Below are 57324 nucleotides of genomic sequence, written 5' to 3'. Positions count from 1 at the left end.
GCCGGCCGTGCAGAAGGCATGGGTAGCCCTGAATAAGTGCGTTTCGCCCGAGGGCCGGGTGGGGTGGGTGCAGCCCATTGGGGCCGATCCCCGCCGCGACTTTTCGGCCGACAGCTGGGAAGTGTACAGCACCGGCGCCTTCCTGCTGGCCGGCTCAGAAGTGATTAAGCTTAAGTTTTAGTAGGAACCCATATCTGCTCCGCCTCTTATCTGACTGCATGAAACGACGTGCTTTTGTTGCTAGCACCCTCACGGGCCTCTCGGCCTATACGCTCCCGGCTTGGGCGAGCAACGGGCCCGCGCTGGGGGGGGCGCACTCCCCTCCGTCGCGAAAGCTACCGACCGGGAGTATTGGCTGGAAATGCTCCTGCGCCTAGCAGAGCCCGTGTTGGCAGCCGGAGCGCAAGGCCAGTTGAAGGCCCTCCTGCCGATCGAGGCCGCGCCCGGGCAGCAGGAAGAGCGGCGCAAGGTGTCTCACCTCGAAGCGCTGGGCCGGACGTTAGCGGGGCTCGCGCCCTGGCTGGAGCTGACGGAGGTGCCGCGGACGGAGCAGGCCCGCCAGCTGCGCTACGCTGGGTTAGCCCGCCAGGCCATCGGGCATGCCACCAACCCTCAGTCCAGGGATTTTTTGAATTTTACGCAGGGCGGGCAGCCGGTGGTCGACGCGGCCTTCCTGGCGCACAGCCTGTTGCGCGCCCCGACCCAGCTGTGGGAAAAATTGCCCCCCGCCACGCAGCAACAGGTAGTACAGGCCTTACAGAGCACGCGGGTGATCAAGCCCGGGTACAGCAACTGGCTGCTGTTCAGCGCCATTATCGAAGCCGCGTTGCTAAAATTTACGGGCAGTGGCGATTTGATGCGCATGGATTACGCCATCAAGGAGCATCAGACCTGGTACAAGGGCGATGGCACCTACGGCGACGGCCCGGACTTTCACTGGGACTATTACAACAGCTACGTCATTCAGCCCATGCTGCTTGACGTGGTGAGCACCCTCGTCGCGGCCGGCAAAGAAAACAAGGACCTGCTGGCGCAGCTGTGGGCCCGCGCCCAGCGCTACGCCACCGTGCAGGAGCGTCTGATTGGGCCCGAGGGCTCCTTTGCCGCCTTCGGCCGCTCATTGGCCTACCGCTGCGGCGCCTTCCAGCACCTGGCCCACGTAGCCCTCCACCAGCAGCTGCCACCGGATTTGCCCCCCGGACAGGTGCGCAGCGCCCTGACGGCCGTCATCCGGCGCACTTTGGAACCCAAAGGCACCTTTGATAGCATGGGCTGGCTGCAGATTGGCTTGTGCGGCCATCAGCCCAGCATTGGCGAACGCTACATTTCTACGGGTAGCCTCTACCTCTGCACCACCGCCTTTCTGCCCCTCGGGCTGCCCCCCACGGCGGCATTCTGGGCCCAGCCACCCCAAGACTGGACAGCCCGTCAAATATGGTCGGGCCAGGACGTAAAACCTGACCACGCCCTGTAGCTAAGCGTTCGATTCGCCACCTTTTGCTCAGGAAAGATCAACTCTGGGGCCCCACTATAGCCACGTCCGGTGCCTCAGCAAAAACTCTGTTAGCTACGCCACCCGGAGTAGCAGGGTTAACCCAGCCTTGTCCGCCGTCTTTTCCTTGCCCATGTACCAGCCTGTGCCGCGCTCCCTAGCCATCCGCTCCCTAGCCATCTTGCCCTTCACCGCCTTACTGCTGAGTGGTGCAGTCCAGCGCCCCTCCCCGGCCGTCGTAACCGTCACGGTGCGCAACCCCCTAAACTTGGTTCGGCGCGCCGAAACCATCAGCCTGCCTCTGGCGAAGCTGCCAGCCTCATTGCGCAAAATGAGCCCCGCAAAACTGCGCGTACAGGATGCCGCTACGTCCACCACTTTAGTTAGCCAAGTGCTGGACAGCGATGCCGATGGGCGGCCCGACGAGCTGCTCTTTCAAACAGATATGCCGGCTAGAGCCACCAAGAAGTTTAAACTGGTCGATGCCGCTAGTGGCGGCCCTCTGCCGGTTAGCCCGCACACCACGTTTGCGCGCTTTGTGCCGGAGCGCACGGACGACTTTGCCTGGGAAAACGAGCGGGTAGCCTTCCGCACCTACGGCCCCGTCGCGCAGCAGCTTTACGAAGCGAAAGACCCCAGTGGGACGCTCACCAGTGGTATGGATTGCTGGCTGAAGCGGGTGGACTACCCGATCATTGACAAGTGGTACGGGCGCCACGTGCACGAGAAACCATTTGCCTACCATACGGATACGGGCGAAGGCTACGACCCCTACCACGTGGGTGGCAGCCGGGGCACGGGCGGCACGGGCGTGCTGGATAACGGACAGCTCTACGTTTCCAAAAACTTCACGCACTATAAAATCTTGGCCACGGGGCCCATCCGCACGGTGTTTGAACTCGCGTATGCCCCCTGGCTGGCGAATGGCCGCACCGTACAGGAAACAAAGCGTATTTCCTTGGATCTAGGCAGTAACCTAACTCGCTACGAAGATCACCTGAGCGCTTCCCCGGCGCTACCGAACTTAACTATTGGCTTGACGCTGCACGAGCAACAAGGGCAGGTGCGCGCGGATCGCCAAGCGGGGTGGTTTCGTTACTGGGAGAAAATAGACGCCTCTTACCTGGGCACGGCGGTGGTCGTGGAGCCCCACTACCTCACAGACTATCAAGAGCATCGCTCTACCCAGAAAGATCAGAGCCAGCTTTACGTGGTGACCAAGCCCGCCCGGGGCGGCGTCGTTTTCTACGCGGGCTTTGGGTGGCAGAAGAGTGGGCAATTTCTCTCACCCGAGGACTGGGATAAGTATCTCAGTGAGTTTGCTCGTCGCCTGGCTTCGCCCCTTCAGGTAACGTGGAAGTAACGTCCCTATAATTCGGTCATCCTGTGCTTGCTGCTATGTCGTTCGCTGCGTCTCCTGCTGCCCCCTCTCAGCCCTCTTTAGCCTTGCTGGCAAACTTGCGGTAACAGCGGACTGCCACCGAGGTATTGGGCAGGCAATGGCCCTCTCTGTCTTCCCGGTCTGTCTACTTCCGCTCCGTGAGGGACCTGGACCTGGCAAGAAATAAGGGCCCATAACGCCGCTCTACTCGAATCCTAACCAAGCTTGTACATGTAGTAGCAGGTCGTTTCCAGTATGTAAAAGGGGGCTCCCTTAATTTAAATCACCGTTTTCCTGAACGCCAGTTCTGCTCGGCTGACCAACCCGGTGGACACGGCCACCCGCGCCCGGGTGCTGGCCTATTTTTCTTCCCTAACTTGGCCCGCCGGAAGGACTCCCCTTTCTGCTGTTGCTGCCCCGCCCTATGCCCCTGCTCCCGTTCTACGCCCATCTGTTGTTCCGGGCGGCCGCGCTGCTCACGGCGGGGCTCGCCCTGGCCTGCCTCGCGGGCATCGTGGCGCTGGGTGGGGCCCTGCCGGGCGTGGAACTGAACGAGCTGGTGGCCCGCGCGGCGACGGCGTTGCACCGCGACGCCTGTCGGCTGCTGGCTTCGGCCCGGGCCCGCCAAGCCCCGGAGCCCACCGGTTCCAGGTCCGGCGACGCCGGGTAAGCCCCGGGGATTGCCTCCCTCGACAAGCCGCTGCCCCTGCCGGGTCGTACGGCTTTTTGGTGGGTATTTATGTTCATACCCCCCAAATGAGACACTGGGGCCCGTTTATTGCCCGGAAAGAGCTGGTTAGCCTCCCCGTAGAGGCCAGCGCGAAGGGAGCATTCGCGCGACCCGTCGGCTGACCTATTCCTCCTTTCCGTGAACGCCTGACCCTACCATGGCACCCGGTGCCCGTGGGCCATGGTAGGGTCAGGGGAGTGTACAAAACCCGGCTACAATTCAACGTGTAGGAAACGGGCAGGAGGGATGCGTTTCGTACACGCCAAACGAGAGCCCTATAGCCTCGTGGAGTGTCTCCCTGGGTAGCCCGGCTTACGGCTGTGGCGGTTTGCGTCCGAAGAACGGGCGCGTGATGGACGTATCATCAACCGACAACGAATCCGTCGACTCAGGGCAACCCCAAAAAGCGCAACAGGGCCAAGGCCGCCGAGTGCAAGCACTGGCCTTTGGCCGAGCCGTGTAAGGCAGGCGCGGGAAAAGCGCCTGCCTTACACGGCTCGGCCAAAGCCCCCTACGAGCGCATGCTCACGCGCTTCGCCACGCATGTCGGCTAGCACAGGCGGCGACTGCGGGCTTCCACGGTCGAACCGGTGCTGGGTAGTTTCATCACATCCTATGGCTTCTGTGCTATCAGCAACAAGCAACTTTATCAATTATTCTATTTATACGTAAATAAAGTACAAATTATTAGGACTTTAATTCATTTCTTGGTAGCTAGTACTCGGATCATCCGCTTTTTCTACATAACTACATAAACATCCCAATGAAAAAGATCTATCTATCTGTACCCAGCTTACTGAAGCTCAAAGAGAGTACCCATTTTCGCCAGCTCTGCTCCTTATTGGTGGTAGCGCCTTCGCTTGCTTTACTCATGTCCTGCGAGAAAATGCCGGAAGACCAAGTTGCTCCTGCTACTGGTGCTTCGCCATCTGCCGATGCCACGGCCACCAAAATGATTGGCATTAATGTGGTCCTGAATACGAAAATAACCGACACCATTCTGAATGAGTTGAAAGCGTATGGTACAGTCGGGGAAGTCATGGTTAAGCTCGATGCGTTAACCATGAAAACCACGAGTGATAAATTAGCGAGCATTCAACAGCTTTCTTATGTAAGTCAGGCTAATCCAGATGCCAGTAGAAATGGGGCGCCCGTAGATGCGGTCGCCGTATCGGACTTTAGTGGGGGGGTAAATACCTGGAATCTGGATGCCGTTAATGTTACTGATTTAGGTGTTGGACGAACGATTGAGCAAGATGGAGAGGGTGTATACATCGGAGTTTTGGATACGGGTTTATCGGATTCTTGGCGCCAATATTTTCCGCAGGAAAGAATTGCTACCCAATACGCCAAGTCCTTTGGCGGCGGAGGGGGTGAAAGGGGCAATGTATCAGATCAGCCGAACAAGTGGGAACACGATCAGAACTCCCATGGAACCCATGTAACCAGTACTATTCTTGGGTTTAACCTGAATGGCACTTCTATTAATGGGGTAGCTCCTAAAGCTACGGTTATTCCGGTTAAAGTACTAAATCAGAATGGTTCGGGCTGGTCGTCCGTCGTCGCGCAGGGTATTGTGCACATAGCTGATTTAAAGGCTGGCCCGCTAAAGAATTCTCCGGTCGTGATAAACATGAGTTTAGGTGGTCCTGGGTTAGATGCTATCGAGAAGGCAGCGATTGATTATGCTATTGCACAAGGCGTCATTATTGTCGCTTCGGCCGGTAATAGTGGGCCTGCTGGTATGGGCTATCCGGGGGCTTATGCGCCTGTGATTAGTGTAGCTAGTGCGGGCTTAAAAGCACAGGGCTCTATTGCTACCTGGTGGTTGCGCTTGAATGTGCCTGATCCTACTAACCCAGCTGATTTTTTTATTTCTGGCTTTTCTAGCCGGCAAAAACCTGGTCAGGATTTAGATGTAACGGCCCCTGGTCATAATGTAGTAGGACCGTATCAGCTGAACAGCGGCCAGCTTTCTTATTATTTTCTTTCTGGTACTTCCATGGCTAGCCCGCACGTAGCGGGCATCGTAGCGCTAATGGCACAAAAGAATAAGACGATAACGGCCGCTCAGGCCGAAAGTACGTTAGAACGTGCTGCCCTGCCTATGGCTACCCCCGTGGAGGCAGGGGCAGGATTTATTACGGCGGATGCCGCGGTAAATGCTACTCTACAATAAATAGGTATGTACGGATTATAGTGTTCGTTGCTAGTTAACAGAAAGGCCTTTTCAAGTATGAAAAGGCTTTTTTACTTCTCCACGTGCCCCACCAAGAGCAACTTGACCAACACGACGGGATCGAGCGAGGGACGACCGCCAGGGTTATAGAAAGGGGGAAGCAGGGGCCGCACGAAGCAAAAATCGACGGTCGGCAGCCGTGGCTGGTAGTAATGGTGCGCGGGCACCGGTTTCAGCAGCGACGTCTGACGGGGGGGAAGGCGAGCCTACGCTACCCACCTCGCACACCTGCAGGAAGTTGACTTTTGCAACAGGGCCATTACGTTAACCAGTGGTGCTGTTGCAGAACACAGCTAAGGGCTTGGTTTGAGGCTACTAGCGGCCTAGTAGCCTCTGTAGGGACACCTACTCGTGCTTGCAACGCTACTCCATCTAATATACCCGTCCATAGAGTCAGCGCATCGGTTAGGAGCTCTTTACGCACTCTTTCGGGTGGTCTTGTCGTCCCCAGTAGCGCGGGGAAAGCGCTGCCTGTAGTTGGCCGCCTTAGGTGCGGGGCCCCAGGTAGGCAGCTAAGGCGGCCGTAGTCTGCTCGTCGAGCACGCGCAGGATGCGGTCCGCTTCTTCCTCAATCGACTGCTGGTAGCCCAGGGCCGCCGCCGTGTGGCTATTCTCTTCCCAACTGGCCAAGTCGCGCAAGGTCGTCAGTCGGTTGAGTGATTCCTCCATCTGCAGGTAGAGGCCCAACCACAGGGCATTAACCTGCTCGGATTGTTTCTGCATCCGTACCCGTAGGTCGAGCATCTTCATGACAATGGTCGCCAAGGCTTGCAAGCGCTTCAGCTCGGGCAGCGAGAGGGTGCTGGGCTGCCGGTCAATCACGCACAAGGTGCCAATCGCGTGCCCCTCGGCCGTTAGCAACGGGTGCCCGGCATAAAAGCGCAGGTGCAGGGTTTCGGCCACCTGAGGATCAGTGAGGTGGCAGGGCTGCTTTTGCAGATCCTCGTAGAGGGTGGTCTCCTCCTGCAGGATGGCCACCGAACACATACTCTCGTGGCGCGCTACCCGCTCCTGTCCGGTTAAGCCCTCGTTGACTTTAAACCAGACACTGTCTTTTTCCACCAAGGAGACCAGGGCGATGGGCACGGCAAATAACTTGGCCGTCAGCCGCCCCATTTCCGTGAAGACCGGGTCGGGCGCCGTGCCTAAGGTCAGATAGGGCGCCAAAGCTTGCAGGCGGGAAGCATCGTTGGCGGGCAGGAGCGAATCAGGCAGGGGCATACTTTTCCACGATACGGTCCGGATAGCCTGATGGTTAGCGAAAGTCAGGAGGGCGTGAGCTGTATGCAGCAACGTGGACTAAGAGAGGCAGCCGACACGCGGACGGGGAGGAGACCCTTGCCGGCTCGGTCCTGCCTTACTTGCTCCCCAGGTAAACCAGCAGCCTAGGGCCGCACCAGCTCCCGGCCGGGTACAGCCCCTGTAGTTCTACCTAGACGAGGGGCTGGCGGCGGTGCACCAGGCGCTGCTTAAGCCACAGAAAGGGAATACCCAAGGCCAGAATAAAGCCCCAGTCCGCCCCGAAGCGCTCCAGTCCCTCCAGGGCCAGATCCAAGCGTCCCACGGCCAGCCCGGCCCCGATGAGCGCCGCGGCCGGAATAAAGGCCATGGCAATCAGCGGGCCGGCCTGAAAGCTGCGTCGGTAGGCGGCCAAAATCACCACGCCCGCCAGCGCCCCGGCCCCGGCCAGCAACAACTCCAGCAGCTTGGGGTGGGCCAGGTGCTGCACCTCCGGGTTCGTGGCCAGCTGCTCGCCCGAGGCCTCGCCCGCGGCCACCAACGCGAGCATGGTCAGGGCCGCGGCCACCACCAGCACGGCGTAGCCGGCCAGCGCGGAGCGGACTCCGCGCTGGACCAGGGACCAGTGCCGGAGCACCAGGCCCAGGGGCACTTTAGTCATTGGGTCAAAGCCCGGGGCGATAATGGCCGACGCCACGAAGGCCACGGCCTGGGGCACCGGCTCGGACACGAGGCCAATGGCGGCCACGATGCCGCCCAGGCCCATCAAGAGCAGGTAGTTGGTGGTGATGCGGCCCTGGTGGCGCAACCCGCTTTCCATCTCCTCCCAGATGGCCTCGTCCCGGTCATCATCGACGGCCTGGTGCTGGGCGGGGGCAATGAAGCTGGTGACTTCGGTGGTCACGATACTGAGGGCCGCCGGGTTGGAGACGGCGGCGCGGGCGCGACGCAGCACCTCATCGGCCCCGCGGTTGAGCACCTGCACGGTCACCACGTCGCCCACGGGCTTGCGGGCGGCTCCGCGCTGCACGCTCAGGCCAATCACCTCGTCTAGGGGTTCTAACTCGCGCAGAAGGGCATCAGTAGCGTCAGGGGGGAGCGTCAGGGCGAGGGTGCGGTGCATGGTCAGGGGATAGGAACTCAACGCGGAGGTTGCGTTCGGGGAAGCCTTCCTGTACGTACACCCGGGGTTTGCGTTGGGTCCGGTTCGGGCAGAGAGCCCATTCAAAACAACGCACGCGGCCGCACGTGCCCTTACCAGCAGGTCACTCCCCCCCGGCCCCTTGGAACCTGGCCACTAACGGGCTACGCTACCTGCCGACCTCGGGGCGGAAGGCCGCCTCCACGAGTTGGCGCACGGCCCGGCGCGTGTCGCGGGGCCGCTCCACAAACCCGAGGTGGCCCACGCCCGCCAGCCAGACCACCGTGCAGTAGTCGGGCAGCAAGCTTTCCGCGTGGGTTTTCTCCGGCGGGACGGCCCGGTCGTCCTTGCCGGCAATAAACAAGACCGGGTAGGTGGCCTTTTCCAGCACGGCGCGCCGATCCGGGCGCTGCCCTATCGCGTCCAAGCTGCCCAGCGCCACGGCTAAGGGCACGGCCGCGGCGATTGCTTGCAACTGCTGCACCTCGTGGGTTAAGGATTCACGGTGGGTGGGCGAGAGCTGCGGCTGGAGAAACTCGTCCGCGTAGGCGGCCACGCCGTGCTCCTGCAGAAAGGTGCGGTTGCGGGTCCGCCGCTCAAGGTCCTCTTCGTTGTCGGGCAGGGCCGAAGAGTGAAACAAGCCTAACCCGGCGACCAGGCCAGGGTACTGCTCGGCAAAGGCTAGGGCCACGTAGCCGCCCATGCTGTGGCCCACCAGTACGGCCCGGCTCACGCCCGCCGCGGCTAACGTGGCTCGTAGCGCCTCGGCCGCCGCTTCCAGGCTGTAGTCGGTGGCCGCATGCGTGGGGTCGTAGCCGGGCAGAGCCGGCGTGAGCACCTGGTAGTCGGCAAAATGGTCGCCAATAAAGGCCGACCAGATGGCGGGGCTTTCCAGGTAACCGTGTAGGAAGATAACGGCGGACAAGGGGGTGGTAGCCATAGACCCGGCAGTACGCCGAAAGACTGCCCCCCGTTGAAGCAGCGGTAGGAAAGCTGGCTTGTATTGCCCGGGAACGGCCGCGCGTACCAACGACCTGTTTTCTGCTTCCTGGGCACACCGCCAGGCCAGACATACGAAGCCGTAGCCTCTGCCGGCGCTGGGGTGGGGTGGCGTGCCAGGCAGCACATGGACTGCTCCTCCCCCGAACGTAAGCCTGTTATACCCGGCCTCGTAGGCCACCACTGGGCTTGCGCCCCTGGCTCGAGCTGGCTGGTTTGCGGAAAAATCCCTTGCTTTGCTTCCCGCTGCCTGTTGCCCGTCTCGCGGGCTGTTGCTTCTGTCCTGGGTCTGCTCCCGCCCCTTCCACCCGCCCTTCATTGCCTTTCGGATGATTCCACTCGCTACACCGAAACTGTATTTTGAAAACCCCGTGGGCCGTGTGCTCGAACACCCCGACGGCTACGTGATTTTCCAGTACCAGCCGGGCAAGCGCAAACTCGCCGAGCTGCAGGCCCTGCTCACCCACACCCGCAACCTGCTTGTGCGCAACCGGTGGCACCGCCTGCTCGGCGACCAGCGCCTGATGGCCCCCTTCACCGAGGAAGAGAGTGCCTGGATCGTGGACTACTGGCTCGACCATTCCCGGCAAGGACCGCAAGGGCTCTACGGGGCCGTCCTGTTGGCCAACGATGTGTTCGCCCGCCTCTCCAACGATCAGGTCATGCACGAAGCGAAAACGGCAGCCCTGACCTACCGCGTCTTCGACCGCGAAGAAACGGCCGTGGCCTGGCTGCGGCAGCTGGCCTAGCGGCCGCGTTATCCGTTAGCGCAGCCGCGTGCTCAGCCAGTGCATGGCCTGCCCCTCGTCGTCAAACAAGCGAATGTCGTAGGGCCGCGCGGGGTCCGTGCTGTAGGCCACGTGTTTCTGGTGCTCCGGGTCAGTGCGGTATAGCTCCGTCAAGGACGGCGAGCTAAGCACCGCCATCCGCAGCCGGTGGGGGCTCAACCGCGCCACCGCCCCGGGTAAAATACGTGACTCACCCAGGCACTCAGCGCGGCCGGGGCTGCCTCCCGGCGGCGTACGTCTAGCAGCCAGTCGGTGCAACGGCTCGCCTCGGCCGCGTCCAGCATCTGAGCGTAGTCCGCTTGCACCACCTCCACCGCCGCATGGGTGTGCCACCGCACGACCAGCACGTTCAGGTCCGGACGAAAGGTAATCGTGCGCGTAGGCAGGCTGAGGGGAGAGTACATAGCAGTAAAAGTACGCGGGCCGGGAATTGAAGGCCAACCTTTTTCAGCGTCTCCGCGGGGACGTCTACCGACCTAGCAGTCGCCTTGGTCGATTTATGCGCCCCTTTTCCATTAGCGCGCCGGTACCAGCCCCAGGGGCGGCGGTGACCTTGTATGGGGCGTTCGCGTACACAGGCTCCACCCCCGCCCACCCCCATGTTGCCGTCCTCAGAGTCGGCGCTGCTCGAGCGCCTCTACGCCCGCGATCCCTCCGCCATGGTCGACTTCTACGACCGCTATGGCGCGGCGATGTACGGCCTGCTGCGGCGCCTGCTGCGCGACGATGCTCTAGCCGAAGACCTACTGCAGGAAGCGTTGGTCAAGATCTGGCAGCAGTTCCCGACTTACCAGGCGGCCAAAGGTAGCCTATTCACCTGGGCCCTGACGCTATGCCGCAACCTGGCCCTGGATCAGCTGCGCAGCCGCCGCGCCCACCAGGCCCGCCAGACCCAGTCCCTGGAGGGCAGCCCCGCCCTGGCCCACGCCAGCGCCGGTTTTCAACCCGAGCATGTCGGGGTGCGAGAACTGGTCGCCCAACTGCCGCCGGCCCAGCGCCAGTTGCTCGAGCTGCTCTACGTCGAGGGTTACACCGTGCGCGAGGCGGCGCAGGAACTGGAACTACCTTTGGGCACGGTCCGGACTCGCACCCGCGCGGCCCTGCGCAGCTTGCGCCACGCGGCTGGCCAAGGGGGCTAACGGGTATGCCGTGGTCGGCAGCATCACCAGCCGTAAGTGGAAGATAGGCAGCCGGATGGGTAAGCGCGTGGGTCCGTTGAAAGGGGTGGACCTGAGTTCTAGGAGGAGCTGCTGGAGCGACGGACCCAGCGCATCTGCTGGCGGCAAACCCAACAGGCGGTCATAGCTCCTATCTTGCCGTCCCTAGTGCCGGCGTTTGAGCGCCCGTACACCAGTCTTTATTCTCCCCACCTTCCGCTCTTCTTATGCCCTCTCCTTCTTTCTACCCCGCCACCCTGCTGCTGCACGGCGGCTCGGGCCGGCTGCATCCCCCCGGCACGCCCTTTCCCCAGCAGGCCGCCTACACCCGCACCCTAAGCGAGGCCGCCCACGCGGGGTATGCCGTACTTACTAGTGGCGGCACGAGCCTGGACGCGGTCGAAACCAGCCTGCAGCTGCTCGAGGACTCGCCCTTGTTTAACGCGGGCCGGGGCTCAGTGTTCTCCCGGGCCGGGGTGAACGAGATGGACGCGGCCCTGATGGACGGCGCGACGCTGCGGGCCGGGGCCGTGGCAGGGGTGCGCACGGTGAAAAACCCCATCACGGCCGCCCGCGCCGTGCTCGAGCGCTCGCCCTACGTGCTACTCACGGGGGCCGGGGCCGACGAGTTCGCCGCCCATATGGGGCTGGAAACGGCCCCTGCGGCTTGGTTTCGCACCGAGGAGCGCTGGCAGCAGTGGCAGGCGCTGCAAGGGGGCGCTGCTCCCGGTTCGACGCGCTGGGACGTTGACCTCCCCGCCACGAAGTATGGGACCGTAGGGGCCGTCGCCCTCGACCAGGCCGGCCACCTGGCGGCCGGCACCTCCACCGGGGGCATGCTCAATAAGGCCTACGGTCGGGTTGGGGATTCTCCCCTGATTGGGGCGGGCACCTATGCCAACCACGGCTGCGCCGTGTCCGGCACGGGCCACGGGGAGTACTTCATCCGCCACGCGGTCGCCCACGATATTGCCGCCATAGTGGAGTATACAGGCTTAGGCGTGCAGGAAGCGGCGCAGCAAGTCATCGACAAAGTAGCCCGGGCGGGGGGCGAGGGGGCGTTATTGCCCTCGACTGGCAGGGGCACGCAGCGATGCCCCACAGCACGGAGGGGCTGTTTTGGGCCTTGGTCAGCGCCGATGGCCGGGCCGAAACCAACGTCTGCCATATGATCATTGAATAACGGGGTCGGCTGGGCCCACGAAGCTTTCCGGTGGTCAAGCCTGACTGCAAAGTGGGTAAAACCAGGCCGTTACTTGCGCCAGCCAAGGATAACACACAGTGCGGGCAAGCACGCCGGTAGCTACGGCCCGGCCTCCGGCGCCACCTTATCCAAGGCGGGGGTGAGTTGCTCGGCTTTGATAAGCCCGGGCCAGCGCCCGCGCACCTGTAAGTGCTCATCCAGGAGCACGAGGGTGGGATAGGCTATCTGTCCGCGCTCGTCGCGGGCCAGGGCCAGGGCCAGCGCATGCACCCCGCGGCCGGGACCCGTGGGCTGAAACGTGAACGTGTGCCCCAGCAACCGGACCGGCTCGGGGCTTTCCGCGTTCAGGGCCACGGCGTAAAAACGGGCATTCAAGCGGTCGGCTACGCGTTGATCCTGGAAGGTCGTCAGCTCCTGCAACTTGCAGTAGCGGCATGAGGGCGTGTAGATGTTTACGAGCACGGGCCGGGGCCGTACCCGCAGGCTATCGGCCAGGTCTTGGGGCGCGAGCCAGCGGATAACCCCAGGCTTTGGCGGGTGGCTGCTGCCTAACGTTAGCAGCAGCGACAATAGAAGGAAAGCCCGGAAGGGAAGCAACATAACCCGAGGTTCTGTCCGTCAACACACGGGGGAGCGGTAGCCGGCGATAGCTTCCTTACCGCTTAGAGGTAAATAAGTTTAGATTAGCCTAAATATTATTTACAAATAGCCTAAACCTCTTTCATTATGCTTTTCACCCGGTGGTAGTAATTATCTTCGAATGACTACCTGGTCAAAGGCTATGCGGGTTCCAGTCTTCACTCCGGGCACCCTAGCTGCCGCGTCCCCCAGCCATTTCCAGCCTAGGGCTGGAGGCCAGCTTACCGGTTCATCTGCTTGATACCCCGTCCTTCGGACCCTGCTTCGCGTACTAGTTGGAGCCGTACCGGGGTGACCGTTTGCCTGGTATAACAACCGTTATAACAAAAAGCATAGCATATGACACAGGTAACCAGTGTAGAGCGCGCGGCCGCGCCGTGGGAGCGGGTGAGCGACGGGGTGGACAAGCAGGTCTTACGGGCCGAGGGGGCGACTCGCGGGTACTCTTGCGCCTCGCCGCCGGGCAGGGCTACCCCGTGCATGCGCATGCCGTGCCCGATGAAGTGTTCGTGGTAGAGGGCACGTACGTGGACCCAGGAGTAGCGTAGGAACGCGTGTTTGGGCCAGGCTCCTATCTGTATTATCCGGCCGGCACCGAGCATCAAGCCACCAGCCCCACGGGCTGCACGATTCTGGTCTGGAGCACCAAGCCCCTGGTACCCGAGGCGGGCTAGCCGGTTAGGCCGCCAACGGAAGCGAGGAAGAAGCGTAGGGTAAACAGGCTCCGTTCTTTATGCAGGAGTTATTTACTAAGAGCTCCCCGCTTACTCCTCTTTTCCCTGCTTTCCCGCCATGATGCCCAAACTGCTGTTTTTCCTCGCTCTAACCTTGCTCCCGGCTGCTCCGGCCCCACCCCTGACGGGTCCTCAACTGGTGCAGCAGTCCATTGCCTACCACGACCCGCAAGGAAAATGGCCTACGTTGCGCACGCGGCTGTTTTTCCAGTCGACTTCGGCCGCGGGCCAAGCCAGCACCTTTGAAGTGGAGCTGGACAATGCCACCGGCTATTTCTGCCACATCAGCCACCCCGGGGGGCGCGAAGTCGTCAAGGGCGTGGTCAACGGGCAAGAGGTCCTACTGCTCGATGGCCAACCCCACTTCACCGCGGCCGAGCAAAAACAGTATCGGCTGGTGGCCGGGGCGGTGCAGGCTGCGCGCAACTTCTACACCTATCTCTACGGCCTGCCCATGAAGCTGCGTGACGCCGGCACGCGGGTGGCCGCCGAAGCCCCCAGCAATCGCTACGCGGCAAGACCTACCCCACCGTACAGGTCAGCTACGACCCGGCCGTGGGCCAGGACACCTGGTCCTTCTACCTGGACCCGCGCACCTCTGCGCTGCGGGCCTACCGCTTTTCCCACAATAAAGAGCCCAACGACGGCGAATACGTGCTGCTCGACCAAGAGCTGACCGTGAAGGGGGTCAAGCTACCGAAAACGCGCAAGTGGTACCTGAATAAGGACGACTCCTTCTTGGCCACGGACTTGCTGCTCAAAGCCGAGCCCTTGACCAGCCGCCGACTACCGACGCCCGGGCCGGTTGGGGCAACCAAAAACTAGGAGACCGCCAGAGGCCCGCTCACGTGGTGGCCCTGCGTCAACGCCCACACCGCCAGCGCTCCCGGTAGGCGCATTCGCCGGGAGCGCCGCTCTTGTTCGGACGTAGCTACGGCCTAACCGGTGGTTAGTTGCCGCAGCACTTGCGCGGCCGCATAGCGTCCCGATTCCACCGCCCCGTCGAGTCGTCCCCACTCGCTGACGGACGTTTCGGCTCCGGCCCAGTGCAGCCGGCCCGCCCAGGCCGGCTGCCGCAGCAGCGCGGGGCCCTGCAGGGGCACCGACCGGGGGGCTGCTCGTCGCCCGGCCCGCTGGTAAGCGGATCCCGGGCCCAGTCCCACTCGTGGTAAGCCAGCGGGGCGGCGGCCGGGGCCCCGAAGAGGAGCTCGAGTTGGGCGAGCACCGCTGCGCGCCGCGCCGCGAGGGGGCAGCGCGCAGCGGATGGGGCGCGGCAAAGAAGCCGAACAGCGCGCCGGGAGCCCCACCTGCAGGCGAGGCATCGTGCACTTCCGTCAGCGGGCCGGTCTGGCTGACGGCAAACCCCGACCAGCCCTGCGCCCGCCAGAAGGGCTGCTCGTACACCACCACGCTTTTCATGGCGTGGCTCATCCAGGTCGGCACTTCCCGCAACGTCTGCTGCAGGGCCGCGGGCAGGGAGGGCGTAAAGGAAATGCACTGCGCCACCAGCCGCGGAGGCAGCGCCAGGACCACGGCCGCGGCGGGGTATGTGTGCGTGGCCACGCCCTGCTCCACCTGAACGGCTACTCCTTGGCCGGGAACCAGCAGCCGAAGCTGCGTAACGCGGGTGTTCAGTTGCAAACATTCCGCCGGCAGCCGCCCCGCCAGGGTGCGGCAGAGCACCGCTGCCCCGCCCGCGAAGCGCCGATAGCCCGCCGAGCCGGCCGGCTGAGCCAGCCGGTGCACGCCCTGCCGGGTCTGGTAGGCCGTGGCCCCGGCACTGGGCTGCCTAAACGAGGGGATACCCAGCTCGCCCAGCAGCTGTAGCAGGTACGGATGGTGGGCCCAGCCCCAGGTGGCGCCTAGGTCGAGTAGGTCATTCTCTCCCTTCGCCGGCAAGGCTGGAACAGCCCAGGTCCGTCCGCCAACCCGGTCCCGGGCCTCTAGGATCCGAACCGGCATGCCGGCGGCCAGCAGAACATGGGCCGCGGTCAGGCCAGCGAGCCCGGCCCCCACGATGAGCACGGGCTGGGGGGCGGCAGCGGGAAACGGAAGAGTAGAGGTCATACGCAGCAAAAAGCCGGGTCGAAGGTACGGCTTCCCGGTGGACCCGCCCACGTCGCGCCGCGCAGGGCCTGGCCTCCTGGCAAGGGGAGTCTAAGGACCCGACAGGAGAGGGTCAGGTCCTGAAAAGTTGGTTAGCATAAGGGCCGTGGCTGTTGCAAAACGCCCAACGGTGCAGGTCTTACGTCGCCTCAGCGACGAGAAGAGGTTAGCAAGCCCCAAGGGAGGTCCCTGGTTGACAGCGGATGAAGCCTGAATAGCCGGTTGGCAGCCTACAGCCAGACTTTTGCAACAGCCACGGCCCTTCTTGGACAGCAATAAGTCTGCAAGGAGCACCTTATCCACACCAGTCAGTAGCTGTCAACCCTAGCTTGCCGCCACTCCCCTCTTTTATACAAGCCAAAGGTTAAGCGCTACTAGCTCGCGCCGCCGCGCCGTGAAGCAAGGGATGAAACCCAGACTAGGCAAAGTCATACTTAATATTATTAAATCATTTCTTTATATTGTTCTAGTATTACATCTTTTGTTTCGGTTCCTTCCCAGCCTATCGGTTGGCTGGGCTAACGTCCTGGCTCGTGATGAACCCCCCTGCTCTTCTGCACGCTTCCGCGCTTCGACGGAAGCATTTGCTCGGTTGGACTGGGCTGCTGCTCCTGCTGCTGCTGGCCGCTTCCCCAGTCCGGGCGCAAGCGCCGCCGTGGGCCACGGCGGTGGCCCTCAGCCTAGCCCCCACCCCGAACGGCTTCTCCCAGGTCCAGGCCCTAGCGCTCGACGAAAGTGGGAACGTGTATTTGGCCGGCTCGTTCGCGGGCACGATTATGGTGGGAGCGACGACGTTGACCAGTGCGGGCGAGGAGGATGTGTTGGTGGCGAAGTGGAACAGCGCGACGAGTAGCTTTAGCTGGGTCCAGCGCGCGGGGGGGAGTACGGGGACAGGGCGATGGCCCTGGCCGTGCGGGGGGCGGAGGTGTATGTCACCGGCTACTTTGGCTTTTTGGACTTTCCGGTCGGGACGTCGACTGCCCGCTTTGGTCCTGTTGCGCTGACGAGCGCCGGCGGCGGGGACATTTTTGTGGCCAAACTCACGGAGGCGGGCAACAGCAGTAGCTTTACCTGGGCCGAGCAAGCGGGCGGGCCGACCGATGATTGGGCGCTGGCGCTGGCCCTGGGCGAGTCCGCGGTGTATGTCACTGGCAGCTTCGAGGGGTCGACCGCCCGCTTTGGGAGTAGCAGCCTGAGTAGTGCCGGCGCCTCCGATGTGTTCGTCACTAAGCTAACGGATAGTGGGCCCAGTGGCCGCGTTGCCTGGGTGCAGCAAGTCGGCGGGCCGGGAAGCGATATTGCGCAGGCGCTGGCTGTCCGCGGATCCACCGTGTATATCGGGGGTGGGTTTACGAGCACGCCGGCCCGCTTTGGTACTAGCAGTCTGAGCAGTGCCGGCTTCTCCGACGTATTCGTCACTAAGCTCACGGATGAGGGACCTAGTGGCCGCTTTATGTGGGTGCAGCAAGCCGGGGGGGAGTCGTTTGATGCAAGCACCGCTTTGGCCGTGCAGGGGGCACGGTGTATGTGGCGGGCGTGATCGGTGGCCCGGCCGATTTTGGTCCCATCCCCCTGCTTAGCCCGCCGAATACGGGCACCGGCTTCCTGGCCACGCTCCCCGATGGCCTTCCGCTGGCTACGGCCGACGCCGACCCAGGGGCCGAGGCCCTGAGCCTGTACCCCAATCCGGCCCAGGGAAGTACGACCGTGCGGTTGCCCCCGAGCCGAAGCCCCACCACGCTCACCCTGCTGGATGCGCGGGGCCGGGTCGTGTGGACCCGTACGGTGGCCCCCTCCGCGAAAGCCCACGCCACTGGGCTAGACCTGCATAGCCTCGCGCCCGGCATCTACGCCGTGCAGATTCAGACAACGGGCATCCGCGCCGTGCGCCGCCTAGCCCGGCACTAAGCCCGGGTTGTCGGTCGCCCGGGCCTCCTCACGCAAGCCCCCGGCACGCCTCCGACAGAAACAGCCCAGCACCTGCCCGGGTCCGTTTTTACGGGCGCCTTATTGCTGGCAGTTCCTCTTTCAACCGAACCGCACAAACCCTAGGAAGCTCCACAGCTTAGCTACACCTTGCTCCCTGGCCTGTCCGGATACTTCTTCCGGCAGCATCTTCTGACTGCCTACTTTCCATTCACTTACCCCCACGTTAACCCATTCCTACGATGAAACGCTTAGTACACGCTCTGTTCTTCTTGGCCAGCAGTCTGCTGCTTCCTTCCTGTGACCTTTTGGAAGACTACGGGCTCCAGCCCAAGCCGCGGCTCACCGTGTACCGGGGCCCCTCGGTGAAGGTCGGCAACGGACAAGCCACGGCCTGGATCTCCGTCAACGCCCGGCAGGAACCAATTGAACTAGGGTTAGAACTCACCAATGAGGCCCTATACAACTTGCCCCCGACCAACTTTGGCGTGGATGAAATACCCCTGCCGGAGCAGGCCAAAGCGCTTACCCCCTTCGACCATATTCAGCTGGGGTGGTCGGCCCAAGGCCATCCGGTGCAGGGTCCGAATGGTCCGATTCCATTTGGTCCGCACTATGATACGCGCTTTTACATGACCTCGCGGGCCGAACGGCAGGCCATCCCAGCCGGCGCGGATCCCACTGCCCGGTTTAACGTGCTGCCCCCCGCCGGCTATCTGCCCGCCCCGTATCGCGCTGTCTTAGGGGACCTACCGGGGTTAGGCCGGCACTGGGGCGATGCACAGGCGTTCGCGGGCATGACTCATACCATGGTGTTAGGGACGTATAACGGCCAGTATACGTTTATGGTCCCCAACGTGCTCCTCGAGGAGCTGCGCAGCGGCAACCGCACCTCTACCCCGTTTGCGCAGCCTCTCTACTTTCAGGAGACCAACACGTATTATCCCACCACGTATAATATCTATGCCACGGGGACAGCGCCCCAAACCCACCATATCACGTTGAGCGGGTTTGTCCGCCGCTGACCGCGGGGTTCTTCTGGCCGGAATTATCCGAAGGAAGGGAGCAGTTCCCTCTCTGTTAATGCTCCTTCCCCTTCCGCCAGTAACGGTAACGCACACGCTTCCGCTTCTTCCGCAGCGGCTGGGCCGGTAGGCTGGTTGCGCGCGCCGGAAAGGGCACTAGCGCTGGCGTAGCGAGCCGAAAGGTAGCCCCCAGAAAAGGAGGCCCAGTACAACTGAACCTCCTTGCTATCCCAGGCTGCTGATTAGGGCAACCGGTAGTAACGTGGTATCACCACACGCGCAGTCGTTACTGTGCCCGCCGCCAGCCGACGACAGAAGAACTCGCCCTTAGGCAGGTCCGCGCGCGACAGCTCTACCTCTTTCTCTTGCTCGGCGTCCGTCGCTTAGTCGAAGCGGGGCGTGACCAGGCGGCCGGCATAGGTATAGCGGTGCAGGTGGGTACGCCCCGCCGACAAGGAGGCCTTTCCTCAACACCGAGCTAGGCGATGTTGTAGGCACGGCTAAACAGGATTTTAGGGGCAGTAGGGAAGCTCCAAACGCTCCACCTTCGTCTTGTTTTCGTCGCTAAACATAAGAGTAGTGGCTGTTGCAAAAGTCTGGCAGTAGCTGCAAACAGATCAGTGAGTCCCCTCGGCAGCCAACAAGGAACGCTCCTTCAGTCTTTTTTGCCGCTAGTTGTCGCCAAAGCAACCTCATGGATTCCCTGTTGGGTGTTTTGCAACAGTCACAGTAGTTATACCCGCCGTCTGGGAAAAGTGGTAGATTTAGATCGCCCAATGGGAGTATTAGAAAATATGGTTTATTACCCATGCAGCCTGTAGTTCCCCTCGCTCAACGCTTGTGGAGTCCGTGGAGTTTGCTGCTGCTTGTGAGTGCGTTTATGGCCGTGATGATGAGTTTGGTCCAACACAATAGTTATCACGCACGACAAGTAGCGCAGGCAGGTCAGACCGTATCCGTTGACGTGGTAAGTAGAAATATGGGGTATAGCAATAAGAGCAAACGCTATTATATCCACTTTTGCTACCATGGCCAAGCGCACTCTATTCTCGTTACTCGGTCCTACTGGCAGCAAGTGAGCGGGCGCCGTGCTATCCCGCTGTTTCACTCTGCCGCTTATCCTGACCTCTTCGTCGCGCCCGGATCCTTTGATCTGCAGTCAGGAGAGTGGACGTCAGGGTTTCTCCTTATCGGCTTATTCCTCTCTGCGGGTGCCTATAGTGGGTGGAAGCTGGTCAACAATGAGTTGTAAACCGCTTTACTCCTCACCATAAGGACCGATAAGCCCTTCTTATCAGTCCTTATCGCGGGTAGTTGATCAGGGCTTACGCATCAAACCTAGCGAAGTGCCTTTGCGGCGCTAGTGCCGTTTTACCATCAGCTATAGCATTCAGGTTTTCGAACTCAGTATGCTCTCACAAGCTAGAAAAGAAGTCTAGAATTTTTGATGCGTACGCCCTGGTCCATACACGGGGATAAGCCAGTATTGGTGCAGCAGGTGATACCCTACGCTGCACCGGTTGGGATCAACAATTGGATTGGCCAGCAGGTGGTCGAAGTCTATCAGGATCCCTGCCAGCAGCAACCAGGTGGCTCGCTTGAATATTGACTGATAGAACAACCACGCAATAGCCAATGGAACAACCACAGGCAGCACCATATGTAACAGGAAAGCGCCGCTCATGCCAGTACTTTTGCCTATCTAGGAAATGAACTCTAACTGTTTGCCCTTGCCACCATACTTATTAGAAGTTCGTGCTTACTGGCAAGGAAACTTGGACTTTCTCCCAAGAAATGGTGATTGCTCCTTCTTCGGTAGTAGTAGCATGTATCTCGTACTTAAGTCTTTCCTGGTGTTGATCAAGCGTTTTCGGCTTTACCTTTACCCGCAGAACGTCTTTTTTCTGATCATAGTCATCTGCCAGGTGTTGCTCATAATCTTTGTTCAGGATGATGGTCCACTCTTCTCTCCCCGGTATAGTGAATAAGGCATAAGTACCTGCTGCCACTTCCTTTCCGTCAATTTTTACTGCCTTATCAAACTTGACAGCAGTTGCTTTGTGTGCCCCGGTCACCCATACTTGGTCAAATGCTACTAGTCCGCCCCAGATTGTCCGATCTTTCACACCCGGTGAGTGATAGTTAATTTGCACGTTGGCCTTGCCTATCTTTCCGGTGGTTTCTGACGGAATACTTTTCTTGATGGTATCTGGCTGAGATTCCGTAGAGGCAGAGATTTGTTCCTTATCATCTGATTTTGTAGTCAGCTTGGCCTGGGTTTCATCTCTGTGTTGGCTGGGATTGTTACAGCTTACAGCTGCTACAACGGCCAAAGCACCTGCCAATAGGGTTAAATATGTTGTCTTCATTATTTGTTGATGGTTACCAAAATATTCTCCAGGTGAATGTCTGAAAGTTTTTTAAGGCTCTCGGTTAGAAAAGCTTTGTCCAAGTGTTCCAGCGAAGCGGTGTCAGACAGGGGTTCAAAATTTATATAATCCTGAAACACCACGCCGTTGATTTCCCTGTCGTTAAAAGCTTCCCTGAACCGCAGCCCTCCTCCATTGACTTTATAGCTATAGGCCAGATAGTGTACTTTATATGTTTGGGGGTGTATCCAATACACAAACTCATCATCAAAATCAATTCCTCCCCCTTCCGGGTTGAACGTTACCTTAATTTTATGGAAAGGAATATTTTTCAGCATAAACTGCCCCAGGTACTGTTTGTGGACAGAGGCATCGTTCAGACCATAAGGCAATAAGGCAAAATAGATAACAGAGTTTACAGAGTTTGAGTAGGCCAGTTTTTTATCTTCTGACAGGTCAATCCTTTTGCCATTGACTTCACGGTAAAAGCCGTTGTTCTGCAGCACGTCCTTCACATGGCCAGAAGAATCTCTAAAAGCTCTTGTATATGTAAAAAAGCCATCATTTCTAAAAGCTGTATACTGCCTTTCTCGGAAGGTGAAGCTAACCAAGATTTTATCAAACAATTTGCCGCCGTGAGCTTTTATAGATAAGTCTACCACCTCCTGGGCTTTGCTTTTAGCCTTTATTGAAACGGGTATTTTATCGACTCCCTTCTGGCACGAAAGAACCGCGACGGCGTGTATTACAGCCAAAAAAATTTTACAACCTTGAAACCAATTATTTCTCATAAAACCAGCTAATCATTTTTTTATTTTTCTAAATTCCCTTTCCTGTTGCAAGGAGAAGGCACTGAAACATCGAAAATGTGACCCCTAGAAAACCATATTCATCCTTGACACCGAAAAAGCTTTTAAAGCAAGTTTCCCAAGTTGCCTCGCCTTTCTAATCCAAAATGTGCAGCATCCACAGGAAAGCATACAATCGCTATTGGTTGAGCCGAATGGCCATCCCATTCAAACTTCATTCGGTTTGAAAAATCTATACTACAATTCGTTGGGTCAAGACAGGTATCGAGACTGCTGGGGACAAGATGGTCCAAATCGTGTTTACGCGAGCAGCTATACCAAGAAATACCTATACCCAGTAGGCAGGTAAGAACGAGTTTCCTACTACCAACCTTTCGGACTGCTATTCCACCTTTGCTCATCTCTTGTAGCCTTGTCATCACCTGCCTGTTGTTCCAGTAACACTAGGGTGTCCCCTCGAGCTGCCGCTGCCTTTCCTGCCCCACGCTCCACAACTCGGCAATAGGAACCACGCCCCGCTTCGTTTTGCCCACGTTCTTCCCCTCCTTGGTGAAGAGAAACGGGTAACAGGCGATCTCTTGGCCCCCCGTCACTTTATTGATTTCTTGCTGCCAGCCTTTCCAGCGCAGACGGCGATAGTACCCCTGCAGGTCTCCCGAGAAGCAAAAGCGTAAAAACTCCGAGTAGGTCTTCTCCGTGGGTTCCCAACGGAAGGCATCGGGGGCGAAATAGAAGACTTTACCCAGCGATTCGGCGCCGAAGGCCCCGCCATTGAGGGCATAAAAGCCCCCGAGCACATCGTCGGCAATCAGCAGCATGCCCGCTGGCTTGCCTTGGTTCCACCCCATCAGGGTCCTATTCAGGGCCGGACGGCCCGAGCCCAGGATCCGGAGCCACCCGCCATCCACCAGCAGCCCCCGGTTTCATAGATGATAGCACCCAGGGGCGAGCGCGTGGTGACTTGCGCCGCTAGCAAGGTGCTATCGGCCCGCGCCGGGGTTTTGGGCAACACCTGCACCGGGTTTTTAGCTTCGCGCAGCCACTGCGCAACGAGCGCCCACCCAGGCTCTTGCTGATTGAGTAGCTCCGCTAAGGGACGCGGGGCCGGGGTTTGAGCAGTGAGGCAAGCGCCAGTAGAGAGCAGCAGAACCAGACTAAGCCAGAAGCGAGAACTAGAGGGAGAAATACGGGCCACAAACTAAAAAGAAGGAAACGACCACCCAGCCAGCATCGGTCGTCTGCTAGGGATACGATATCGATAAGAGGGGATGGCCCGCCCGAGCGAAAAGCAAGGTAGGCGATACGTGTTCTCCTCTTCTCGCTTAGGCCGATCTAAAACTAGTGCTTCAAACTGGAAATGTGCTAATCTTGAGTGCCCAGAATGGTGCTAGGAGCTAATAATTATTCCAAGTCCACTCTTATAACTAACATTACGTCAAGAAATTATTCCGCGAAAATACTCGAGCACTGTCGCTGCTTTTAGTCTTCAAAAAATCAATTTACTTATCAGCTCGAGTTAAGTAGAATATCGTATCGGTGGGGTTCACCAATTGTAGCGTCTTGTATCCCTTTTTAGAGAATCGCACCAGAATATCAGGGCACTCAGGCACACAGCCACCAAATTCCCCTGTTACATCAAAGGCACCATGAGGATCCGAGTATTGTGGGTCATTTGAATCGAATGATCCCAACGCCATAATATGTGGATTGAAGGTTTCACAGCGGACTGAGTCGAGTGGAACCTTCGTCTGTTGATCGAGCACAACTCCACGAACATGCCGATATCCTTCACAACCAACTAAGCAAAGGGTAGCACAACAAGTCAAAAAGAAAAGAGTGCGGTGCTTCAGAAAGTAGAGCATAGCGTCGCGGCAGTATGATTTTTTAACTGGATCTAATGACACAAAAGGGTGTTTTGGCTGTCCTAAGGCCATGTTAATGGTCGTATAAGGTAAATTATGTAAATGACCATTTCTGAGACTGCACCATGCCTCCCAAGTGACGATGGTTCCTCCTTTTGTCTAGTTTACGGTTGCTAACCAGTAGCTGCCTCAGGACTCATACAGGCGGAAGCAGAGACTCGCGAGTACGATACTGCAAGCATAGACGGCGCTGAGTAGCATCGCCATCGAGCCCCTAAGCAGTAGAAAGTTGAGGAGCACGCCGCCGATTGCTATTGCGTTTAACAAGAGCTTAATGGCAAAGGCCGAGCGTAAGGTGTTCAGCAACCAGGCATGAGCCCACCAGCACGCCCCCAAGACCGGCAAGGAGAAGACCAAGCCAAACAGCAGGAATACGGGCCACGTTTCCCAGCCTCGGAGGCCTTCGCCTTGCACCACTCCCAGCAAGACCAGCAGGGTCGGGCCGAGCACGATGCTGGCGGCCCACCACTGGAGGGGATAGCTCGTATTAGGAGCTCTCCGTTTGGGAGGAGTACCAGCGGAGGCCGGCAAAGAGGGGGTTAGCATGGTAGCAACCAATAGATAGACCGACGAGGATAATAGTTTACTAAGCAAGAACCTCTGTTTTCTGGGGCTAGTCCTGTACTCGGCGGTAGAGATGCGCGCCTTCCTCGCCGGATAGGATCAGCACGTCCTTGTCCTTCAGGGCAAACGCAAACCGTCCCGCATAGTCTTCCTCGTACTGGATGCGGATACTGTCGCCTTGCAGCGTATAAGCATAGGATTGGAACTGGTCCGGATAATAAACCGAGTCCTGATTGATTTGAAAGGTGACATTTTCCTCGCCTTGAGCAACCCACATGCCCAACAACGGATTTGCCAACCTCGTCGCTGATGGCCGTCCGGTGGCTTCCTCGCTTGGCCTACTAAGGCCTTCTGGTCGGCCCACCTCTGATGGCTCGCGTGACTGGTCAGGCTGCTGCTCGGTATTCGACGTACAAGCGGCCAGTATTATAGCGAGTAGCGCCACAAGAACTGTTTTCATGAGGACGTGAATATATTCGTTACTAAAGAGGATACTCCGGCCCCGTCGTATGATGGCCATTATGGTAAGCGACAAAAACGAGATCTGGGAGAGCCTCGATAGAAGTGTCATGTAGAGAGAAAGTCCTGTTGCAACGTTCACGAAGAAGAGCCTGGACGCTGCTTTTTCAATCGATTGGCCCGGAATCGAGCGAGCTGCTTCGCCGTTGGCAGTTTCCAATACGCGACGTCAGCCAGCACCTTTTCTACTTCATCCTGATCTTCCCCCTCCTGCAGTTCTTGGCTGTACTTACTGCAAAGCATTTGACGCACTTGCGCCGCTTCTTTAAATACGTTGGGCTCAAAAGAATACAGGAGTGCCCACGCTAAGTCTTCGTCCTTATCTGCATACCGACTTCCCAAGCGGTCTAAACCCACGACGAGCTTGGTCAGGAAGGCGAGCGCCTGCAATGCTTCTTCTTCGGTGAATTCTTTCATAAAGGGGGGAAGTGGGTTTTCCCTTCAAGTAAGCAATAGATAAGGTAGCTTCAACCCTTCCCGTGTCCTAGAAAGGCCGTGGCTGTTGCAAAAGTCTAGCCCTCGCTGAAAACAGGGTGTTTGAACCACGAATCCCTTCCCACAAGCGGCGCTTACTTACGCCTTTTAGCCGCGAGGAGTCGCCCGGGCGACCCAGTAGATTTTCTCTGCAGGGTTTTACAACAGCCACGGCCCTCACGTTCACCAGCGAATCTCAGAAAGGAGTGCAGTAGCAGTCGAAGCCACAACGGCCGCTTCTCCACGGTAGAAATGGCTACCAGCCTTCTTCCTCAACTCCGCTGGCACCGCCCCGGCAGGCATGGCGTTAGCGCACCAAGCTCAGCTTGAGGCCAAATTCGGGCATGAAGTGAAGGGGGAAGCGATAAAACGTCACCTGGCCCGTGGTGGGCTCATAGCGCCCGCGCCGCTGATTGGCCACTCCGCCGCCCACGTAGGCATCCACCAAGCCGTGCCCGCCCAGGCGCCGCTGCAGGCCCCAGACGGCCGTTAGGGTCGAGTAGTCATAGCCCACCTGCCCGCCCCCCGGGCGGGAGCGGAAATAGTACCAGTGGCTGGTGGATTGCAGCCCCAAGTAGTTGCCGGTAAAGGGCCCATGGGCCCGCCCCTTGAGCCGGCGCTTCTCCTGGTTATAATAGCGCCGCAGGCCGAGCTCGCCGCCCAGCTCGTGCAAGCGCACCGCCGGCCCGTCGTAGAAGCGACCACCCCCGACGATGAAGCCGCTGAACCCATTCACGTACAGATTCCACCCAGGCCGCAGCACCCCTTCCGCCCCCAAGACCACCGGCACGGTCCAGCCCCCATAGCCGACCCAAGTGAAGCCGCGCGTCAGGCCCGTGCCCAGCTTGAGCAGCAGGGGCCGGGTAGCGGCCGCTGAGGGAGCGGTCCTCGCCGAATCGGGGGGAGCAACTTGGGCGGCGGCCGGAGCGGCCAGGGCGAGCAAGACGACCAGTCGGCCCAAGAAGATAGCTTGTGTCATAGAACAGGATACTTATATAGAAGTAGAGCTATAACTATGCCGTTGATTAAATATTGCTCGACGTGCGGGACCAGGGGGGGCGCCGCTTCCCTTCGCCTAGGGTTGGAGCCAGTACCTGCTGAAAGGCCTTTTGGTTAGCATAATGGCCATTATTGGACTTCACCCGATGCATTCAGCGTTTCCCTAGTAACAAAATGAACTGGATAAAAATAGGGTTTGGTATTGCTTCGCTGGCCGTAGGAACGAAGTGGTTCATCCATTTACTGACACCCGCTCAGCGAGCTCGACTGCGGGCAGATTGGTTCTTACCCAAGGATAATTATGTCAAAGAGATGTCTAACGCCACCGGCCTCATTATTTTAGGCATTGGCCTGATTATACTCGGTTTAACTGATTCAGAGTAGATAACTGGGTTGAGTCGTGTTAAAGAATACTGATTTGCACATACTTAAATCAGTATTCTTTAACATAAACGACCTTATACGACCTTATTAGCTGTTACTTAATGCGAGACCACCGTCTATAACCCAGGCGGCCAGCGGTGATGAGACCAATTACAAGCGGTGGGAGTACACTCAAGGTCAATAAAACAGGCCACCAAATGACCGCTACCCAAGCATAATAGAAGCCGAATCGCCCTAGTGTATACACCAAGTTTGTCGTGTAGTCCTCATTAGCTATCATATCCCCTACGGCACCAAGAGCACCTACTGTCAGCCAGAGAGCAAGGCCGATTAGAAACGAGTTACGTAGGGTTTTTACGGTCTGACGCATAGGCAGGCTTTAAAGTAGCACTGTGACGGGTAGAACGTCCTGCTCAAGCTACATTCTATTTCTAAACTCTGTCCCTTAACATAAAGTAAGTTATACCCGACACCTCGGAAAAGTAGTAGTTTGATTCCAGCGTAATGTGCGTTCTTGTTCTAGCACTTTAGCTGCCCAACTCTACGATGACCAAGACACCTGCCTGCCCATTAGTCGTTTACGGTGAAACCACCGGTGGACCCGTTTGTATATCCTCTCTGGAGGCCGCCAACCAGTGGGCAGGAAGTGACCATGAAGGGAGTTTATATGGGGCGGTGATAGAGAGCATAGGCACTGCGGCCTTCTTCCGCTTCAGCCAAGACTACGCTTTCTTCAACTCGGAGACGGGCAATTTTGCCCTTTTCAAATCTGATGAGGCCTTAGTGTTAGTCGAGATTGTTTCGCTCGAAGAAGACGCCGTTCTCCCCTGGAGGGGGATTGAGTTCAACATTCTACCCCAGACGCATGCTCCGGTGCAACTGCAGGGTCTTACCTGCTTCTTTGACTCCAGTCAGTCAATTCAAGCCCGTATTCTCCCTCAAGAATCAATCTATGCCATAGGGCATAGCAACGTCTGGAATACAGTGGTGCTGGAGTGCGACTACCAAGCCGTTTGTGAAGTCGTGTTTGAATCGGATACTATGCACTTAGCAGGCATTTGCTTTCTGAAGAAGGAAGCATAAGGATAGATTTTGGACGCACAGAATACAAGTTCTGGTAGATCTGATGGAAAATAAGGACTGATAAGCAGGGTCTTATCGATCTCTATACGGGAGGGTGTACAGTGGTTGAACGCTCCTTGAATATCTGTACAGCGTCAAAAGTCCGTACTGATAAGGCCAGGGTATCGGTACTTGTTGATTAATTGGCATTTTACAAAGGGACATTTTTTAAATGTCTAATATAGTTGGCCTCTAACTATGGCCTTTCTCACTCTGTTTCAGTGTCGATAAGCTTAGGGCTAGATCCCCTAAGACAGCGGGTTTACTTCATGTTTATACCCCTGTTTTTCATGCCCTTGCTTCCATTTAGTAGCAGCTAATGCCTTTTCTTGCCTGCAGTGATTGCCTCTGATAAGTACCTATTCTCATGGGTCACCCATGCATATCAAATTATTAGAATATAAAATAGCTAAGGCGTGAGTTGGTTTAGTAGCTTTACGAGTTGAGTTGAACTATGTCGTGCTACTATGCTGCCTTATTACCCTTTGTTACGATCCCTTTTTCCTAGTACACGACCTTTATCTCTCTTCTTATTGCCTCATCTATTTACGCCTTATCTGCGCCTACTCTTGCTGCTGGTCCTGCTGCATGTGGCAGGGACCACGCAGGCGCAACTACCTGCCGCGCCCCAGGTGGTAAGCGTCACCCCCACCCGCAATGCGACGTCGGTCGCGGTGAGCACTGATCTAACGATCACTTTTTCCCGGCCGATGCAGGCAACGACGGCCTCCGCGGCCGGATTGCGGGTGTATAGCGCCCAGCGCGGAGGCCTGCTCGAAGGCACGTACAGTGGTGGGGGCACGAGCGTTGTGGGGTTCACCCCCGCCCGCGCGCTGCGGGCCGGGGAAACACTCCAGGTAGCGATACCCAAAGCCGCCCAGGATGCTGGCGGCACCGCGTTGAGTCAAGCGTATAGCTACCAGTTTACCACCCGCACGGCACCTTCCGCGGGCACGTTTGCCTCCCCTGGCGTCCTGCCCCCTTCGGCCCCTTCTACCTATGGTATCACCTCGGCCGACTACAATGGCGATGGCTTCCTGGATCTGGCTAGTTGCAGCCAGGGCAGCACGAGCAAACTCCAGGTACGCTTCGGACAGGGCGACGGTACGTTTGGCAGCGCCGTTGACTACGCGATGGGCGCGTCCTATTATCTGACGTCGGCCGACCTGGACAACGACGGCGACCTGGATTTGGTAGTGGGCAACTATGGGCAGTTGGTAGTCATGCAAAACAATGGGAGCGGCGTATTCACAACGCTCCGCGGGTTTCCGACGGCCAGCGATGTGCGCACTATGGCGACGGCTGACTTTAATGGTGACGGTAACCTGGATATAGTAGTAGCCTGCGCCGCATCGGGCCTCGTATGGGTGCATTTCGGGCAGGGCGACGCTACCTTCACCATCACGGGGAGCACCTATTTCACCGTGAGCGCCCCGGTAGGGGTAGCGGTGGGGGACGTAGACGGTGATGGCGACTTGGATTACGTGACCGCCACTGCCCAGAGCAATCGGGCGTTTGTGCGCCTCAACGATGGCACGGGCACCTTTACGGCCGGGGCTACGCTGACCGTTGGATTCCAGCCTAACAGCATTGCCCTGGGCGACCTGAACGGCGACGGAGCGCTGGACGTGGTGACGGCCAATCAGAACAGCAGCACCGTATCCGTGCTGCTGAACACGAACGCCGGCACCGGCGCTTTCCAGGCGGCTACGACGCTGAACACGGGCAGCACACCCACTGACGTGAAGCTGGGCGACGTGGATGGGGACGGCGACCTCGACCTAGTGGTGAGTGGCAATACCCGCGACGTGCGGCTCAACAACGGCAGTGGGCTATTCAGCGCCGGCCCGATTATTTCATCTGGAGCGTACTACGCAGCGCTGGCCGACGTGAATAACGACGGGACGCTGGACTTGCTGGGCGGCTCCAGCTCATCGCCTACCGGCGGCACCAGCAGCATCGGTGTGTACCTGAATGCAGCCACGCCAACGCTGGCCAGCTTCAGCCCAGCGAGCGGCCCCATCGGCAGCACCGTCACGCTAACGGGTACCAACCTGGCGGGCACCACGCAGGTAACCTTCAATGGCCGGCCGGCGGCCAGCTTCACCGTCAACTCGTCCACGTCCGTAACGGCCGTAGTGCCGGCGGGCGCAACCAGCGGGCGTATCGGTGTCACGACGCTGCCGGGAATGAGCGCTACCAGCGTTACCAACTTCACGGTTGCTGCCCCCGTCGTGATCAGTCTTAGCCCGACGCAGGGGCCGGCCGGCACCGTTGTCACGGTGACGGGTACGGGTTTTTTGGAAGCTACGCAGGTAACGTTTGCGGGCACGGCCGCTGCTGGGTTTGTGGTGAATGCGGCCGGTACGCAATTGACGGTTGCGGCTCCGGTTGGCGTGCGCACCGGCCCGGTGGTGGTAACAACCCCCAATGGGACCAGCAATGGGGTGCCGTTTACGGGCGCGCCAATGCTAAGCAGCATTTCGCCGGCCTTTGGACCAGCTGGCACGGTGGTGACGCTGACGGGAGCCGGGCTTCTTAACGCCAACGCCGTTACGTTTGGCGGGGTGGCGGCGTCGGGCTTCACGGTAAATGCGGCCGGCACGAGCCTGAGTGTGAGCGCCCCCGAGGGTGTGCTCTCCGGGCCCGTCTACGTGACTACCCCTACGGCGTGAGCAACAGCGTAACCTTCACGGGAGCCCCGGTCATTACGTCGTTTTCGCCAGCCTCGGGGCCGGCGGGCACCCGGGTGACGGTGCAGGGTCTCAATTTGGCGGGTACCAATCAGGTGACGTTTGGCACGGCCACGACTACGGCATTTGCCGTCAGCTCGGCCACCCAGCTCTCGGTGACGGTGCCCAGTGGGGCCAGCAGCGGGCCCATCCAGGTGCGTACGCCGGCCGGCACGGCCGTAAGTACCACGGCCTACACTATCCCGGCCCCGGTGCTCACGGCCCTGTCCCCGGCCAGCGGCCCGGCTAACATCGAGGTAATTATCACCGGCACTGACCTGAGCGACGTGACGGGCGTCACATTCAACGGCGTAGCCGCCAGCTTTTTTTTCGCTAACTCAGCTACTTCCGTTTCCGTTTACGCGCCGAACGGAGTGACGACGGGACCGGTGGTGGTGACCACGCCGGGCGGGCCGAGCAACGGACTGCTATTTACGGCGGCCCCGGTGCTGAGTAGCTTTAGTCCCACCGGCGGCAGCCCCGGTACCGTCGTCACCCTGACGGGTCAGAACTTGACCGACGCCACCCAGGTGAGCTTCAACGGCGTGGCGGCCGCCAGCTTCACTGTTGTGTCGGCCACGCAGCTTACCGCCACCGTGCCCGCCAGCGCCAGCAGCGGCCCCATCCGGGTGACCACGCCGGGGGCACGGGCGCCAGCCGCAATTCGTTCTTCGTCACCGCGCCGGTGCTGACGGCCATCGCGCCCCCCGCCGGTCCGGCCGGTACGGTCGTGACGTTGACCGGCAGCGACCTGCTGCAGCTGACGGGCGTGACGTTCAACGGGGTGGCCGCCCCGGGCGCCACCGTCGATGCCACCGGCACGCAGGTGACGGTGACGGCCCCCGCTGGCGTCTCGACCGGACCGGTCGTGGCAACGACGAGCGCGGGCCGGAGCAACGGGCTGCTATTTAGCAGCGCCCCAACCCTGACGGCGCTCAGCCCGGCCTTTGGGCCGGCCGGCACGCCGGTCACCCTCACGGGCACGGGCCTGGCGGGCACCACGCAGGTGACGTTCAATGGCACGGAAGCCCCGGGCTTTGTGGTGAATGCGGCCGGCACCAGCCTGACGGTGACGGCCCCGGCGGGCCTGACCACTGGCCCCGTAGTAGCGGCCAACGTCTACGGCCCCGGCAACGGCCTGGTGTTTACGCTGCCTCCTACTATTAGCACCCTGAGCCCGGCCAGCAGCCCCGTCGGCAACAGCGTGGTCGTGACCGGCACCGACCTGCTGGGCGCTACCCGGGTAAGGGTGAACGCCACGACCGCGGCCAGCTTCACGGTCAACTCCGCCACGCAGCTCACCTTCGTGGTGCCGGCTGGTGCTATCAGTGGCCGTGTGCAAGTAACCACCCCCGCCGGCACGGCCATCAGCCCCACCAACCTAGTAGTGCCGGCCCCGGTGATCACTACGCTCTCGCCCAGCGCCGGCCCGTTAGGTAGCTCGGTGAGTATTGCGGGCAGCAGCCTGCGCGATGCCCGCCAGGTAACGTTTAATGGTACTCCTGCTGCCGGGTTCGTGGTAAATACGGACGGCACGCTGCTGACGGTAACGGTGCCCGCCGGGGCTACGACTGGCCCGGTAGTCGTAACCGCCCCCAACGGCGTGAGCAACGGGCTCACGTTTACGGTTGGCCCCACGATCACTAGCCTGTCCCCGGCGTTTGGGGGCCAGGCACTCAAGTTACGGTGGCAGGCAGCAACTTGGCGGGCACCACCCAGGTGACGTTCAACGGCACGGTGGCTCCCGACTTTATGGTGAATGCGGCGGGTACCAGCCTGACGGTGGCGGCGCCAGCCGGCGTCACGACCGGACCGGTCGTGGTAACGGCTGCGGGCACGGCCAGCAACGGCGTCCTCTACACGGCGGCCCCGGTTATTACTGCTTTCACCCCCGCCAGCGGGCTGATTGGTACCCGCGTCACCATTGCGGGCACCGATCTGAATCTACCTACCCGGGTACTTTTCAATGGCGTGTCCGCCACGTTCACAGCGGGCTCGGCCACCCAGTTGACGGCCACCGTGCCCGTGGGCGCTAGCACGGGCCCCGTGCAAATAGTGACTGCGCACGGCAGCGGCATTAGTGCTGCCAACTTTACGGTACAAGCCCGATGCTTACAGCGGCAACTCCCGCGGCCGCGCCCGTGGGCGGCACGGTTACGCTGACGGGCACTAACCTGCAAGGCACCACCGGGCTCACCTTCGGGGGCGTGGCGGCTCCCGGCTACACCTTGAATGCCGCCGGCACCAGCCTGACGGTAGCCGTGCCGGCTGGGGCTACCAGCGGACCACTGGTGCTCACGGCCCCGCACGGCAGCAGCAACGGCCTCGACTTCGCAGTGCTGCCAGCCATCACGGGGGTAACCCCCGCCCCGGCCGGGGCGGGCGCCCCGGTGACCATCACGGGGACGACGTTTGGTGGCACTACCCAAGTGAGCTTTAACGGCGTGCCGGCCACGTTCACCTTGGTATCGGCCACCCAACTGACGGCGGTGGTGCCGGCCGGGGCCACTAGTGGCCCGCTGCTTGTAACCACGGCGGCCGGCCCCAGCGCCGCGTTTGCCTTCGCGGTGCCGCCCGCCGTCGTGCGGCTTACGCCAGCCGGCAACAGCCTGAACGTGCTGCCCGGCACCGGCGTCACGGCCAGCTTCTCGCGGGCCGTGAATGCGGCGACGGCCGGACCGGCGGGGCTCCGCCTGTTCGGCAGCCAGTCGCTGGGGTTGCTGCCGGGCACTTACGCGGGCGGCGGCACCAGCATGGTTTCCTTCACCCCCAGCCAGGCGTTGCGGGCTGGCGAAGCCATCCAGGCCACGGTGCTAGCCGGCGCGGCCGCCGCCGATGGCACGCCGGTGACCCGGCCCTACGTCGCCCAGTTCACCCTGGCTACTGGCCCGGCACCGGGCACCTTTGCGGCCGGCAGCCAGTACCTGGCTACCACCGGTAGCACACAGGGCGTGGCGGTGGGCGACTTTGACCGCGACGGTTACCCCGATGTGGCCGCCTCTAGCGGGCGCACCAGCCCCACGGCCTTCCTCACCATCTACTACGGCGACGCCACTGGCACTTTCGCCCGCAGTTACAGTGGCATGCTGGGGGCGGCCACGTACCTGACCAGCGTCGACGTCGACAACGATGGCGACCTGGATTTGCTGGCCACGATGCCGGCGGGCGGCGCCGAGGTGTGGCGCAACGACGGCCTCGCGGGCTTCCGCTTTCAGACTACCGTGCCGACCCCTAATTCGCGCATGACTGCGGCCGCCGACCTGAACGGCGACGGCAACCAGGACCTAATCATTAGCTGTAATCTCGGGGGCGCCTACAGCTGCCTGGGGCGAGGCAACGGCACCTTCGGGCCAATCACATCCTTAATCACCGCCCGGGTACTGGGGCTGGCGGTGGGCGACGTGGACGGCGACGGCGACTTGGACTTGGCGATAGCCAGTGCCAATAACAATTACGTAGCCGTGCGCCTCAACGACGGTACCGGCAGCTTCGCAGCCCCCGTGCTGGTGCCGGTGGCCAACACCCCCAGCGCCGTGGCCCTGGGCGACGTGACGGGCGACGGGGCCCCCGACCTGCTGGTGGCCCAGTACGACTACGGGGTTACGGCGGGGCAAAGCTCAATGGTGCTGCTGACCAACAACGGCACCGGCACCTTCACGGCGGGCGCGCCGGTGAGCATCGGCGGCCACCCCCGCGACCTTAAGCTGGGCGACGTGGACGGCGACGGCGACCTGGACGCGGTGACAGTGAACGAAGCCTCCGCCAGCGCCTCGGTGTGCCTCAACCAGGGGCAGGGCTCGTTTGTACTCACGACCACAGTGCCAGTCGGCAGCGGCCCGACTAGCCTGGTGCTGGCCGATCTAGACGGCAACCACACCCTGGACTTGGTGGCGGCCAACTCGACCAGCACCGCCGCCCAGGGTGCTCTGCTCGTGTTCAACAAGCCAGCCCTGTTCATGTGGACCGGGGCCGTCAGCGCTGACTGGAATACGGCCGGTAACTGGCAGGGCAATGCCGTCCCTACTCGTTCCGACGACGCCTCGATTCCTGCTGGTCTGACGACCTATCCCGTCGTGGACCAGGGCCGCATTGCCGTCCACAGCCTCACCATTGCGGCAGCGGCTCAGTTTACCGTGAATACCGAAGCCACCGTGGAGGTGTTGGGGAACTGGCAGAACCACGGTACCACCACCTTGCCCGGCGCCGTGGTATTCCGCGGGGAGGGAGTCCAAACGGTCGGCGGCACCGCGTTGACTCGTTTCGGCACGCTGGAAGTAAATAAACCCACCGGGGCGCTGACCTTGGAGCAGGCTGCGGTGGTGACGACGGAGTTAATCATGCGCACCGGGGCGTTAGTGACCAATACGCACGAGTTGACCACGACCGGCGCGACGCTACGGGAAAGTCCGGAGAGCTACGTGCTGGGCACTACGCTTAGCACGGCCCAGCTAACGACGGCCGGCATGAGCTACGACTTCGGGGATCTGGGCCTGGTGCTCACCCCCCGCGGGGCCATTTTGCCGGGGGCAACGACGGTGCGCCGCCTGACGGGCACGAGCCTATCCGGGCAGGGTTCCGGGAGCACCGTGCTGCGCTCCTACGACATTGAGGCCGCCACCAATAGCGGCTTAGATGTCGTGCTGCAGTTTGGCTATTTTGATTCGGAGCTCAACGGCCTGGCGGAAGAAGGCCTCACCCTGCTGCGCTCCGCCACGGGCCCAGCCGGGCCCTGGGAGGCCGTTGCGTCGCTGAGCCAGAATACCACGGCCAATACGGTTACGGCCAGCGGGGTGGAGCATTTTTCCATTTGGACCCTGAGTCAGCGTACGAATCCGTTGCCCGTGGAGCTGGTGCGCTTTACGGCCGAGGCCAAGGGGAACGATGCGCTGCTGCGCTGGACAACGGCGCAGGAAAAAGACAACGCGGCCTTTGTGATTGAAAGTAGCGTCGATGGGCGTCGCTTTCGCGCAATCGGCCGGCAAACCGGGCAGGGGACGCGTACCCAAGCCACAGCCTATCAGTTTTTGGATCGGGATCTACTACGCTATGACGCCCCGGTGATTTACTACCGCCTGCGGCAGGTAGATACGGATGGCCGGGAAACGGTGCTGCCGGTTCGCGCCGTACGCGTCGTGCAGGCTGCCCCAGAATTCCGCGTGTACCCCACCGTCGTGGCGGATGGCCATTTGCGTTACCACTATGATGGTACGTTCTCCGCAGATGCAACCCTGACGGTATATAATACAACCGGCCAACTCCTGCTGCGCCAGCAAGGCCCCACGCTGGGGACGGGCGACGTCGCCTTGCCCGTCTTGCCAACGGGCTGGTACCTAGTACATTTAACTACTCAGGGAAAGCACTACACCGAGCGCTTTTATCGACCGTAAAGCCACCGTAGGTAGTAGCCCAGAGCCCGTCACCTTCCTCTACCTTACCAGTGACCGGTAGGACTAGCGACTCTAGCCTACCTACCTACGCCTGAAAAAAGGAAGCGACAGCAGGGGCCCTGCTGTCGCTTCCTTTTTTCAGGCGTAGGTAGGTAGGCGAAGTGCGGGGAGAGGCGTCGAAGTAGGCTAGTTGTTCCAGGTATAGTTTCAGCCAGTGTCTATTATAAGGATCCTTTTCCGGGTAGCGTCTCGCTGGCGCCGCGCTCGGCTGTCACGGTTATTTTTTTGGGGCCGGTACGGCGCAAAAATGGGTATCCACGCGATCCAGCCCTAAAATGCCCCCTATTATCGCTCCCCCACGCCTGTTTTTAACCCCTTCGGAGGCCTAGGTAGGGGTTTCAGACAGGTTTCAGACACCTTTCAGGCAGGTTAGGGCAGAAGGAGCTACCCGCCAGTGCGCCTTTTGCGGACAAGAAGGGGGTGACGGTTCCCCGTTCTTCGTTTCCCCAACCCACCCGCTCGGGGGACAGCATTTCCGCTTCGCGCTTCGTTTCTTTATTAGGCCGGTGCGAGCGCAAAAACCGGTTTCCAAGCTGTCCATCCCTAAAATACCGTGAATTACCGCCCAAATACCGCCGATAAGGCACCCTTTTCAGGTGGTTGAACAGGTTATCTGCTTGTTTTAAACCGGTTTAAAACAGGTTTAAAACCTAGGGCGGCGGAAGGAGTCACCCGCCTTTTTGTTTCCTCTGTGCTCTCCGCTGTGCAGAAGGCCGCCCATCCCGCGCCTGTCCACATATGGGTCATCCTAAAAAAGGAGGGTTTTCGTAGACGCAACGGCCTCGGCGTAACGGCTCGTTACATAGGCTCAGTTATCAGTTGGCAAGTCTCATTGTGTCGTCTCGCAAATCAATGTCCTACGGTAATCGAATCCGTTGACTTAGTGGGACATGATGATTGGAGCTTGACGAACTACCTCTTTTTATCCTGCCGAACGCCAGAGCAGCCGCAACACACGATTGCCCTCGCTACCCCCAGAGAAAGGATTATATTTCATACTATTTATCTATTCAGAAAAGGGCATGCAAAGGCCCCGCAAACTGCGGTTTGCGAGGCCTTTGCGGGCGGCAAAAGTATGCAAGAAAGGGTCGTTTTTTGGAGGATTTACGGCGGCGTGCCGGGCCTTCGAGCGGCAGCCCCCTGCCGGGCCTGCAAAGAGAGCTACGATGACCAGCAGATGATACTGTGGGACCCCGGGAAGAGGCGCCTGGGGTAAAACGCCGAGGCAGCGTGGCACGTTATACCCCGACACGCCCGTCTAACTCCTTCCCATGCCTGCCCTCCTTGGCACCCTGCGCACTGGCACCAGCGGCATCGTCGTGCCCGGCCCGAAGGCCACCTTTCCCCAGGCCTACCAGGCGACGAGCCGCCTCACCTACTATGCCACCCTGTTTAACTCGGTGGAGATGAACAGCACCTTCTACCGCATCCCCCAGCCCAAAACGTTTGCGGCCTGGGCCGCGGAAACCGGCCCTGCGTTTGACTTTACCCTCAAGCTGTGGCGCGATATCACGCATACCAAGGCGCTGGCCGAGGACCTCTCCGGCCTTGTCCGCTTTCTCGAGGCCGCACGGGAGTTGGGCCCCAAAAAGGGATGCCTGCTCCTTCAGTTCCCGCCCAGCAACACCATTCGCCAGCTCAACGCGGTCAGTGCCCTCTTGCAGGCGCTGGCCGCGGCAGACCCCGCCCACGAGTGGCGCAAAGCGGTGGAGTTTCGCCACCCCAGCTGGTATGCCGAGGATACGTTTGAGATGCTGGACCACCACGGCGCCAGCCTCGTGCTGCACGACAAAGGGCCCGCCCGAAACGCCCGGCTCAACGAGGGGGCAGACGTTGTCTATCTGCGCTTCCACGGCCCCCAGGGCAACTACCGAGCGTCCTACGAGCGCGACTTTCTGCACGACCAGGCCGAGCAGATACACGATTACCTCCAAGAGGGGAAAGACGTGTATGCCTACTTCAACAATACCATGGGCGCCGCGTTTGACAATGCCCAAGACCTGCAGCGGCTGGTAGCGGAGCGGGCGTGAGCCGTACGACGCGCGTCCGGGGGCAGGGGGCGCTGGTTTTTAGGGCCAGGCCGTGGTAAACCACGGCGCGGGCCTGTCTGGGTAAACTCTCCTTTCCGTGAACCCCTAGCATCTGGCCAGCACCAGGTGCCAACTGGCCATTGCAGGGCTGGAGGAGTGTACGAAACTCGTCTACGATTCAAAGTTTACGAAACTCGAAACTAGGTGCTTTCCCGGGCTCGGGCAAACAGGATTTTGGCAGCAGCAGTACCGCAAGGGCCGCAACACCTCCTGCCGGGGCAACCCAACCGAGCGGTACACCCGCCTGCTGGCACTCGCCAAACGAGGGGCCGCCGTTGCGCCTGGATGGCGGCAGAGGCTACCTGGTTGTTGACTTAGCTTCTCCTTGGGAGTTGGAATCCTGGCTACGGATTAGGGAACCCCATACTGCGAGCAATCCCTATGGCTATGCCTATCAAATGTGGAGTTAGGTAGACTATGAGACGTCCCATATTCTTAGCTGCTGAATTTAGTTAGAAACAGTCAAGCGCAATAGTAACGGATTGCTAGCAAATAGCGAGGGCCCTCTAATGGGACAAGAAAAGGAAAACGGCCTGCTGCGGGCTGGCTTCCTGCGCGGAAATTCCACTTAACATACCATACGTGGCTGTTGCAAAACGCCCAACGGTGCAGGTCTTAAGTCGCCTCAGCGACGAGAAGAGGTTAGCAAACCCCAAGGGAGGTCCCTGGTTGACAGCGGATAAAGCCTGAATAGCCGGTTGGCAGCCTACAGCCAGACTTTTGCAACAGCCACGGCCATTATACGACGGCTTGACAACCGAAAAGGAAGACGCAATGTCCGGCTTCTTTTCTTCGTGGCTTATCCTTAGAGACACGAATCCTGCGCTGTTCAATGCCTAGCTGACCCGCCTACTGTCGCCCGCCTGGAGCTGAAATTGGGTCCCGCCGCGGGGAGCGAAGTGTCTGGCCCGCCTAGGGTCATCATTCAGTGCGCAAGAGTTCCACCGAATGAGTACTCCTTTTGCGTATAGCCCTTACCCGCCCCCAGCGGGCCATCGGCGTGACTAGTCTATCTTGCCGTTCGTATCCTTTGTCTATCCCTACCAGATGGAACTACTCCTGATCCTGCTGCTGATCCTGCTTAACGGCGTCTTCTCCATGGCGGAGATCGCCCTGATCTCCTCCCGCAAGTCCAAGCTCGAGGCCCAGGCCAAGCAGGGCAGCAGTACGGCCCAGGCCGCGCTGGCCCTGGCCCAGGAGCCTACGCGGTTTCTCTCCACCGTGCAGATCGGCATCACCCTGATCAGCATCCTGACCGGCGTCTTCAGCGGGGCCGCCCTGACCACCCAGCTCGCCGGCCTCCTGGCCCGGCTGCCGGTACTGGCGCCCTTTGCCGATAACCTGGCCGTAGGGCTAATGGTCCTCTTCATCACCTACCTGTCCGTCGTGCTGGGCGAGCTGCTGCCCAAGCGCATTGGCCTCACGAACCCCGAGGGCATCATCAAGACCATGGCCGCGCCCATGGCCCTGCTCTCGCGCCTGACCTCGCCCTTCATCTGGCTGCTGACCGTCTCGAGTGACCTGCTGATCAAGCTGCTGGGCATTAAGACCCAACCCAGCCCCGTGTCGGAGGAGGAAATCAAGGCCCTGATCAAGGAGGGAGCCACGGAAGGCACCATCCAGGAAATCGAGCACGACATCGTCAAAAACGTGTTCAGCCTGGGTGACCGGCGGGTGGGCTCCCTGATGACCAGCCGCCAGGACATCGTCTGGCTCAACCTGCACGAGGACGTGGCCACCAACAAGCAGACGGTGCTCACCCGCAAGCAGTCGGCCTACCCCCTGGGCCAAGGGAGCCTAGATGAGGTGCGCGGCATGGTTTACCTGAAGGATCTGGTGGATGACCACCTGGACGCGCAACTGGGGCGCCTGGCCGAGCTGCAGCACGAGCCCCTGTTTCTGCCCGCCTCGAGCAAGGCCTACCACGCTTTGGAGTTGTTCCGGCAGCGGCGCGTGCACCAGGGCATCGTCGTGGACGAGTACGGCGGGGTGGTGGGCCTGGTCACGCTGGACGATTTGCTCGACGCGCTGGTGGGCGACATTTCCCCCGACTCCGCCGAAAACCCCGCTATTGTGGCCCGCGAGGACGGCTCGTTTTTGCTGGACGCGCACTTGCCCTTTGCCGAATTTGCCGAGCGCTTCCATATTCCGGCCGCCCAGCGGCGGGGGCTGGGCAGCTTCCACAGTGTGGGAGGCCTGGCGCTGCATGTGCTGAATACCTTGCCCCGGGCCGGGGAGCATTTTCTCTGGGAAGGCCACTACTTCGAGATTGTGGATGTGGACCGCAGCCACATCGACAAGATCCTGTTTCGGCCCAAGGACACGTAAGGCGAGGTGCGCCAGGCATCCGGTTCGCCCCGTTGACGGGTACTTGATAAAGCTCATCCCCTGGGATGAGCTTTGGCATGTGTAGGGGTGGGCGGGATTGGTACCTTTGAGTGGCAGCTGCGGGCACAGCGATCGGCTCTATGACGAAGGCCTTAAATAATGCTCTGAAAATCAATTGTTTAACCAAACAAAAATTACGTGTTGGCCGTCTTTAATGGGGTTGCTGTCCCTGCGGAAGCAACCTGACTTTCGGGGCTTTCGAGCCCTTTCCTGCCGGGCTAACATAGAAGCCTTTACCACCCACCCTTTCTTACTTTCTAGCTATGAAAACGATTCTTCCAATGAAAAAGATTCTTCCAATGAGAACGCTCCTACTCTCCCTGGCCCTGCTGACTGGCGCTACCGCCGCCCAGGCCCAATCCGCCGCCGGAGGCGGCTCCCGCTTCGGCTTTAAAGTGGGCGTGGTGGCCGCCACGCTGGCCGGCGACGACAAAGACTTCCAGGGCGACGTGCAAAACCGCTTTGGGTTTCTGGCCGGCCTGACGACCACCAAGGCCTTGGGCGTGGGCAGTCTGTTCGAGCTGCACCCCGAGCTGCTGTATTCCCAGCGCGGCTACCAGATCGACGACGTCTCCAAAACCACGTTCCACAATATCGATCTGCCGCTGCTGGCCCGCGTCAACGCCGAGGGCCTGGTGTTTGAGGCCGGGCCGCAAGTGGGCTACCTATTCGCCCGCAAGACCAAGTTCGAGGATGCGGCCACGCCCGACATCACCGCCCGGGGGAGCTCAACAAGCTGCTGTTCGGCTACATCTTCGGCGTGGGCTACCAGTTGGCCAGCGGCCCCAATGTCGGCATCCGCTACAACGGCGGCATCACCCGCCTCTATGACGGCGATGCCGCGCTCGCCGGGGGCAATAAGATTCGCAACTCGGTGTTTCAATTCCACCTGGGCTTCGACTTCCCCGGGGGCAACTAAGCCGCAGCCCTGCCCGTAAAAAAGCCCGATTTCCGCCCTGGAGATCGGGCTTTTTTTTTACTTTCTCCGTAGGGACTTTTGTGCCTCTTGCCCTCCCGAGCGCCGCCCTTTCACCCCCCACTAGCTTCTCTTAGTTGCCTTGGCACTGCCGGTTACCCGATCTTGCCTCCTGGAAGTAGCTACCCAGGGTTACGCAGGGTAACTCCTTCTCTTCCCAAGACGCTGGCAGCCCGGCTGCCCGGCACCTGCCGGGTGGCGGAGGCGCGGCTCGCCGGCAGATGCTTACCTTACGGGCTTTCCACGGCTCTGCTCCCCCACCTATGACGTCACTGGCCGCCTGCTTGCGCTACCTGCTCGCCGGGGTGGGGACCCTCGCGCTGCTGCTCACGCTGCTCTCCCTGGGGCCCGCCCCCGTCTGGTGGCTGGAAGTGCTTAAGTTTCCGCGCCTGCAGCTGCTGCTCACCCACGCGCTCGTGCTCAGCGGGCTGCTATTGCTGGGCCTGCCGCCCCCGCGCCGGGCCGGGCTGCTCTTGCTGCTGGGTACTGGCGTCGGGTTCGCCCTGCAGGCGTCCTTTCTGCTGCCCTACACGGCGCTCGGCCCAAAGACAGTACCCGACGCCCGCCCGGCCGCGGCGGCGAGCCCGGCGAACCGCGTGCGGTTACTTATTGTCAATGTGCTCATGGACAACCGCCACGCCGCGCCGCTGCGGCACCTGGTGCACCAGCTGCAGCCCGACGTGCTGCTCGCCCTGGAAACCGACGCGTGGTGGGTGCAGGCGCTGCGGCCCCTGCACGGGCAGTACCCGTACCGCGTCGAGCTGCCGCGCGCCAATACCTACGGCCTGGTCCTGTACTCGCGTCTGCCCCTGCAGCACACCCGCGTGGCGTACCTGGAGCACCCCGCCGTACCCTCGCTGCACACGCGCCTGCGCCTGCCCGATGGCCGCTGGATCAACTTCCACGGCGTGCATCCCCCGCCCCCGGTGCCGCTCGAGCACCTGGCGACCCGCGACGACTACCAGGATGCGACCCTGCTGCAGGTCGGCCAGCTGGTGCAGCAGCGGCCGGGCCCCGCCATTGTGGCGGGCGACTTCAACGATGTTTCCTGGTCGCATACCACTCGCCTGTTCGAGGCTGATGGCCGGCTGCGCAACGTACGCCTGGGGCGCGGCCTGTACAGCTCGTTTCGGGCGACTTCCTGGATTCTGCGCTGGCCCCTGGATCACATCTTTGTGACCCAGCAGTTCCGCTTAGTGACGCTGAGGCGGCTAAGAGACATTCACTCCGACCACTTTCCCATCTACGCCGAGCTCCTTCTGCCGGCCGCGGACGCTCCCTGAGCCCCGCAGCCCGTAGGCACCAGCTGGCAGGGGCGTTTTTTCCGTCACCGCGTAGGGCATGTACTAAAGGGAGTCGATCTCCCCACCGAGCGGCATCCACCGCGACAGTGGATGGGTCGTACCCCTTGACTCAGTCTCCTTCTCCCGGTGCAGGATTGCCCACCAGGAGGCGCTAGCTCGCTAGGGCAACCCGGGGCAGTAGCAACTTTATGGCTGGGCCCCTTGTACCGCAGCGACTTATTGGTGATAACAGACTTGCTTGCTTACCATAATGGCCATTATTGGAATTTGTAGAACGGCAGCGCCTCTTCGCTAGTGGGTAACCGAGCATCATTTCCCTGTTCGACGTGGCTGATGCAGGCTCTTTATCGCGGGGGGTGAGGCGGTGTTTTCTCCCCCTTTTGTGTCATAGCGCCGGGTGGGGAAGGGGCTTATCTTTGGCGCATGCAAACTCGCCTGCCCTTAGCCATCATCGAAGACCAGACGCCCATTCGCGACATGCTGCACCACTACCTGGGCGCGCAGCCCGAGTTTGAGTGCGTGCTGACGGCGGCGTCGATGGAAGATTTCTTTCGGCAGCTGCCCGCGCTCGGCACCCCCCGGCGCTGGTGCTCTCCGACATTGGCCTGCCGGGCCGCTCGGGCATCGAGGGCTTGCCTCTCATTCTGGCCCGGCTGCCGGGGCGCAGGTGCTCATGCTGAGCGTGTACACCGATGCGGCCCGCGTGTTCGAGGCCATTTGCGCGGGGGCGGTGGGCTACTTAGTGAAAAACACCCCGCTGCCCGTCATCAAAGCCAACTTGCTGGAGGTAGCCGCCGGCGGCTCGCCCATGTCGCCGGCCGTGGCGCGGCACGTGCTGCAAGCGTTTCGGCGGCAGCCGCCGGTGGCCGTGGCGGCCACCGCCGCGGCCCGCCTGACGCTCCGCGAGCAGGAAATTGTGACAGCCGTGGAAGAAGGCCTCAGCTACAAGCTCATTGCCGACGCCTTTGGCATCAGCCTCGATACGGTGAAGAACCACCTGCGGGCCGTATACCGCAAGCTGCACATCAACTCGAAAGGCGAGCTGCTGGCCCTGGCCCTGAAGCGGCAAGGCTGAAGGGTGTTCAATACGCCTATCCTTTCGTGACTTTGGGCTGGGTGAAAACCAGCGCGAGCTAGTCAAATGGCAGACAGCGCGCTGCGCCGCAAGTGGCAGGGGGTGTACTTCAACTGAACGCGGTAGGAGTAGCCCGCGAGCTCCTTCGCGGCGCGCTGCCTGATGGCCTACGTGGTTGCCTTTCCGTAAGTCAGGGGAACTCTACCTCTTTTTCATGCACCGGCCGTGTTAGACAGGGCCCCGCAGCAGTCAACCCTTTCACATGAGGGCTTTATGTTGTACCGTTGTAGGATACTATTCTAAGTTATTCTTAACGTCATGAAAACCAGCCCGTCTGCCTGTTGTTCCTCCTCGGCGGGCTGCAGGCCTCCGCGGCGGCCCAGCCGGCAACGGACAGCCGCGCTAGCGACGTATTTCGCTTACGACCACCACGAGCGCTGCCCCCGGCGCTCACTCCCCAGACTCCCCCACCTGCTTTCGGGAGCAAGTTACCCATACCGATCTACCCGCGTTGGGTGGATGGACTACCGCCACTGCCTACTTAGCGCCCATGCCGCGTGATCTGTATACCCACCTTTCCCCGGCCGGCCGGCGTGCTGCGTAAGCGAACGAACATCCTGGGCTGGCTGGTGGGCGGCTGGCTGCTCGTTACTGGGCCGGGGGCGCGGGCCCAGGCGCTGGCGCAGCAGCCCGACCGCGTCCTGAGCACAGTGGGGTCCGCGACCTGAGCAGCGACCCGGCGGGCTTTGCCTGGGTGGCCGCCCGGCAGGGCATGTTTCGCTACGACGGCCGGCAGCTAGTGCCCCTCAACCAGCTGGTGCGGCAAGGCCCGCGCCTGCGCGGCGAAGCCTTGCGGGTGGTGGCCGATTCGGCCGGCACGGTGTGGGTGGGCATGCACGACGGGCTGTACGCCTTCGTGCCGGCCACCGGCGAGCTGCGCCCCGTGCCCCTGCCCCGGCTCACGGGCCGGCACGGCCGCATCAACGCGTTGCTGCTGCACCGGGGTACGCTGTGGTTTGGCCGGGGAATGGACCCGTGCCAGGTGTTCCGGCTCTCGCTCCGGCGGCCTCAGCAGTCCGCCCGGCTGGTGTGGCAGTACCCGCAGGGCCTGATCGCGGCCATCGAGCCCGACTCGGCGGGGCTGCTACTCCATAGCTTCGAGCGCAGCTGGCGACTTTCCCCAGGCGGGCAGGTGCACACCCTTGCCCCTCACAGCCGGCGCTACCGGGTGCAGCAAGCCGATGGCTCCCGCCGGACGCAGCTAGCCGACCACCCGCTGCGCCTCCCCAACAGCCCCTACTTCTTGACCGATAGCGTGCTGTACGAACATCGGCCGTCGCAGCCCCGGCGGGTACTGGCGCGCTGGCGCCGCAACCGCTCCTCGGCCGCCGTGCCGCGCCTCAATGTGCTGGAGCTGGACAGTACCTGGTACTGGCTGGGCGACGAGGAGCTGCTGGCCTTGTCCATCCGGCGGCAGCGGCAGGCGCCGGAGCTGCAGCACTACCCGCTGCCCCTGGCCCGCGAGTGGAACGGGTGGCTGTGCTTCAACCGGGCCCGGACGGGGCTGTATGCGTTTGCCGAGGGCATGCCAGGGGTGATCGAACTGCGCCCCCGCCGCGCCTCCATTCAGGCCCTGCCCGTGGCCGGGAAGCAGCGCCTGAGCACCCGCGCCATCAGCCGGCTGGCCGATGGCCGGCTGCTGGTGGGCAGCTACTCGGGCACCTTTACCCAGGCGGCCGACAGCCCGCTGGCCCCCTGCGCCCCTGGCCGGGCCAGGCGCCCGGCCGCGTCTGGTACTGCAGTTTGCGCCTGCCCGATGCGAGCCTGGTCGTTGGTTTTGAAAACGGGAGGAGCGTCGGGCTGCTGGCCGGGGGGCGGTTTGAGGAAATCAGGTGGGCCGGGCCCCACCCCGAGCCCACGGGCAAAACCATCTTCTGCCTGCTGCGCGACCGGGCCGGGCGGCTGTGGGCGGGGGGCAGCAGGGCCTGTTTGCGCTCGACCTGGCCCGCCGCACGCGTAAGCGCTACCGCGAAGCCGACCCCGCCTGGCCCTTGCACGGCTGCGAGATTGAGGCCCTGAGCGAAGGGGCGAACGGGGAGCTGTGGCTGGCCACCAACCGGGGGCTGTACTGTCTGCAGCCCGCCACCGGCGAGCTGCGCCACTACGGCCCCGACGAGCCGCCGCCCTACCGGCTGCCTACCGGCCTGCTGCGCTGCGTGCTGGCCGCGCACCCCGACAGCGTGTGGGTGGGTACCCTGGACGCCGGGCTGCTGCTGCTGCACCCCCGGCGGGGCGTGCAGCGGCAGCTCACGCTGGGCCGGGGACTGCCCAGCGAAGCGGTGGCTTTTGTGCTGGCCCCCCGGCCGGGACGGGTGCTGTGGGTAGGCACCCACCACGGGCTGGTACGCTACGAGCCTCGCACCGGCCGGCGCAGCGATCTGACCACCGCCGACGGGCTGGCGACCAACGAGCTGAACCGCCAATCGAGCTGGTACGACTCGGTGCAGCAGCGCCTGTACGTGGGCGGGGTGGGCGGGCTCAGCTTCCTCGCGCCCCAGGACCTGACCACCCCCGAGTACCAGCCCCGGCTGCTGCTTACCAGCCTCACCCAGCACCACGCTCAGCCCGATACCATCCGCACCGATTACCTGGCCGGCACCCTGCCGAAAGGGCTGGAGCTGGCCCCCGGCGATGCCTTTGCCGACCTGGCGCTGAGTTTAAGCGACGACGGCGGGTCCGCGCTGGGACGCTTCACGTACCGCTTGCGGGGCACCGGCCCCGCGCCCTGGCAGGAGCTGGGTACCAGCCACCACCTGCGCCTGCAGGGGCTGGAACCGGGCGACTACACGCTCGAGATCCGGGGCGAAACGGAGCTGGGCACGCCCACCCGCAACCTGCTGCGCGTGCCGGTGCGGGCGCGCACCTACTGGTGGCGGCGGCCCGGCGTGTGGGCTGCCCTGACGGCCCTGCTGGTGGCGGGGGCGGTGGGCGGGGTGTATGGGTGGCAGCAGCGCCGCGGTCGGCGGCGCGAGCAGCACTGGCAGGCCGAGCACGCCCTGCGCCAGCGCATCGCCGCCGACCTGCACGACGACGTGGGCAACCTGCTCACCCAAATCAGCATGCACAGCGACCTGCTGCGCGAAACGCCCCACACCCCGGCCCAGACCCGGGCCCGGCTCGACGCGCTGGCCCTCGCCGCGCGCCAGGCCGGCCAGCAGATGAGCGACGTGGTGTGGAGCCTCCACGCCGGCCCGCTGCGCCTCAGCCAGCTGCTGGAGCGGATGCGCGACCACGCCCAGGAGGTTTTGCCCCCCGCCGGCCTCGACGTGCAGTTCCGCGTCGCCCCCGACCTGCCCGACCCGGTGCTGGCCCCGGCCCTGCTCCACCACTTCTACCTCATCTACAAGGAAGCCTTGCACAACGTGGTCAAGCACGCCCAGGCCACCACGGTCACCGTGCAGCTGGCGGCGGCCCCGGCTGGCCTCACCCTCACGGTGGCCGACGACGGCCGCGGCCACAACGGCCGCCCCCGCCCCGGTGGGCGCGGCCTGGCCAGCATGCAGGGTCGCGCGCAGGCCGTGGGCGGCACCGTGCGCTACGAGCCGTTGATGAAGGGCTTCGCGGTAGTGGTGGCCTTGCCGCTAGCCGGGTAGCAGCCCAGCCCGCGCGGCCTCAAGGCCATACACCTGCCCCATGCCGCAGTTCCCACTCTCCGCCCCCCGACCTGCGCCCGTGGCGCGGTACGCCGGGGTGTTACACGCGGGCGACGCCCGTGGCAGCTCCGGCCCGTCGGCCGCGTGTCTCGCACAGGGGCCAACATGAGCGGCGACAACGAGCTACCACCCGGCTCAGAAATGCTGGGCCGGAGGACGTCCTTCCCGGCAAAGTACCACGCCTCCCAGGATTTCGCATGACACGAACGTGTCATACCGCGACTGTGCCGTGGATGGTAGATTTGTAGGATTAGTGGATGAAATTGTATTCACCGGCCGCTGCCTCGAAGAAAGCCGCGGAATGTTCACTTTTTCTTTTTCCCCCAAGCGTATGAGCACATCTTACCCTTTGGCCGCCACTCGTGGGCCCGGCGCCTCCCCCGCCCGCCTTCCCCGCTCGGCCCGCCACCAGCGCTGGCCTGCCAAGCGGAGTGGCACGGCGTGGAGTACGCTGAGCACGGGCGAGAACACCCTAGCGAATGCGCTGGCCGTAAATGCCAGCGTCAACGGGTACGCCGGGGGCAGCTTCACCGCAGGGGGTGACGGCGTAGAGATGACGGCCTACTTCGGCATCTACCAGGATAACATGCCCTTGCCTACCCTCACGGCCCTCTCGGCCAGCAGGGGCGTGGCCAGCCGCCTACTCCGTCTGACAGGCACCGGCTTACGCGGGGTCACGGCCGTGACCTTTACCAGCGCCCGCACGGCCATTAACGCGCCGGCGGGCTTCGTGGCCAGTGCTACCCGCATCACGGGCGTCGTGGTGCCGGCGGGCCTGGCCCCCGGCGCCTACGCCGTCACCGTGACGACGGCCGGCGGCACCAGCAACGGGTTGCCCTTAACGGTAACGGGGCCGACTCCCACCCCCAGCCGCTTTATGCCCGCCAACGGGGTGGTGGCTATCACCCTCCCTCCTACCGGCACCACTGCCATAGCCTTTGACAAGACGGCGGCCCCAGATCCTTTTTCTTTTCTATCCCTCACCCCCCATTCCCCATTCGCATGAAAAACCGCTACGCACAAACCAGTGGGCTGCTCGGCCTGCTGTTGCTGGCCAGTCCCGTCCTGGGCCAGAATTATGAGCAGATCGCCAAGCAAATCGTCAATACCTCCGCCGGCGTCAAGCCCGGGGAGCTGGTGATGATTACGGGCGGCCAGCATACGCTGCCCCTAATGGAAGCCGTGGCCGTGGAAGTGGCCCGCGCGGGGGGCAACCCAATATGCTACTGACTACCGATAAGGTCGCCCGTGCCACCAGCGTGGAAATGCCGGAATCGGCGATTCAAGCCTCAAAGTCCAGCAATTGGCTCTTAGGGGCGGATGTCCTGATTCAACTGCCCAGTGTAGAAGACGCCAAGACCGTGCTCGCGGGTACCACGCCGGAACGTCAGGCCAAATTTGCGAAAGTGGCGGCCGAGGCGGGGCTCAACAAAAAGCTGGATGCCGCCAAAGTGCGGGGCGTTTTCGTGAGCTACCCTAGCAAAAGCTACGCGGCGAATCAGCAACTGGATTACGCGAGCTACGAGCAAATGGTGTGGGCGGGCATCGGCACCGATTATACGGCCATCTCCACCCAGGCGCAGCAACTGAAACAACTACTCGCGACGGGCAAAAAAGTGCATATCACTTCTCCCGCGGGCACGGACCTGACCTTTCAGCTCGCCGCTCGCCCCGTCTTTGTCGACGATGGGGTGCTGACCGCGGCCGATCAGCAAGAGAAACTAATCTATAACCGCACGGCCGCCCTACCCGGAGGACGGATTTATGGCACCAGCTTGGAGACCTCTGCCACGGGCCGGTTGGCGGCCTCCCCCGGCACGTGGAATGGCAAACCGTTTCAAGGCTTCAAAGCCGACTTCAAAAGTGGGCAGATGGCGAACGCGAAGGCGGACGTAGGAAACGAAGATTTGCAGAAGTACCTCGCAACGTATGATCCGAGTGTGATGCAACTCAGTTCCTTTTCTATCGGCCTGAACCCGGCCATGAAGGCGCAGGAGCAGAAAGGCTATAACCCGAATACGGCCGCGGGCATGGTATTAGTGGGGATTGGGGCAATGAACTGCAGGGTGGCCAAAACAAGGCTGCCACCAGCAACAGCTTCCCCATCGCCAACGCGACCGTGGAAGTCGATGGTCAAGTAATTGTGCGCAACGGCCAACTCGTGGCGCCGATCACGGCCAAAGCCGCCCCTGGGGGCAAGAAAAGCCCGAAAGCCGGTAGTCGGTAGCCCTTGAGAGGCTCTGACGGCAGTTTCGTTGCCAGAGCTAAACTCCCCTGTAGATCATCTGCTGAACAAAGCCCTGCGCCCTCTACGGAGGAACGCGGGGCTTTTCGCGTTCGATAGAGTTGACTCAGACGAATTCATCGACCTAGCCTAGGAACGGCCCCTATGCTTTTATCCTAGGGGCTTATTACCGCGCAGAAAAGGACTTTCCTTCGAACGCTTGCCGCAACTCCTACATGACTAGAGCTATGTTGATCGAAAATATCATTTAGCATAAGGGCCGTGGCTGTTGCAAAAGTCAACCCCAAGGCGGCAACTTGTTCTTCGAACCACTAAGCACCCCCACGAGGAGCCCTGCCTATGGCCTGCTAGCCTCTACTAGTCGACGGCGTTACCCTCCAGCTCCACGATAAAAGCGTTTTGCAACAGCCACGGCCATTATGTCAAAAACGGGGGGCGCGGAAGACGTTCTATTCTTCCCGGAAGCCAGTACCAGCGCCGTTGGCCAAGGGGTGAAAGAGCCAGAGGGGTCAAACCCGGGCGTCTACCAATCTAGGGTGGGAATAGAAAAGTGGGCGGTCTAATTCTTTACGAGGGTAAGCACTTCCACCGTATAGCTCGTGCCAGGCTGGGGTTTGCCACTGGTTAACACCAGTTTGGCGGGCGTAAACTCGATGATTTCATACCTACCGTTGAAGGTGCCCGCCTGATAGGCCAGGGTCAGGGAGGGAGGGGCATAGGTATAGGTGCCCGCAATAACGCCGCCTAAATTTACCGAGTAGTAGTCGAAGGTTTTGTTTGATTTGAACACGTAATAATTAGGCGTACTGGACGTGTTGTTTGTAGCCAACACGGCCCCTTTCTCATCGTACACCGTTGATTTCCAGGATTCTTCATTCCAGCGACCAACTAGGCCTTGTTGAGGCGTAGGGTCGTCTTCGCCCTGGGTAGTGCAGCTAAACGAAGCCCAGGCCAGCAAAAGCAGGAGGAAAGAAACGAGGACGCGTGAAGGCATAAAAGGCGCTATAAGGGAAATCGCCCGGAAGGTACGAGTCCGTAGCAGCATGGTGCTACCCTAGTTCATTTATCCGCTATCCCAGCCCGCAGGCCCAAGCCCGCGCTGCTGCCACGTCCCGAAACGTGCGCAGTTCAAAGGGCAGCTGCTGTTGGGCTCTGGCCTGGGCCTGCCCCAGCAGCTGCGTGTTGCCCGGATCCAGGGCCGCCAGGGCGGCAAACCGCTGCACGCCCCCACTCACCAGCTGGGGCAGCACGTGCTGGGCCACCCAGGCCAGGTGCTCGGCCGGCAGCGGGCCCAGCAGCAGCCGGTCATCGGCAATCCAGCCCGTGATGCGGTACTGGCGGGCCAGGGTCAGGGCCTCCAGCACGGCCTGGCGCAGCATGGCCCCACTCGCTGCGCCCGACCACTGCGCTTCGATGGCGCGCGCGGCCCCCTGCTGGTGCAGGTAAAGCGTCATACAGGTAGAATACAGCAGCAGTTGCATGGCCGAGCGGGTGCGAGGAAGGCTAGCCTGCTGCCCGCGGCGAAACAGTACCGGGAGGGAGGCTAGCGGAAAAGGAAAAGAGGATACCACCCGAAAGGTAGAGACAAAAGGACGACCTCCCCCTACCACGCAGGCCCTAGTATCTTTTCCAGGCCCCGATGCCCAGTCCACAACGCTGCCTGCTCGCCGTACACCACCGCGCAGAACGAGTCATCAGGGGACTGCGCAGCCCGGCCTGTTCGCCGGGCCCCAGCCCGTGCGCTGGCTGCTCTTCCAGCGGGCCTCATGCGACTCCCCCTGGGAGTACGAGCCGGAACTGACGCGCGAAGAAACCCCCACCCCCGGCCTTCGTATAGAGAGGCCCGTGGACCTGAAAAGCACGGAGGAGATGGCCTGTTCCTACTTTACCCCGATCCCGGAGGAGCTGCCCGCCGCCGAGCGCGCGGCCCGGTTGAAGCGGCAGCAGCATGCCGAGTGGGGCATTGCCGTGGCCCGGTTGGGCGGCACGGAACCCGGCACAGCCATTCTGCAGGAGTTGCAGCGCTACATCGACGGGCAGGTCAGTCTGCAGCAGCTGGCGGGTCAGGACGAGCTGCCTCGGCCCTCGGCCCGGGTCCTAGAAGCCACGCTGCAGCGGGAGGAGTTTACCCGCTAAAACGCCTCCGCTTCTCACTTCCCGCCAGAGCTATGATCCCCTCGCGCCCGAAGCGGCCTGCAATCGTCTCGTCCGCCGCCTCGCGCTCAAGCGCGCCTAGGCTCTCCTGGGCGGCCCTACGGGTGAAACCCGTACCTTACGGATCCTCTCTTTCCCCTCCCTATGGCTGACTCGCCCTTGCCGCCTTCCCCCCCGCCGCTGACGAGCCCCAGCGGCCACCCCTGCGGGCAGAAGACAACCCAATGCGGGCCGGGCCGGTCGCGGCTACGGCCCACGAGGCCGCGCAGGCGCGCTACCAGCAGAGTCAGGCGCGCTTTCGCACCGTCTTCGAGAATTCGCCCCTGGGCCAGCAGCAGCTCTTCTAAGCCATGGCCATAGTGGTGTAATACCTGCTGCACGCGATGGGGTGTCCCCCCAGGGCCACAGGCCGCGCAGGGCCAGGCCTGCGTGTCATCATACCATTCCTGTAATAGTAAGTCCATGGGTAGTGGGGATAGTAAGTAAAGGACGACCTCGTACGAAGTACTACGCTCGGCAGCGCTACGCAATTTCGAGGCCAATCAGACTACCCCGGTGGCCGGCCGGCGTCGCGGTAGGGAGGCCATTTCCCCCGCCAGCCGGCGGGGTAGCCTGCCCCGCGGGGGGCAGCCGGCAGGGTTGCCGGTGATGGGAATTCTATCAGCCGGGCCCGTACGGGGCAATCGGGTGTCGATGACGACCCTTGGCTCAGCCTCCGGGGCTCATTGTGCGTATCTGCTTCTACTTGGTTCACCTCCCCTCGCCCCCAACGCCATGGCCGCCTCTATTCGTCGCTCGACCAAGCGTCACCACCGCGACATCGTCGTCATCGGCGCCTCGGCCGGGGCGTGACGGCCCTGCTCGAGCTCGTCAAGTCCCTGCCCGCGGACTTTCCCGCGCCCCTCTTCGTGGTGCAGCACGTGGGGGCGGATTCGCCCAGCATCCTGCCCCAGCTGCTGAGCTCGGTCTCGGCGCTGCCGGCGCGGCACCCGCAAAACGGCGAAACGGTGAAACCCGGTGTCATCTACGTGGCCCCGCCCGACCATCACCTCTTGCTGGAAGGCACGACGGTCTTGGTCACGCGTGGGCCCAAGGAAAACCGCTTCCGACCCTCCATTGATGCCTTGTTCCGCTCGGCGGCCTACACCTTCGGGCCCCGCGTGATTGGCGTGGTGCTCACCGGCTACCTCGACGACGGCACCTCTGGGTTGTGGAGCGTGCAGCGCATGGGCGGGCTCACCATCGTGCAGGACCCCCACGACGCCGAGCAGCCGTCGATGCCCACCAACGCGCTCGAATACGTCAAGCCCGACCATCTGGTGCCGCTCTCCCAGCTGGGGGCGCTGCTGGGGCGCCTCACCACGGAGCTGGCCCCGGGGAAGCCCCCCCTGCCCGCCGCCCAGCTCGACTTGCTGCGCATTGAGCTCTCGATTGCCAAGCAGGGCGGGGGCTTTGAGTTGGGCATCATCGACAAGGGCAAGCTCACCCCGTTTACCTGCCCCGATTGCCACGGCGCGCTCACCCAGCTCATCGAGGGCCAGCTCATTCGCTACCGCTGCCATACCGGCCACGCCTACACCGTCAGCGCCTTGCTGAGCGAAGTCACCCAGTCCGTGGAAAGCCTGCTCTACCAGTCCCTGCGGGGCCTGGAGGAAACGAGCCTATTGCTCCACAACCTGGGCGCCCACTTTCTCGACAAGAAGGAACCGGCCGTGGCGGCCCTGTTTTTTCAACAAGCGGAAAAGGCCGGCCAGCAGGCGCGCGTCGTGCACGCCTCCATTCTGCAGCACGAGGCGCTGAGTGGCGATTTGCAGTTCCAGCCCCAGCACCCGGCGTAGCCCGTACCCCCCAGCCCGCTAGCCCGCCGAATAAAACCGTACCTTCCTGTCAGCCCCATACGAAAATGCCTGATTCCGAGCCATTTGCCCACTCTAGCGCCCGCCCCACGCCCCCGGCAGTGTCCTTCGTCCGCCCTGAACCGGAAGCGGCGGGCAGCGCCGGCGCCCGCCAATTGCTGGCCCTGGTGCGGGACTCCCCCGCGTGCCTGGCCAGCCTGGCCGGCCCCGACCACATGGTTACGGTGACCAATGAACTGTTTCGGGGGCTGTTCGGCAACCGGCCCTTGGCGGGCCTGCCCCTGCGGGCCGCCTTGCCGGAGCTCACCAGCCAGCCCTTTTTCGGCCTGCTGGACGAGGTCTACGCCAGCGGGCGCACGGGGTACGGGGTGCAGGCAATCGCCTACCCCGGCCGCGGCGGGCATGGGCCCGTCCATTTCACCTTCATTGGCCAAGCCGTGCGCGATGCCGCCGGCACGGTGACGGGGCTGCTGCTGTTTGCCTACGACGTGAGCGCCCACGTGCTGGCGCGCCAGTGGGTGGAGACCCACGAAGAGCAAGCCGCCCGTACCCGCCAGCAGCTGGCGGTCGCCAACGAGCAACTCTCCAGCACGAACGAGGAGCTGGACGTGATTAATGAAGAGCTCACGGTGAGCAACCACGAGCTCAGCGTCACCAACGTGGAACTGTCCCTGGCCAACCAGCGGCTGGCGGTGGCCAACAAGCAGCTGCGGGCCGCCAACGAAGCCATGCGGCGGCAAGCGGGGGAACTGCGCCGGGCGGAGGCGGCCGTGCGCCAGCTCAATGACGAACTGGTGCTCACCAACGAGGGACTGGTCGACACCGTATCCAACGCCGTGGGGGAAGCCGAGGCTGCCCAGCGCGCGGCTGAGGGGTTGAACCAGCAATTGGCCGTGGTAAACGACCAGCTCTCCGCCGTTAACGACCAGTTAGGCGCGAACAACCAGCAGCTAACCTTTACCAACAGCGAGCTGGACACGTTCGTCTACACGGCCTCGCATGACCTGCAAAACCCCATTACCAACCTCGAAGGGCTGCTGGCAGCCTTGCGCGAAGAGCTGCCGGGCGACTGCCAGGCGGGCCCGGCGGCGCCTATTTTGGCCCTGATGCAGGAGTCGGTGGAGCGGTTCCAGCGCACGCTGAGCCATCTGGCCGCCCTGGCCCGCCAGCCCCCCGCCCTAGGCGCGCCCCCCGTCCCGGTGAGTTTGGCGGCGGTGGTGCAGGACGTGCTGCTGGACCTGGCGCTGCCCCTGGCCGCGGCGGGGGCGCAGGTGGAGGTGGACGTGGCCGCGTGCCCGGCGGTGGCCTTCCCGGCAAGCAACCTGCGCAGCGTCATCTACAACTTGGTCAGCAACGCGCTTAAATACCAACGCCCCGGCCTGCCCCGCGCGTGGAGGTCCGCAGCCGCCTGGAAAACGGCGGCGTGCTGGAAGTAACCGACAATGGGCTGGGGCTCACCGAGGGGCAGCAAGCCCAGTTATTTGGGCTGTTTCAGCGTGTGCACACGCACGTGGAGGGCTCGGGCGTGGGCCTGTACCTGGTGAAGAAAATGGTGGAGAACAGCGGGGGCCGCATCGACGTGGAAAGCCAGCCCGGGGTGGGCAGTACGTTCCGGGTCTATTTCAACCGTTGAGAGGCGGGGCAGTAGGGAGGCGAGTAAAGGGAATAAGTCCCGCCCCTCACCTCCGGGCCACGGCGGCCCATACCCGTACTTGTGGAAGAACAGTGCCCCCAATAACAAGGAGTCGGATAAAACGCATTATCCTATGTTCGCCTACTCACCCTAACTTGAGGTTGCTGAAAAGGAAAAGGGAGGCGTAAGATTCCGCCATTATGGGGCCATTACGAGCTCGTTTGACAGGACAATCCCCTCCCTTTTCCGGGGGCCCTTCGGACCGTTCCAGGAGGCCGGTGAGCCTGTATCAGGATAGCGAAAGATTCCCTGGAAGTCCTTTTCTCCCTACTGTTCACTTTTCAGTTTGCGCCATGGATTCGCATTCGCTTCTCCCCATGTAAAGGAAGAAATCTAAGAGGAAAGTGGACCATTCTAGTCGCGTCCGTCACGAGTAAACTCCTGTTTGCTCCTACCCTACAGGCCGCGGGTGAAGCCTTACCCAGACACCGCTCTGCGCGCCCTTTCGGAAGCGAGGAAGCCTAGCCGCGTTTCAGGCACTCACCCCGCGCTAGAAAGGTCAGCGGGCCACCAAGAGTCGCGCGACTTCCGGCTGTGCACCGCCAGGAGGACTTCTGTTGCTTTTATTTCCCGATGGGGTACCGGCCAGGGGCAGCAACCGCTGTCGGGGCCTTTCCCGCCTAGGGCATGGTAAAGCTGACGACCGGCGAGGGCGTGAGGTTGGGATGGGGCCAGTGGACTTTTTGCCCGGTGGCCAGGTCCGTGTACGGGGTCATGCCCTGCATGCCGTAGGCCACGGCATACCCGGTGGTGCCGCTGGCGGGAGTAAACCCATAGCGCGCCAACTCGGCCCGGTCCAGGGACCATGTGGAGCTGTGGGTGGTCGTGGCCGAGGAAGCACTGCTAACGAGGATAATAGCGCTGGTAGCAGTGAGGAAGCTCACGTCGGGCGTAGTACTGAAATAGAGCACGTAGCTGCCGTTCGAAGTGGGCTGCGGGCTGGTTCTACCCGTTGCAAAGGTGACGAAGGGCAGTCCCCCCGCCCCGGCCGGGGAGTTGGTGGCCCGCAGGCTGGTAGCGCGCAGCTCGGGCTCCTGCAGCAGCGCATAGGTTTCGGGCAGGCGGGTCAGCCCGTTGCTTTGCGGGTGGGCCACGCCGCGCAGAACGAACGTGCTCAGGCCGGGCCGGCTGAAGACGAGGGTATAGGTACCGGCCGGCACGGAACCGAGGGCAAAGGCCCCGGCCTCGTTGGTCTTGGCCGTAAGCAAGGGGCTCGTAGGGAATACCGTCACGGTGACGCCCCCCTTGGGCAAGCCGGTGCCCAGCTGGTTGCGTACCGTCACCGTCCCGGCGATGCCCGTGGGGGGCACGGGGTCCGGGTCTTTTTGGCCGCAGCCGCTCAGCAAGGCCAGCAACCCGCAGAAATGGAGCAATCGGCCGTAGGGTAGGGGTACTTTCATGGAGTAGGAACGGAAGAAATAGAAGGAAGAGGCGCTCAATATAGGAGCTTCACAGTATGTAGAGGCAAACTGGGGTTTCAGCAGTCCCCTCCTTTGGGCTAGCACCAGATCTTGACCCGTTATGGTGCGGTAGGCCCTGGGGCAATCGGGGCGGGACCGGTGTTACTAACCGGCGTATCGCTGTCTTAGAAGGGCCGTGGCTGTTGCAAAACGCTTTTATCGTGGAGCTGGAGGGTAACGCCGTCGACTAGTAGAGGCTAGCAGGCCATAGGCAGGGCTCCTCGTGGGG

General features: G+C 61.6%; 52 protein-coding genes and 4 pseudogenes (1 of these 56 only partly in view). 37 read left to right on the top strand and 19 right to left on the bottom strand.

What is annotated here, in order from left to right; all coding sequences use genetic code 11:
• The 5 genes from H9L05_RS21140 to H9L05_RS21120 form a co-directional block, all read left to right on the top strand.
• A protein-coding gene (locus H9L05_RS21140) for a glycoside hydrolase family 88/105 protein (protein ID WP_187734495.1) crosses the window boundary here: on the top strand, positions 1-181 show its 3' portion. The gene continues 950 nt to the left of window position 1, outside the view; 181 of the gene's 1131 nt are visible here — the last part of the coding sequence; its start codon lies off the left edge, out of view; the stop codon is at positions 179-181.
• 99 nt (positions 182-280) lie between these two features.
• A complete protein-coding gene (locus tag H9L05_RS21135; RefSeq protein ID WP_223285019.1) occupies positions 281-1474 on the top strand; it encodes a DUF2264 domain-containing protein in 1194 nt (397 codons plus the stop codon).
• 127 nt (positions 1475-1601) lie between these two features.
• Complete coding sequence (locus tag H9L05_RS21130; RefSeq protein ID WP_187734494.1) at positions 1602-2855, top strand: DUF4861 family protein; 1254 nt, start codon at positions 1602-1604, stop codon at positions 2853-2855.
• Between the two features lie 442 nt (positions 2856-3297).
• Entirely contained in the window at positions 3298-3543 is a 246-nt protein-coding gene (locus H9L05_RS21125) for a hypothetical protein (protein WP_187734493.1), read from the top strand.
• An 823-nt stretch (positions 3544-4366) separates the two neighbouring features.
• Positions 4367-5782 (top strand): S8 family peptidase, encoded by a 1416-nt coding sequence (locus tag H9L05_RS21120; RefSeq protein WP_187734492.1) that lies wholly within the window; start codon positions 4367-4369, stop codon positions 5780-5782.
• 546 nt (positions 5783-6328) lie between these two features.
• On the opposite strand, the gene H9L05_RS21115 is transcribed toward H9L05_RS21120, so the two are convergent.
• The 3 genes from H9L05_RS21115 to H9L05_RS21105 all read right to left on the bottom strand — a co-directional run bounded on the left by H9L05_RS21115 (position 6329) and on the right by H9L05_RS21105 (position 9162).
• The gene (locus H9L05_RS21115; RefSeq protein ID WP_187734491.1) at positions 6329-7063 is read right to left on the bottom strand and encodes a GAF domain-containing protein; all 735 of its coding nucleotides are present in this window, start codon (positions 7061-7063) and stop codon (positions 6329-6331) included.
• A 211-nt stretch (positions 7064-7274) separates the two neighbouring features.
• On the bottom strand, positions 7275-8225 hold the full coding sequence (locus H9L05_RS21110) for a DUF389 domain-containing protein (RefSeq protein ID WP_187734490.1): 951 nt from the start codon (positions 8223-8225) through the stop codon (positions 7275-7277).
• A gap of 166 nt (positions 8226-8391) precedes the next feature.
• Positions 8392-9162 (bottom strand): alpha/beta fold hydrolase, encoded by a 771-nt coding sequence (locus H9L05_RS21105; protein ID WP_187734489.1) that lies wholly within the window; start codon positions 9160-9162, stop codon positions 8392-8394.
• Positions 9163-9550: 388 nt separating this feature from the next.
• On the opposite strand from H9L05_RS21105, the gene H9L05_RS21100 reads away from it, so the two are divergent.
• Positions 9551-9970: a hypothetical protein gene (locus H9L05_RS21100; protein ID WP_187734488.1), complete on the top strand. Its 420-nt coding sequence runs from the start codon at positions 9551-9553 to the stop codon at positions 9968-9970.
• Positions 9971-9985: 15 nt separating this feature from the next.
• On the opposite strand, the gene H9L05_RS21095 is transcribed toward H9L05_RS21100, so the two are convergent.
• A complete protein-coding gene (locus H9L05_RS21095; RefSeq protein ID WP_187734487.1) occupies positions 9986-10177 on the bottom strand; it encodes a hypothetical protein in 192 nt (63 codons plus the stop codon).
• A gap of 431 nt (positions 10178-10608) precedes the next feature.
• Here H9L05_RS21095 and H9L05_RS21090 point away from each other — a divergent pair, with 431 nt between their 5' ends.
• On the top strand, positions 10609-11148 hold the full coding sequence (locus tag H9L05_RS21090) for an RNA polymerase sigma factor (protein ID WP_223285018.1): 540 nt from the start codon (positions 10609-10611) through the stop codon (positions 11146-11148).
• A gap of 245 nt (positions 11149-11393) precedes the next feature.
• Complete coding sequence (locus tag H9L05_RS21085) at positions 11394-12338, top strand: isoaspartyl peptidase/L-asparaginase family protein (RefSeq protein WP_317175212.1); 945 nt, start codon at positions 11394-11396, stop codon at positions 12336-12338.
• Between the two features lie 131 nt (positions 12339-12469).
• Here H9L05_RS21085 and H9L05_RS21080 read toward each other — a convergent pair whose 3' ends face one another.
• Positions 12470-12970, bottom strand: coding sequence for a thioredoxin family protein (locus H9L05_RS21080; RefSeq protein ID WP_187734485.1), 501 nt, complete (start codon positions 12968-12970; stop codon positions 12470-12472).
• A gap of 416 nt (positions 12971-13386) precedes the next feature.
• On the opposite strand from H9L05_RS21080, the gene H9L05_RS21075 reads away from it, so the two are divergent.
• The 3 genes and pseudogenes from H9L05_RS21075 (at position 13387) to H9L05_RS25440 (ending at position 14568) form a co-directional block, all read left to right on the top strand.
• The gene (locus H9L05_RS21075) at positions 13387-13557 is read left to right on the top strand and encodes a cupin domain-containing protein (RefSeq protein ID WP_187734484.1); all 171 of its coding nucleotides are present in this window, start codon (positions 13387-13389) and stop codon (positions 13555-13557) included.
• Positions 13558-13801: 244 nt separating this feature from the next.
• Positions 13802-14221, top strand: a pseudogene (locus H9L05_RS27075) (DUF6503 family protein); the annotation flags it as partial.
• Positions 14222-14298: 77 nt separating this feature from the next.
• Positions 14299-14568, top strand: coding sequence for a DUF6503 family protein (locus H9L05_RS25440; RefSeq protein ID WP_262892725.1), 270 nt, complete (start codon positions 14299-14301; stop codon positions 14566-14568).
• Positions 14569-14681: 113 nt separating this feature from the next.
• Here H9L05_RS25440 and H9L05_RS21060 read toward each other — a convergent pair whose 3' ends face one another.
• Together H9L05_RS21060 and H9L05_RS27070 are read right to left on the bottom strand one after the other, a co-directional pair.
• A complete protein-coding gene (locus tag H9L05_RS21060; protein ID WP_223285017.1) occupies positions 14682-15065 on the bottom strand; it encodes an FAD-dependent oxidoreductase in 384 nt (127 codons plus the stop codon).
• A gap of 88 nt (positions 15066-15153) precedes the next feature.
• A pseudogene (locus tag H9L05_RS27070) lies at positions 15154-15810 on the bottom strand (FAD-dependent oxidoreductase); the annotation flags it as partial.
• A gap of 937 nt (positions 15811-16747) precedes the next feature.
• Between H9L05_RS27070 and H9L05_RS21045 the strand changes: the two are divergent.
• The 3 genes from H9L05_RS21045 to H9L05_RS21035 all read left to right on the top strand — a co-directional run bounded on the left by H9L05_RS21045 (position 16748) and on the right by H9L05_RS21035 (position 18800).
• The gene (locus tag H9L05_RS21045) at positions 16748-17389 is read left to right on the top strand and encodes a hypothetical protein (protein ID WP_187734479.1); all 642 of its coding nucleotides are present in this window, start codon (positions 16748-16750) and stop codon (positions 17387-17389) included.
• Entirely contained in the window at positions 17377-17757 is a 381-nt protein-coding gene (locus H9L05_RS21040; protein ID WP_187734478.1) for a T9SS type A sorting domain-containing protein, read from the top strand. Before H9L05_RS21045 ends, H9L05_RS21040 begins: the two co-directional genes overlap by 13 nt.
• 260 nt (positions 17758-18017) lie before the next feature.
• Positions 18018-18800, top strand: coding sequence for a DUF5602 domain-containing protein (locus tag H9L05_RS21035; protein WP_187734477.1), 783 nt, complete (start codon positions 18018-18020; stop codon positions 18798-18800).
• 1435 nt (positions 18801-20235) lie between these two features.
• Here the strand turns inward: H9L05_RS21035 and H9L05_RS21030 are convergent.
• The 8 genes and pseudogenes from H9L05_RS21030 to H9L05_RS20995 form a co-directional block, all read right to left on the bottom strand.
• Positions 20236-20484: a DUF6122 family protein gene (locus H9L05_RS21030; protein ID WP_187734476.1), complete on the bottom strand. Its 249-nt coding sequence runs from the start codon at positions 20482-20484 to the stop codon at positions 20236-20238.
• 61 nt (positions 20485-20545) lie between these two features.
• Positions 20546-21169 (bottom strand): DUF2911 domain-containing protein, encoded by a 624-nt coding sequence (locus tag H9L05_RS21025; protein WP_187734475.1) that lies wholly within the window; start codon positions 21167-21169, stop codon positions 20546-20548.
• Complete coding sequence (locus H9L05_RS21020; RefSeq protein WP_187734474.1) at positions 21169-21960, bottom strand: DUF6503 family protein; 792 nt, start codon at positions 21958-21960, stop codon at positions 21169-21171. Before H9L05_RS21020 ends, H9L05_RS21025 begins: the two co-directional genes overlap by 1 nt.
• 461 nt (positions 21961-22421) lie before the next feature.
• Positions 22422-23173, bottom strand: a pseudogene (locus tag H9L05_RS21015) (DUF2625 family protein).
• A gap of 856 nt (positions 23174-24029) precedes the next feature.
• Positions 24030-24446: a hypothetical protein gene (locus tag H9L05_RS21010; RefSeq protein WP_187734473.1), complete on the bottom strand. Its 417-nt coding sequence runs from the start codon at positions 24444-24446 to the stop codon at positions 24030-24032.
• Between the two features lie 67 nt (positions 24447-24513).
• The gene (locus H9L05_RS21005) at positions 24514-24924 is read right to left on the bottom strand and encodes a hypothetical protein (RefSeq protein ID WP_187734472.1); all 411 of its coding nucleotides are present in this window, start codon (positions 24922-24924) and stop codon (positions 24514-24516) included.
• A gap of 137 nt (positions 24925-25061) precedes the next feature.
• Positions 25062-25400 carry a hypothetical protein gene (locus tag H9L05_RS21000; protein WP_187734471.1) on the bottom strand — a complete coding sequence of 113 codons (339 nt, stop codon included), beginning with the start codon at positions 25398-25400 and terminating at the stop codon, positions 25062-25064.
• A gap of 364 nt (positions 25401-25764) precedes the next feature.
• On the bottom strand, positions 25765-26436 hold the full coding sequence (locus tag H9L05_RS20995) for a hypothetical protein (RefSeq protein ID WP_187734470.1): 672 nt from the start codon (positions 26434-26436) through the stop codon (positions 25765-25767).
• Positions 26437-26630: 194 nt separating this feature from the next.
• On the opposite strand from H9L05_RS20995, the gene H9L05_RS20990 reads away from it, so the two are divergent.
• The 18 genes from H9L05_RS20990 to H9L05_RS20905 all read left to right on the top strand — a co-directional run bounded on the left by H9L05_RS20990 (position 26631) and on the right by H9L05_RS20905 (position 49828).
• The gene (locus H9L05_RS20990) at positions 26631-26840 is read left to right on the top strand and encodes a hypothetical protein (RefSeq protein WP_187734469.1); all 210 of its coding nucleotides are present in this window, start codon (positions 26631-26633) and stop codon (positions 26838-26840) included.
• A 546-nt stretch (positions 26841-27386) separates the two neighbouring features.
• Positions 27387-27923 (top strand): hypothetical protein, encoded by a 537-nt coding sequence (locus H9L05_RS20985; protein ID WP_187734468.1) that lies wholly within the window; start codon positions 27387-27389, stop codon positions 27921-27923.
• 572 nt (positions 27924-28495) lie between these two features.
• The gene (locus tag H9L05_RS20980; protein ID WP_187734467.1) at positions 28496-30637 is read left to right on the top strand and encodes an FG-GAP-like repeat-containing protein; all 2142 of its coding nucleotides are present in this window, start codon (positions 28496-28498) and stop codon (positions 30635-30637) included.
• On the top strand, positions 30634-31386 hold the full coding sequence (locus H9L05_RS20975; protein WP_187734466.1) for an IPT/TIG domain-containing protein: 753 nt from the start codon (positions 30634-30636) through the stop codon (positions 31384-31386). Before H9L05_RS20980 ends, H9L05_RS20975 begins: the two co-directional genes overlap by 4 nt.
• Entirely contained in the window at positions 31380-32417 is a 1038-nt protein-coding gene (locus H9L05_RS20970; RefSeq protein ID WP_187734465.1) for an IPT/TIG domain-containing protein, read from the top strand. Before H9L05_RS20975 ends, H9L05_RS20970 begins: the two co-directional genes overlap by 7 nt.
• Positions 32396-32857: an IPT/TIG domain-containing protein gene (locus H9L05_RS20965; protein WP_187734464.1), complete on the top strand. Its 462-nt coding sequence runs from the start codon at positions 32396-32398 to the stop codon at positions 32855-32857. Before H9L05_RS20970 ends, H9L05_RS20965 begins: the two co-directional genes overlap by 22 nt.
• Positions 32803-36081 (top strand): T9SS type A sorting domain-containing protein, encoded by a 3279-nt coding sequence (locus H9L05_RS20960; RefSeq protein ID WP_187734463.1) that lies wholly within the window; start codon positions 32803-32805, stop codon positions 36079-36081. The genes H9L05_RS20965 and H9L05_RS20960 overlap by 55 nt, the downstream gene beginning before the upstream one ends.
• A 1331-nt stretch (positions 36082-37412) precedes the next feature.
• Positions 37413-38171, top strand: coding sequence for a DUF72 domain-containing protein (locus H9L05_RS20955; protein ID WP_187734462.1), 759 nt, complete (start codon positions 37413-37415; stop codon positions 38169-38171).
• A gap of 1107 nt (positions 38172-39278) precedes the next feature.
• Positions 39279-40559, top strand: coding sequence for a hemolysin family protein (locus H9L05_RS20950; RefSeq protein WP_187734461.1), 1281 nt, complete (start codon positions 39279-39281; stop codon positions 40557-40559).
• A gap of 359 nt (positions 40560-40918) precedes the next feature.
• Positions 40919-41557, top strand: coding sequence for a porin family protein (locus H9L05_RS20945; RefSeq protein ID WP_187734460.1), 639 nt, complete (start codon positions 40919-40921; stop codon positions 41555-41557).
• 301 nt (positions 41558-41858) lie between these two features.
• Entirely contained in the window at positions 41859-42878 is a 1020-nt protein-coding gene (locus H9L05_RS20940) for an endonuclease/exonuclease/phosphatase family protein (protein WP_187734459.1), read from the top strand.
• 694 nt (positions 42879-43572) lie between these two features.
• Positions 43573-43974 (top strand): response regulator transcription factor, encoded by a 402-nt coding sequence (locus tag H9L05_RS20935; protein ID WP_223285023.1) that lies wholly within the window; start codon positions 43573-43575, stop codon positions 43972-43974.
• A gap of 557 nt (positions 43975-44531) precedes the next feature.
• The gene (locus tag H9L05_RS20930; RefSeq protein ID WP_187734457.1) at positions 44532-44702 is read left to right on the top strand and encodes a hypothetical protein; all 171 of its coding nucleotides are present in this window, start codon (positions 44532-44534) and stop codon (positions 44700-44702) included.
• Between the two features lie 26 nt (positions 44703-44728).
• Positions 44729-45994: a hypothetical protein gene (locus tag H9L05_RS20925; protein WP_187734456.1), complete on the top strand. Its 1266-nt coding sequence runs from the start codon at positions 44729-44731 to the stop codon at positions 45992-45994.
• Positions 45939-47627: a sensor histidine kinase gene (locus tag H9L05_RS20920; RefSeq protein WP_187734455.1), complete on the top strand. Its 1689-nt coding sequence runs from the start codon at positions 45939-45941 to the stop codon at positions 47625-47627. Before H9L05_RS20925 ends, H9L05_RS20920 begins: the two co-directional genes overlap by 56 nt.
• Before the next feature lie 391 nt (positions 47628-48018).
• Positions 48019-48693, top strand: coding sequence for a hypothetical protein (locus H9L05_RS20915; protein WP_187734454.1), 675 nt, complete (start codon positions 48019-48021; stop codon positions 48691-48693).
• Positions 48690-48917, top strand: coding sequence for a hypothetical protein (locus H9L05_RS20910; RefSeq protein ID WP_187734453.1), 228 nt, complete (start codon positions 48690-48692; stop codon positions 48915-48917). Before H9L05_RS20915 ends, H9L05_RS20910 begins: the two co-directional genes overlap by 4 nt.
• On the top strand, positions 48908-49828 hold the full coding sequence (locus tag H9L05_RS20905) for an aminopeptidase (protein WP_187734452.1): 921 nt from the start codon (positions 48908-48910) through the stop codon (positions 49826-49828). The genes H9L05_RS20910 and H9L05_RS20905 overlap by 10 nt, the downstream gene beginning before the upstream one ends.
• Positions 49829-50491: 663 nt before the next feature.
• On the opposite strand, the gene H9L05_RS20900 is transcribed toward H9L05_RS20905, so the two are convergent.
• Positions 50492-50926 (bottom strand): lipocalin family protein, encoded by a 435-nt coding sequence (locus H9L05_RS20900; RefSeq protein WP_187734451.1) that lies wholly within the window; start codon positions 50924-50926, stop codon positions 50492-50494.
• Positions 50927-51002: 76 nt separating this feature from the next.
• A complete protein-coding gene (locus H9L05_RS20895) occupies positions 51003-51503 on the bottom strand; it encodes a hypothetical protein (RefSeq protein ID WP_187734450.1) in 501 nt (166 codons plus the stop codon).
• Positions 51504-51801: 298 nt separating this feature from the next.
• Here H9L05_RS20895 and H9L05_RS20890 point away from each other — a divergent pair, with 298 nt between their 5' ends.
• Complete coding sequence (locus H9L05_RS20890) at positions 51802-52068, top strand: hypothetical protein (protein WP_187734449.1); 267 nt, start codon at positions 51802-51804, stop codon at positions 52066-52068.
• Between the two features lie 116 nt (positions 52069-52184).
• Here the strand turns inward: H9L05_RS20890 and H9L05_RS20885 are convergent, their stop codons facing one another.
• A complete protein-coding gene (locus H9L05_RS20885) occupies positions 52185-52550 on the bottom strand; it encodes a hypothetical protein (protein ID WP_187734448.1) in 366 nt (121 codons plus the stop codon).
• 91 nt (positions 52551-52641) lie between these two features.
• Between H9L05_RS20885 and H9L05_RS24410 the strand changes: the two genes are divergently transcribed.
• From H9L05_RS24410 to H9L05_RS20875, 4 genes and pseudogenes are all read left to right on the top strand, one after another.
• Positions 52642-52938 (top strand): hypothetical protein, encoded by a 297-nt coding sequence (locus H9L05_RS24410; protein ID WP_223285016.1) that lies wholly within the window; start codon positions 52642-52644, stop codon positions 52936-52938.
• Positions 52935-53372: pseudogene (locus tag H9L05_RS24405) on the top strand (chemotaxis protein CheB); the annotation flags it as partial. The gene H9L05_RS24410 and the pseudogene H9L05_RS24405, both read left to right, overlap by 4 nt.
• A 218-nt stretch (positions 53373-53590) precedes the next feature.
• Positions 53591-55378: a histidine kinase dimerization/phospho-acceptor domain-containing protein gene (locus H9L05_RS24400; RefSeq protein WP_223285015.1), complete on the top strand. Its 1788-nt coding sequence runs from the start codon at positions 53591-53593 to the stop codon at positions 55376-55378.
• Complete coding sequence (locus tag H9L05_RS20875; RefSeq protein ID WP_187734447.1) at positions 55333-55575, top strand: ATP-binding protein; 243 nt, start codon at positions 55333-55335, stop codon at positions 55573-55575. Before H9L05_RS24400 ends, H9L05_RS20875 begins: the two co-directional genes overlap by 46 nt.
• Before the next feature lie 680 nt (positions 55576-56255).
• On the opposite strand, the gene H9L05_RS20870 is transcribed toward H9L05_RS20875, so the two are convergent.
• Positions 56256-57035, bottom strand: a complete 780-nt coding sequence (locus H9L05_RS20870) for a carboxypeptidase-like regulatory domain-containing protein (protein WP_187734446.1) — start codon at positions 57033-57035, stop codon at positions 56256-56258.
• Positions 57036-57324: the final 289 nt, after the last annotated feature.

It is taken from the genome of Hymenobacter qilianensis (genome assembly GCF_014489555.1).
Taxonomy (GTDB): domain Bacteria; phylum Bacteroidota; class Bacteroidia; order Cytophagales; family Hymenobacteraceae; genus Hymenobacter; species Hymenobacter qilianensis.
The sequence above is the reverse complement of the archived record's forward strand: the minus strand, read 5'-3'. Positions and strand labels throughout refer to the sequence as shown.

Bases quoted from the DNA above. Each gene is read 5' to 3' on its own strand.
- H9L05_RS21125 (WP_187734493.1), top strand. From the start codon at position 3,298: ATGCCCCTGCTCCCGTTCTACGCCCATCTGTTGTTCCGGGCGGCCGCG.
- H9L05_RS21120 (WP_187734492.1), top strand. From the start codon at position 4,367: ATGAAAAAGATCTATCTATCTGTACCCAGCTTACTGAAGCTCAAAGAG.
- H9L05_RS21115 (WP_187734491.1), bottom strand. From the start codon at position 7,063: ATGCCCCTGCCTGATTCGCTCCTGCCCGCCAACGATGCTTCCCGCCTG.
- H9L05_RS21105 (WP_187734489.1), bottom strand. From the start codon at position 9,162: ATGGCTACCACCCCCTTGTCCGCCGTTATCTTCCTACACGGTTACCTG.
- H9L05_RS21100 (WP_187734488.1), top strand. From the start codon at position 9,551: ATGATTCCACTCGCTACACCGAAACTGTATTTTGAAAACCCCGTGGGC.
- H9L05_RS21090 (WP_223285018.1), top strand. From the start codon at position 10,609: ATGTTGCCGTCCTCAGAGTCGGCGCTGCTCGAGCGCCTCTACGCCCGC.
- H9L05_RS21085 (WP_317175212.1), top strand. From the start codon at position 11,394: ATGCCCTCTCCTTCTTTCTACCCCGCCACCCTGCTGCTGCACGGCGGC.
- H9L05_RS21080 (WP_187734485.1), bottom strand. From the start codon at position 12,970: ATGTTGCTTCCCTTCCGGGCTTTCCTTCTATTGTCGCTGCTGCTAACG.
- H9L05_RS21060 (WP_223285017.1), bottom strand. From the start codon at position 15,065: ATGCCTCGCCTGCAGGTGGGGCTCCCGGCGCGCTGTTCGGCTTCTTTG.
- H9L05_RS21045 (WP_187734479.1), top strand. From the start codon at position 16,748: ATGGCCCTGGCCGTGCGGGGGGCGGAGGTGTATGTCACCGGCTACTTT.
- H9L05_RS21035 (WP_187734477.1), top strand. From the start codon at position 18,018: ATGAAACGCTTAGTACACGCTCTGTTCTTCTTGGCCAGCAGTCTGCTG.
- H9L05_RS21030 (WP_187734476.1), bottom strand. From the start codon at position 20,484: ATGAGCGGCGCTTTCCTGTTACATATGGTGCTGCCTGTGGTTGTTCCA.
- H9L05_RS21025 (WP_187734475.1), bottom strand. From the start codon at position 21,169: ATGAAGACAACATATTTAACCCTATTGGCAGGTGCTTTGGCCGTTGTA.
- H9L05_RS21020 (WP_187734474.1), bottom strand. From the start codon at position 21,960: ATGAGAAATAATTGGTTTCAAGGTTGTAAAATTTTTTTGGCTGTAATA.
- H9L05_RS21010 (WP_187734473.1), bottom strand. From the start codon at position 24,446: ATGCTAACCCCCTCTTTGCCGGCCTCCGCTGGTACTCCTCCCAAACGG.
- H9L05_RS21005 (WP_187734472.1), bottom strand. From the start codon at position 24,924: ATGAAAACAGTTCTTGTGGCGCTACTCGCTATAATACTGGCCGCTTGT.
- H9L05_RS21000 (WP_187734471.1), bottom strand. From the start codon at position 25,400: ATGAAAGAATTCACCGAAGAAGAAGCATTGCAGGCGCTCGCCTTCCTG.
- H9L05_RS20995 (WP_187734470.1), bottom strand. From the start codon at position 26,436: ATGACACAAGCTATCTTCTTGGGCCGACTGGTCGTCTTGCTCGCCCTG.
- H9L05_RS20990 (WP_187734469.1), top strand. From the start codon at position 26,631: ATGAACTGGATAAAAATAGGGTTTGGTATTGCTTCGCTGGCCGTAGGA.
- H9L05_RS20985 (WP_187734468.1), top strand. From the start codon at position 27,387: ATGACCAAGACACCTGCCTGCCCATTAGTCGTTTACGGTGAAACCACC.
- H9L05_RS20960 (WP_187734463.1), top strand. From the start codon at position 32,803: ATGCTTACAGCGGCAACTCCCGCGGCCGCGCCCGTGGGCGGCACGGTT.
- H9L05_RS20955 (WP_187734462.1), top strand. From the start codon at position 37,413: ATGCCTGCCCTCCTTGGCACCCTGCGCACTGGCACCAGCGGCATCGTC.
- H9L05_RS20950 (WP_187734461.1), top strand. From the start codon at position 39,279: ATGGAACTACTCCTGATCCTGCTGCTGATCCTGCTTAACGGCGTCTTC.
- H9L05_RS20945 (WP_187734460.1), top strand. From the start codon at position 40,919: ATGAGAACGCTCCTACTCTCCCTGGCCCTGCTGACTGGCGCTACCGCC.
- H9L05_RS20940 (WP_187734459.1), top strand. From the start codon at position 41,859: ATGACGTCACTGGCCGCCTGCTTGCGCTACCTGCTCGCCGGGGTGGGG.
- H9L05_RS20935 (WP_223285023.1), top strand. From the start codon at position 43,573: ATGCTGAGCGTGTACACCGATGCGGCCCGCGTGTTCGAGGCCATTTGC.
- H9L05_RS20915 (WP_187734454.1), top strand. From the start codon at position 48,019: ATGAGCACATCTTACCCTTTGGCCGCCACTCGTGGGCCCGGCGCCTCC.
- H9L05_RS20910 (WP_187734453.1), top strand. From the start codon at position 48,690: ATGAAAAACCGCTACGCACAAACCAGTGGGCTGCTCGGCCTGCTGTTG.
- H9L05_RS20905 (WP_187734452.1), top strand. From the start codon at position 48,908: ATGCTACTGACTACCGATAAGGTCGCCCGTGCCACCAGCGTGGAAATG.
- H9L05_RS20900 (WP_187734451.1), bottom strand. From the start codon at position 50,926: ATGCCTTCACGCGTCCTCGTTTCTTTCCTCCTGCTTTTGCTGGCCTGG.
- H9L05_RS20890 (WP_187734449.1), top strand. From the start codon at position 51,802: ATGGCCTGTTCCTACTTTACCCCGATCCCGGAGGAGCTGCCCGCCGCC.
- H9L05_RS20885 (WP_187734448.1), bottom strand. From the start codon at position 52,550: ATGGACTTACTATTACAGGAATGGTATGATGACACGCAGGCCTGGCCC.
- H9L05_RS20870 (WP_187734446.1), bottom strand. From the start codon at position 57,035: ATGAAAGTACCCCTACCCTACGGCCGATTGCTCCATTTCTGCGGGTTG.